Below are 57671 nucleotides of genomic sequence, written 5' to 3'. Positions count from 1 at the left end.
CGTGGGCGTGCGGCACCGGGTTGGGGTGCAGGCCCGCGGCGACCAGGCCGGCGAAGTGCGCCATGTCGACCATGAGGTACGCGCCGACCTCGTCGGCGATGCGGCGGAACTCCGCGAAGTCGAGCTGACGCGGGTAGGCCGACCAGCCCGCCACGATCAGCTTCGGCCGGGACTCCTTGGCCAGGCGCTCGACCTCGGCCATGTCGACCTGGCCGGTCTCGTCGTCCACGTGGTAGGCGACCACGTCGTACAGCTTGCCGGAGAAGTTGATCTTCATGCCGTGGGTCAGGTGCCCGCCGTGCGCGAGGTTCAGACCCATGATCGTGTCGCCCGGCTTGAGCAGCGCGAACATCGCGGCCGCGTTGGCCTGGGCGCCCGAGTGCGGCTGCACGTTCGCGTGCTCGGCACCGAAGAGCGCCTTGACGCGGTCGATGGCGATCTGCTCGACCACGTCGACGTGTTCGCAGCCGCCGTAGTAGCGGCGGCCGGGGTAGCCCTCGGCGTACTTGTTGGTGAGGACCGAACCCTGGGCCTCCATGACCGCGACCGGAGCGAAGTTCTCCGACGCGATCATCTCCAGGGTGGACTGCTGCCGGTGCAGCTCGGCGTCGACGGCGGCGGCGACGTCCGGGTCCAGTTCGTGAAGGGGCGTGTTCAGAAGCGACATGCGGTGACTCCTCAGCCGGCGGTGAAAGCGGTGTACTCGTCCGCGGACATGAGGTCCTCCGGCTCGTCCGTGACGCGTACCTTGAACAGCCAGCCGCCCTCGAACGGGGCGGAGTTCACCAGCGACGGGTCGTCCACCACGTCCTGGTTGGCCTCGACGACCTCGCCGGTGACCGGCGCGTAGAGGTCGCTGACCGACTTGGTCGACTCCAGCTCGCCGCAGGACTCGCCCGCGGTCACCGTGTCACCGACCTCCGGAAGCTGGGCGTAGACGACGTCGCCGAGCGCGTTGGCCGCGAACTCGGTGATGCCGACCGTCGAGACGCCGTCCTCGGCGACCGACAGCCACTCGTGCTCCTTGCTGTAGCGCAGCTGCTGGGGGTTGCTCATGGCCTGAATTCTCCTGTACGCGGGGGACTGCTGATGTCGGGGGTACCCCGAGCCCGGACGAAGCCGGAAACCCGGGGGAGGGGTGGTCATGGGATACGAGACGGCACGCCGGGGCACAGGTCACGCACCAACGCGCACGGGTACCCCCGCGGCGCTCGCTCGGTCCGCTTCCTTCCGGTGCCCATGGCGCCCGTCGCGCGCCCGGTGCCTACTTCTGACGCTTGTAGAACGGCAGGGCCACGACCTCGTACGGCTCGTGGCTGCCGCGGATGTCCACGCCGACCCCGGCGGATCCGGGCGCCGCGTGCGCGGCGTCGACGTACGCGATCGCGATCGGCTTGCCCAGCGTCGGGGAGGGGGCGCCCGAGGTGACCTCGCCGATCACCGTGCCGTCGGCGACGACGGTGTACCCGGCACGCGGCACGCGACGGCCCTCGGCGATCAGGCCGACGAGCACCCGCGGTGGGTTCTTCTCGGCCCGCTCGGCGGCGGCCTCCAGGGCCTTGCGCCCCACGAAGTCGCCTTCCTTCTCGAACTTCACGACCCGCCCGAGCCCGGCGTCGAAGGGCGTCAGCGAGGTGGTCAGCTCGTGCCCGTACAGCGGCATGCCGGCCTCCAGGCGCAGCGTGTCGCGGCAGGACAGGCCGCAGGGGACGAGGCCGACGGGGGCGCCCGCCTCGGTCAGTGCCTGCCACAGCCGCTCGGCGTCCGCGGGCGCCACGAACAGCTCGAAGCCGTCCTCACCGGTGTAGCCGGTGCGGGCGATGAGCGCCGGGACGCCGGCCACGGTGCCCGGCAGGCCCGCGTAGTACTTCAGGCCGTCCAGGTCCGCGTCGGTGAGCGACTTGAGGATGCCGGGGGACTCGGGGCCCTGCACGGCGATCAGCGCGTACGCGTCGCGGTCGTCGCGGACCACGGCGTCGAACCCGTCCGCACGCCCGGTGAGCGCGTCGAGGACCACCTGGGCGTTGGAGGCGTTGGCGACGACCATGTACTCGGTCTCGGCGAGCCGGTAGACGATCAGGTCGTCGAGGATGCCGCCGTCCTCCTGGCAGATCATCGTGTAGCGCGCGCGGCCGACGCCGACGGAGGCGATGTTGCCGACCAGGGCGTAGTTCAGCAGGGCGGCGGCCTGCGGCCCGGTGACGGTGATCTCGCCCATGTGCGAGAGGTCGAACAGTCCGGCCTTCGTGCGGACGGCGAGGTGCTCGTCGCGCTCGGAGCCGTACCGCAGGGGCATGTCCCAGCCTGCGAAGTCGGTCATCGTCGCGCCGAGCGAACGATGCAGGGCATCGAGCGCGGTGTGACGGGGTGCGTTGCTGCTCATCGGTGGGGCTCCCAAGACATGACGGCGAGGTCGTTCCTCCCCATCTGTCATCGGAACCTGAGAGGTTCGCCACGACCCCACGAAACGGTGGTCATGACTTGCACCTTGGGTGGAGCCACTGGTCAGCGGCCCGCTTTTCAGATGTGCCTCGCCCGCGCGGTAACGGGGCCTGAGAGATTCAAGGGAGGGACTTGCTCCTTCGGCGCCCGGGGACTCGGCCCCCAGGACTCTCCCGCGCGGATTCAAGCGGCCGGTATGCAGTTGGCGCGCACATCATTGCACGCGCCGTCCGATCGGGGCACTCCGCATCTGTAACCGGCCTGTGGCAGTCCGAGTACGGAAACGAGAGAGACCACGCATTACCTTCTCTTTACACTCGACGGGGATGGGACTCCACACCCAAGGGGAGGACGATCACGGTGAACAGGACCACGGCGTACGCGACGACCTCGGGAATTGCCCTGCCCAAGCAGCCCGGCGCCCCGGCCCGGGAGGCGTGCGGACCGCTCCCGGCGGCCGTCGTCCGAGACCTCAGGGCCCGCGCAGGGCACAGCCCGCACGGCCTGCTCTTCGGGTCGTCCGACGTCGTGGTGGTCACCGGGCTGCCCGGCAGCGGCAAGTCGACCCTGATGCGCCGTGCCGTCACGGGCCCGCGCATCGACTCCCAGGACACCCGTGACCGCTGGGACGCCGGGACGGCCCGATGGCTGCCGTACGCGGTCTACCGCCCCTTCGTCCGCCTCGCGCACTACGCGGGCCTGCGTCGCGCGCTGCGCTCCGGCGCCGGCGTCGTCGTGCACGACTGCGGCACGCAGGCCTGGGTGCGCCGCTGGCTGGCCCGCGAGGCCCGGCGCCGGGGCGGCTCGCTGCATCTGCTGCTGCTCGACGTCCCGCCCGGCACGGCGCTCCGGGGGCAGCGCGACCGGGGCCGCGGTGTCTCGCGCTACGCCTTCGCGCGGCATCGCGGAGCCGTGACCCGGCTGCTGCGCGCCGTTGAGAAGGGCGACCTGCCCGAGGGCTGCGGCTCGGCGGTGCTCATCGACCGTGAGGCGGCGGACGTGCTGCGCCGGATCGACTTCGACGGCCGGGCCGTCACCGACGCCGACTAATCTTTCCAGCCGGAACAGTGGTTCGAAGCAGGCGGTAGACAGATGGACTTCCCGGCACAGGCGCACCCCCATCCGCACGGCGGATGGCCCGGCAACGAGCTGGAGGAGGTGCTGTCCGCCTCGCTCGGCGTGCCCTCGGCCGGTGCCCGTATCGTCGAGGTCCTCGGCCGCAGCTTCGTCTGGGTGCCCCTGCCGAACGGCGGCGGTCCGCACAGCGGCCCCCTCGACCTGCCGACGCTGGAGATCGAGGGCCAGGCGTACGTCCCCGTGTTCAGCTCAGAGGAGCAGTTCCGCCAGGTCACCGGCGGTCATCTGTCCTACACGATCGCGCCCGCCGTCGAATTCGCCCGGGGCCTGCCGCCCCAGGTCGGCATCGCGGTCAACCCGGACGGCGTCGTCGGCGTGCCGCTGCCGCCCCTCGCGGTGGCCGAGCTGTGCCGGGCGGGGCGGACCCCGCTGGACGGGCCGGCGAGCGGTGGCCGGGTGCGGCTGTTCGAGCCCGACTGGCAGGACGACCCGGTGGACTTCCTGTCCGCCGCGTCGGCCGAGTTCGCCGGGACCGGCGTCGTGCTCAGCGCCCGCCGCTGCCTGGCCAGCATCGAGGGCGGCGACCCGGTGATGTTCGTCGGCGTCGAGCTCTCCCAGTGGGAGGGCGACGCCCGCACCCTCCCGCTCGACGCCCTGGGCCGTGCCCTGGGCCGGGTCCCGGTCGGCCACGCCGTGAACCTGGTTCTCCTCGACGTCGCCCAGGACCCGGTGGGCGACTGGATGCGCACCCAGGTGCGGCCCTTCTACCAGCGCGAGCACTGACCCCGGCACGAGCGTGAGCGGTGACACCCCGAAGACCCGTGACGCCGTGCGTCAAGTCGCTGTCAGGATCGCCGCTTAAGCTGGTTTCATGGCTCGGTCGAGGTGCTGACGCAGGTTCGTCACCGGTGGCTCGGGCGTATTGGATGAGTTCGTCGTGAATTGTTCGCGAAGGGGCGGTTGAGGGTGAGCGCGTCGGGCACGGCCGCGGCCGGGCAGGTCGAGCACATGCTGCGCCAGGTGACCCCCGGGCGCTACGACGCCTACGAGGCGCTCCTTCGCGCGCTCGCGACCCCGTCGTCCGGTCAGGTCTGGATGCTGCTGTGGCACGGCCAGGCCGGCTCCCCGGACGCCCAGTACGGGAACATGGAAGTGGAAGGCTTCGGGTACGCGCCGTGCGTCACCTCCGCGCAGGAGCTCTCGGCCAGCGGCTGGAACCGCTCGTACGAGGTGGTCGACGGCCTCGACGTCGCCCGCACCCTCTACCCCGACCACTTCGGCCTCTGGCTCAATCCGCACGCGCCCGGCGGCGGCGTGGGCATCCCCTGGCTGGACCTGCGGCGCATCGCCGCGGGCCTGGAGCGGCAGCCCGCCGGACCGCTGCGGCTGTCCGAACCGGGCATCGAGATCCCGCAGTTCTACGCCCTGCTCACGCAGAACGCGCACCGCACCTCCGCCGTGCGGTCGCTGCGCCGCGCCTGGGTGCAGCCGGCGCTCGGCGCGCCCTATCTCGCCATCGGCCTTGACGTGTACGACACTTCGCCGCCCGCGGTCGACTCGGTGCGCGCCATGATGCAGCAGTCCATCGGCGCGGTCCCCGACGGGCTGCCCGTCTCGACCGTGGCGATGTCCGACGAGTACGACCCGGTGGCCATGTGGCTGCGCGTCAACGCCCGGCCGTTCTACGACCGTGAGGCCCACGCGGCCCCGGCCCAGGCGCCGATGGCGGGTGGCTACGGTTATCCGCAGGCCCGCGGCGGATACTGACGGCGCACACCGGCGGGCCGCCACCCGCGGATCGCCGGTCGGGGAGGGGTTCCCCGCGGCAGTGGCTCACGTCTGACCTGCACGGGAACCGGCGTAAGGGCTGCTTGTCCGGTTTAGGGAGGAGGCGTGCCGAAAGAGGGCGTCATCGCCCCTTCTGGCGCAACTGCCCCCCGTCCGCCTCGCGTTACCCACTGTTCGGATAACGGAATCCCCCTAAGAGCATCACGGTTGCGCATACTTTCTCCATCAGACCTGGCACGTGATCGTGGCGGCACTGAAGACTCGCCCCGCAGACATGGGGTCATCGATCCTGTGAGCGAGTGCAAGTCGAACGATCAGCCGGGTCACCAGGTCGCACCATCTGCGGCCGACCTCCCGGCACGCAAGTGAACCAAGCCGCAGACAGCGGCAGGCGTAGGCCGGTCACCACCGGCGAGAGGGGTCGGGTCACTGTGACCGCACCGATCGAGACCACCGCGGCGGCATCGGAAGCACAGCCAGAGGCTGTGCTTGCCGGAGTCGGCAAGGGGCAGATCGAGGGCCGTTCGCTGGGACAGATCGCCTGGACGCGCTTCAAGCGCGACAAGGTGGCGGTCGCCGGCGGTGTCATCGTCGTGCTGCTCATCCTGATGGCCATCCTTGCCCGGCCCATCCAGTCGATGCTCGGACTGGACCCGAACGCCTTCAACCAGGACCTGATCGACCCCAACACCTCGCTGCCCAAGGGCGGGATGGGCGGCATGAGCGGTGACCACCCGCTCGGTGTGGACCCGAAGTTCGGTCGCGACCTCGCCACCCGCCTCCTCGAGGGCTCCTGGGTGTCCCTGGTCGTCGCCTTCGGCGCCACCATCCTGTCGAACGTGATCGGCGCGATCCTGGGCGTCGTCGCGGGCTTCTACGGCGGGCGCGTCGACTCGATCATCAGCCGCCTGATGGACACCTTCCTCGCCTTCCCCCTCCTGCTCTTCGCGATCGCCATCTCCGCCACCCTGCAGGGCGGCGCGTTCGGCCTCGAAGGGCTCCCGCTCCACCTGAGCGTGCTGATCTTCGTGATCGGCTTCTTCAACTGGCCCTACCTGGGCCGGATCGTCCGAGGCCAGACCCTCGCCCTGCGTGAGCGTGAGTTCGTGGACGCATCCCGGGGCATGGGCGCCAAGGGCCCGTACATCCTGTTCCGGGAGCTGCTGCCCAACCTGGTCGGCCCGATCATCGTCTACTCGACGCTGCTCATCCCGACCAACATCCTCTTCGAGGCCTCCCTGAGCTTCCTCGGGGTCGGCATCCAGCCCCCGCAGGCGTCGTGGGGCGGCATGCTCAGGGAAGCGGTCAACTACTACGAGGTCGACCCGCAGTTCATGATCGTCCCCGGCCTCGCCATCTTTGTGACCGTCCTCGCGTTCAACCTGCTCGGCGACGGTCTCCGTGACGCTCTCGACCCGCGCAGCCGTTGATGCCTGACGCACACCGAGAGCCCATCAAGTTTCCGACAATGGAGGGGAACCCGCCCATCATGCGAAGGTCAGCGCTGGCCGCAGTTGCGGCCATCGGCTCCGCGAGCCTGCTCGTCGCAGGCTGCAGCAAGGCCGATGACAACAAGAACGACGACACCACCAAATCAGCTGGGGCCAACGCAGCGACCAAGGACGTCGTCAACGCCTCCACCAAGAAGGGGGGCACGGTCACGTACGAGTACTCCGACGTGCCGGACTCCTTCGACCCGGGCAACACGTACTACGCGTACATGTACAACCTCAGCCGGCTGTACGCCCGTCCCCTGATGACGTTCCAGCCCGGCGCCGGCGAGAAGGGCAACACCCTTGTCCCGGACCTCGCGGAGAGCAAGGGCGTCCCGAGCGACGGCGGCAAGACCTGGACGTACAAGCTGCGTGCGGGCCTGAAGTACCAGGACGGCACCGCGATCACGTCCAAGGACGTCAAGTACGCGGTCGAGCGCTCCAACTTCGCGCGTGACGTGCTCTCCCTCGGCCCGAACTACTTCCAGCAGTTCCTCGTGGGCGGCGACAAGTACAAGGGTCCCTACAAGGACAAGAGCGCCAAGGGCCTCTCGTCCATCGAGACCCCGGACGACACCACGGTCGTCTTCCACCTGAAGACCGCCTTCCAGGAGTTCGACTACCTGGTGGCCTCGCCGCAGACGGCTCCGGTCCCGCAGGCCAAGGACAACGGCGTCGACTACGTCAAGAACATCGTGTCCTCGGGCTCGTACAAGTTCCAGAGCTACTCCGACGGCAAGCAGGCCGTCCTCGTGCGCAACGAGAACTGGGACGCGAAGACCGACCCGCTGCGCAAGCAGTACCCGGACAAGATCGTCGTCAACCTGAAGGTCAACGCCGAGACGATCGACAAGGACGTCCTCGCGGGCGACGCGATCGACCTCGGTGGTGGCGGTGTCCAGGCCGCGACCCAGGCGCAGCTGCTCAGCTCCGCCGCCAAGAAGGCCGACACCGACAACACCTACGGTGGCCGTCTCGTCTACATGGCGATCAACACCAAGGTGAAGCCGTTCGACAACGTGGCGTGCCGCAAGGCCGTCCAGTTCGCGATCGACAAGGTCTCGGTGCAGACCGCCGAGGGCGGCCCGATCCGCGGCGACGTCGCCTCCACGGTCCTCCCGCCGGACATCCCGGGCTACGCCAAGTCGGACGTCTACGCGTCGGCCGGCAACAAGGGTGACGCGGCCAAGGCCAAGGACCAGCTCAAGGCCTGTGGCAAGTCGAAGATCAGCACCAACATCTCCGCGCGCAGCGACCGCCCGCAGGAGATCGACGCCGCCACCGCGATCATCGCGTCGCTGAAGAAGGCCGGCATCAACGCCACCCTGAAGCAGTACCCGTCGGGCAAGTACTTCACCGACTACGCGGGTGTCCCGAAGTTCACCGAGAAGCAGAACATCGGCCTGATCATGATGCAGTGGGGTGCCGACTGGCCCTCCGGCTACGGCTTCCTGCAGCAGATCCTGAACGGCTCCGCGATCGGCGCCTCGGGTAACACCAACCTGTCGCAGTACGACAACAAGGACGTCAACGGTCTCCTCGAGAAGGCGATCGGCACGCAGGACGACGCCGCGCGCAACGCCCTGTACACCGAGATCGACAAGAAGACCATGGACGACGCCGTCCTGGTGCCGCTGACCTACTTCAAGGTTCTGCTGGCCCGCCCGAAGTACGCGACCAACCTGGTCTCCACGGCGGCCTTCAGCGGTCAGTACGACTACCTCAACATCGGCACCACGAAGAAGTAGCAGCCCCGGAAGGCAGGTGAAGGCATTGGTGCCCGCGGGCTCAGCCCGCGGGCACCAGCGCCGATCCCCGTGATCTCGTACATCCTCCGTCGGACGGCAGCGGCAGCGATCCTGCTCCTGGTCGTCTCCGCGGTCACCTTCGCCATCTTCTTCCTGCTGCCAAGACTGGCCGGCCAGACCGCCGACCAGCTCGCGCAGCAGTACATCGGGAAGAGCCCGACGAAGGCCGACATCATCGCGGTCAAGCACAACCTCGGTCTGGACCAGCCCGTCTACGTCCAGTACTGGCACTTCATCAAGGGGATCGTCAGCGGCGCCACCTATGACCTGGGTCCCACCACGGCGCACTGCGACGCGCCGTGCTTCGGGTACTCCTTCAAGACCCACCAGGCTGTCTGGCCGGACCTCACCTCGCGTCTGCCGGTGACCCTCTCGCTCGCCGCGGGTGCCGCGGTGCTGTGGCTGCTGTCCGGTGTGGCCGCGGGTGTGATCTCCGCCCTCAAGCCGCGTTCGATCTTCGACCGCACCTTCATGGGTATCGCGCTCGCTGGTGTCTCGCTGCCCATGTTCTTCACGGGCAACCTGGCGCTGCTGCTCTTCACCGTCAACTGGCCGATCTTCGGGCGTACCTACGTCCCGTTGACCGAGAACCCCGCGCAGTGGGCCAACACCCTCTTCCCCGCGTGGTGTTCTCTCGCTCTCCTGTACTCCGCCATCTACGCGCGGCTCACCCGCTCGGGCATGCTGGAGACGATGAACGAGGACTTCATCCGCACGGCCCGCGCCAAGGGCCTGCAGGAGCGCAACGTGGTGGTCCGGCACGGACTGCGCGCCGCGCTCACCCCGATCATCACCGTCTTCGGCATGGACCTCGGTCTGCTGCTCGGCGGTGCCGTGATCACCGAATCGGTGTTCTCGCTGCACGGCATCGGCCAGTACGCGGTGCAGGGCATCACCGACAACGACCTGCCGAAGATCCTCGGCGTGACTCTTCTCGCCGCGTTCTTCGTCGTCGTGGCAAATCTTCTGGTGGACCTGCTGTACGCCGCCGCCGACCCGCGGGTGAGGCTCTCGTGACCGAACTTTCCAAGACCGGCGCCGCTGTCGGCGAGCCCGTCTCCTCGCCCTCGGACGCTCCCGAGGCGTTCCTCGAAGTGCGCGACCTCAAGGTGCACTTCCCGACCGACGACGGTCTCGTCAAGTCCGTCGACGGACTGTCCTTCTCGGTGGAGAAGGGCAAGACCCTCTCCATCGTGGGTGAGTCGGGCTCCGGCAAGTCCGTCACCTCGCTGGCGATCATGGGTCTGCACCGGCTCGGCGCGCGCGGCAAGAACGTCCAGATGTCCGGTGAGATCTGGCTGGACGGCAAGGAACTGGTGAACGCCGACCCGGACGAGGTGCGCAAGCTCCGCGGCCGCGAGATGGCGATGATCTTCCAGGACCCGCTGTCGGCGATGCACCCGTACTACACGGTCGGCAACCAGATCGTGGAGGCGTACCGCGTCCACCACAAGGTGGACAAGAAGACCGCCCGCAAGCGGGCGATCGAGATGCTCGACCGCGTCGGCATCCCCGAGCCGGCCAAGCGTGCCGACAGCTACCCGCACGAGTTCTCCGGCGGTATGCGCCAGCGCGCGATGATCGCCATGGCGCTCGTCAACAACCCCGAGCTGCTCATCGCGGACGAGCCGACGACCGCCCTCGACGTCACCGTCCAGGCGCAGATCCTCGACCTCATCCGTGATCTGCAGAAGGAGTTCGGCTCCGCGGTCGTCATCATCACGCACGACCTGGGCGTGGTGGCCGAGATCGCCGACGACGTGCTGGTGATGTACGGCGGCCGGTGCGTGGAGCGTGGCTCCGTCGACCGCATCTTCGAGCAGCCGCAGCACCCCTACACCTGGGGTCTGCTCGGCTCGATGCCGCGCATCGACCGTGAGACGTCCGACCGGCTCATCCCGGTCAAGGGCCAGCCGCCGAGCCTCATCAACGTCCCGTCGGGCTGTGCCTTCCACCCGCGTTGCCCGTACGCGGACCTGCCCAAGGGCGATGTCACCCGTACCGTGCGCCCCGAACTGCAGCTGATCGGCAGCGGCCACTACACCGCCTGCCACCTCTCGCAGGAGGACCGTACGCGGATCTGGAACGAAGAGATTGCGCCGAAGCTGTGAGTGAGACGAAGAAGACGGACGCCGCGGGCGCGGCGATCCCGCAGCAGGCAGCGGCCCCCGACGACCGCGCGGCCTCCGCCGATTCCTCGGAGAACCGCGAGGTCCTCCTCCGGGTCCAGGGGCTGCAGAAGCACTTCCCCATCCGGAAGGGCGTCCTGCAGCGCCAGGTCGGCGCGGTCAAGGCCGTCGACGGCATCGACTTCGAGGTCCGCAAGGGCGAGACGCTCGGCGTCGTCGGTGAGTCCGGCTGCGGCAAGTCGACCATGGGACGGGTCATCACCCGGCTCCAGGACCCGACCGGCGGCACCATCGAGTTCGAGGGCCAGGACATCACCACGCTGGGCGCCTCGAAGATGCGCCCGCTGCGCCGTGACATCCAGATGATCTTCCAGGACCCGTACGGATCGCTGAACCCCCGGCACACCATCGGTTCGATCGTCTCGGCGCCGTTCCGGCTCCAGGGCGTGGAGCCCGAGGGCGGTGTGAAGAAGGAGGTCCAGCGGCTCCTGGAGCTGGTGGGTCTGAGCCCCGAGCACTACAACCGATACCCGCACGAGTTCTCCGGCGGTCAGCGCCAGCGCATCGGTATCGCCCGCGCGCTCGCTCTCAAGCCGAAGCTGGTCGTGGCGGACGAGCCGGTCTCGGCCCTCGACGTGTCGATCCAGGCGCAGGTCGTGAACCTGATGGACGACCTTCAGGAAGAGCTCGGCCTGACGTACGTGATCATCGCGCACGACCTGTCCGTCGTCCGCCATGTCTCGGACCGCATCGCGGTGATGTACCTCGGCAAGATCGTCGAGCTCGCCGACCGCACCTCGCTGTACGAGGCGCCGATGCACCCGTACACCAAGGCCCTGATGTCGGCCGTGCCGGTGCCGGACCCCAAGCGCCGGGGGGCCAAGAGCGAGCGGATCCTGCTCCGCGGCGACGTGCCCTCGCCGATCGCCCCGCCGAGCGGCTGCCGCTTCCACACCCGGTGCTGGAAGGCCACGGAGGTCTGCAAGACGACCGAGCCGCCGCTCCTGGAGCTGAGGCCCGGTCAGCGGGTCGCCTGCCACCACCCGGAGAACGCCGAGGACCAGGCGCCGCAGGACACGGTGCTGCTGTCGGTGGCGAAGGAGGCGGTGGAGCTGGTGGTTCCGGCCGCCTCCGAGACGCCGGCCGAGAGCGGCGAGGGTTCTGCCGAGGCGACGGTCGAGGCCGCCGCGGAGGAGACTGCCGCCGTCGCGGAGACCGCCGCCGCGGAGAAGGCTCCCGCCGAGGCTGAGGCTTCCGCCGATGCCGATGCCGATGCCGACGCCGAGTCCGCGGAAGCGGAGGCTTCTGCCGAGGCGGAGACGGTGGCTGAGGCTGCCGGCGACGAGGCCGCGGAGGCTCCCGCCGACGCCGCCGACTCCGAGGCCGAGTCCGAGGCCGGGGACGAGTCCGAAGCCGAGGCCGCGTCCGACTCGGAGGAGGCTCCGGCCGAGTCCTCCGACGCCGGGTCGGAGGCCGACGCCGAGGTGAAGCCCGAGGCCGCGGAATCCGATCGTCAGGAGTCAACCGGCAAGTAGGCCGTGACGACTTGGCAAAGTCATGAACATGCCTGAACGGGAGAGTGCAGAGTCTCGCGTGTCCGACAGTTCGGAACACGTTCGAAAGGGACGCTCATGGCACTCTCCCGTTCGGCACGTTTAGGGGCCCTCGCCACCGCGGCGGCCTCCTTCCTCGTCATCGCCGCCTCCTCCGCCCCGACCCCGGGCGCCGACGGCATCGGTGACCCCTACTTCCCGCAACTGGGCAACGGCGGCTTCGACGCCCGCCACTACGAACTCGACGTGGCCTACAACCCGGACACCGACCGCCTCGACGGCCGGACGACCCTCACCGCCCGGGCCACCCGGAGCCTGTCCGCCTTCGACCTGGACCTGCAGAAGCTGGAGGTCACTCGGATCGAGGTGAACGGCAGACGCGCCGACTTCACGCGCTCGGGCGACGAGATCCACATCACCCCGCGCGGCACTCTGCCCAAAGGCAAGACCTTCACGGTGACCGTCACCTACGGAGGGGTCCCCGAAGCCCTCAGCGGCCCCATCGTCTTCGGCTCCGACTACGGGTGGATGAAGACCACCGACGGTGTGTTCGTCGCCTGTGAGCCCAATGCCGCCTCCACCTGGTTCCCGTCCAGCGACCATCCGTCCGACAAGGCGACGTACGACATCAGGATCAAGGCCCCGAAGGGCCTGACCGGTGTCTCCAACGGCCGCCTCGTATCGACGTACGACAAGGGCGGCCAGACCGTCGCGCACTGGCGCGAGAGCAGGCCCATGGCCACCTATCTCGCGACCGCGACCGTCGGCAGGTTCGACGTGAAGACCGGGAAGACCCCGGCCGGGACACCCATCTACGTCGCCATCGACCCGGTCCTGGCCGACAGCAACAGCGTCGACGTGTACGGCGTCACGGCCGAGGCCACCGACTACTGGTCGCAGGTCTTCGGCCCCTACCCCTTCGAGGAGACCGGCGCCGTCGTCGACGACATGCCGCAGGCCGGGTTCTCCCTGGAGGTCCAGTCCAAGCCCGCGTACTCCGCCGTGCGTTCCGAGTCGACCATCGTCCACGAGCTGGCGCACCAGTGGTTCGGCGACTCGGTCTCGGTGGAGCGCTGGAAGGACATCTGGCTCAACGAGGGCTTCGCCACATACGCCCAGTGGCTGTGGTCCGAGCACAAGGGCATCCGCTCGGCGCACGACTCGTTCCTCGCCGGGTACAACGCGCGGCCGGCCGACTCCTCCTTCTGGCAGATCACGGTCGCCGACCCGCAGCGCGACACGATGTTCGCCTCGGCGGTCTACCAGCGTGGCGCGATGACGCTCCAGATGCTGCGCGAGCGCATCGGCGACCAGGCGTTCTTCAGGCTGTTGCCCGCCTGGACGAAGCTGCACCGCTACGGCAACGCGAACACGGCCGACTTCGTCCGGCTGGCCGAGAAGATCTCGGGACAGCGGCTCGACGATCTCTTCCAGACGTGGATCTACACGACGGGCAAGCCGGTGATGTAGGCCGTATCACCTGTCGCTGGCCTTGCTTTGTAAGGTTCAGGCCCGTCGGCAGGTGAGAATGTTCGGGTGCTCCAAGAACTGTTCAGCCCTTCCGTCCAGCATGTGCTCGACCTCGTGGGGATCTTCGTCTTCGCGATCTCCGGTGCGCTGCTGGCCGTCCGCAAGAACTTCGACGTCTTCGGCATCGCCGTGCTCGCCGAGGTCACCGCGCTGGGCGGAGGGCTGTTCCGGGACCTGATGATCGGCGCCGTGCCGCCGGCCGCGTTCACCGACCTCGGCTACTTCAGCACCCCGCTGCTCGCCGCCCTGCTGGTCTTCTTCCTCCACCCCCATGTCGAGCGGATCCAGGTCGGCGTCAACGTCTTCGACGCGGCCGGTCTCGGCCTGTTCTGCGTCGCGGGCACCACCAAGGCGTACGAGTACGGGCTCGGTCTTCCGCAGTCCGCCGCGCTCGGCCTGGCCACCGCGGTCGGCGGCGGTGTGCTGCGCGACGTGCTCGCCAACGAGGTGCCCTCGCTGCTGCGCTGGGACCGCGACCTGTACGCGGTGCCCGCGATGGTCGGCGCCACGATGGTCGTGCTGTGCATCTACTACGACGTGCTGACCCCGTTCACCAGCGGCCTGGCGGTCGTCACGGCCTTCGTCCTGAGGCTGCTGGCGATGCGGTACCACTGGCGGGCGCCGCGCGCGTGGAACCGTCGCTCGACGGTGACTGAGGAGGAGACCCCGTAGGACGGGGTCCTGCGGCCGGTGCGGCACGGGGTTCGGTGTCCACGGCGCCGCGTGGGCGGTCGGAGGCCGCCGGAGGTGACGATGTCACACGGGCGCAACATAGAAAGCTACCGCTTAGTAATTACCTGTTGTACTGTTCACGCATGGCAGAAGCAGCTTCGGTACAGGCCGTACGGGCCACGATCGGCGACAGCGAGTTCGACCGCGACACCGCGGTCACCCTGCGCGAACCCGGCGTCTACGACATCGACCTCTCCGCCGGATGGACGATCATCAACGCCGTCAACGGCGGCTACCTGCTCGCCGTCCTGGGGCGCGCGCTCGCGGCCGCCCTGCCGCACGCCGACCCGTTCACCATCTCCGCGCACTACCTGACCGCGTCCCAGCCGGGACCGGCGGTGGTCCGCACGGACGTCGTCCGCACCGGCCGGACCCTGTCGACCGGCCAGGCCTCCCTCTTCCAGTACGACGACGAGGGCCGCGAGGTGGAGCGCATCCGCGTGCTCGCCTCGTACGGCGACCTCGACGCCCTGCCCGACGACGTCCGTACGACCGCGCGGCCGCCCGCGATCCCGCCGATGGACCAGTGCTTCGGCCCGCAGGACGCCCCGGCACCGGTCCCCGGCAGCTCCGCGATCACCGACCGGCTGTTCCTCAAGCTCGATCCCTCGACCCTGGGCTGGGCGCTCGGCGCGCCGTCCGGGAAGGGCGAGATGCGTGCCTGGTTCGGCCTCGCCGACGGCCGCGACGCGGACCCGCTCTCGCTGCTCCTCGCGGTCGACGCGCTGCCGCCGACGGCCTTCGAGATCGGCCTCTCCGGCTGGGTGCCGACGGTCGAGCTGACCGTGCACGTGCGCTCCCGCCCCGCGCCCGGCCCGCTGCGCGTCTCGATCACCACCCGCAACCTGGCCGGCGGCTTCCTGGAGGAGGACGCGGAGGTCTGGGACAGCGAGGACCGGCTGGTCGCGCAGTCCCGGCAGCTCGCGCGGGTCAGGCTCGGCTGAGCGGCGTCCGCCCCAGCCAGGCCGCCAGCCGTTCGTAGGCGTCGGCCCCCTCGGGGGCCGGCACCGCCGAGTCGAAGGGCAGTTCCGGGTCCTCCCGCTGTGCGTCGGGCAGCACGTGCCGGGCGACCGCGAGCGCGAACTCGGCGAGCTCCGGGTCGAGTGCGAGCGGCCGGCCGAGCGCGTCGGAGAGGTCCCAGGTGTGGGTGACCGCCTCCATGACGTAGCCGGACAGCGCCTGGCGTCCGGAAGCCTCCCCCCATGGCACCCGGACGAGGGCGTCCAGTCGCGTGTCGTCCGCCCACGCCTTGTCGACCTCGGTCCTGGCCCCGTCGTACGCGGTGCTCCACCCGTCGTCCGGCACCCCGTCGGCGAACGGCCGCACGGCCAGTCCGTCGCCGCCTGCCCCGATCACCGCGATACGGCGGGTGCCGCCGACGATGTGCGACAGCAGCGTGCGCACGTCGAACTCCGCGCACGGGGTGGGGCCGGCGAGCCGCTCCGGCCGCACCGTCCCGACCAGGGCGGCGATCTGCTCGGCGGTGCGGGCGTACAGGGGGCGGGGATCGACGTTCATCGCTGACCTCTTCCGTGTCTCGGTGTGCTCCCAGCCTCGCCGCATAACCTGACAGTTCCCGTCAACATTTGCGAAGGACTTCCGGCGGGCGCGATCCTGGGGCCCGTGAAGTCCGACCGCCTGCTCTCGATCCTCCTGCTGCTGCAGACCCGCGGCCGCGTCCCGGCGCACGAGCTAGCCGGCCGGCTGGAGGTGTCGGTCCGCACCATCTATCGCGATGTCGAGGCGCTGTCGGCCTCCGGCGTCCCGGTCTACGCCGAACGCGGCCGGCACGGCGGCATCGAACTGCTCGCCGGATTCCGTACGGACGTCACGGGCCTGACCGCCGACGAGTCGCGCGCGTTGTTCATCCTCGCGGCGCAGGGCGCGCACGCCGCGCTCGGCCTGGACGCGGCGCTCGGCTCCGCGCTGCGCAAGGTGATGGCCGCGCTGCCCGCGCCGCACCGGCCCGCCGCCGAGGTGACGAGCCGGCGCGTCCTGGTCGACGCGACCCGTTGGAAGGGCGGACCGCAACCGGCCGTGGACCTGGGCGTGTTGCAGGACGCCGTCTTCTCCGACCGGCGACTGCGGCTGCGGTACCGGCACAGCGGCGACCCCGAGGCGCACACGTACACCGTCGACCCGTACGGACTCGTGTCCAAGGCCGGTGTCTGGTACCTGGTCGCCGACCGGCGCGCGAAGCCGCGGTTGTTCCGTGCCGACCGGGTGCGCGCGGCGACCGTACTGGCCGACCTGGTGCGCCGTCGGCCGGGGGTCGAACTCGCCGACGCCTGGGAGGTGTTGCGCCGCCAGGTGGAGGAGCGACCGGGCGGTGTCGACGTCACGGTCCGGGTGCGGCGCTCCCGCCTCGATCTGTTCCTGCGCCTGAACGCGGCCACGCTCGTGGAGCTGCCCGAGGAGGACGGGACGAGCGACTGGGTGGTGGCCCGGCTGTCCTGCGGTGCGGTCCGCGAGGCCCGCACCCTGCTGGCCTTCGGGGACGCGGTGGAGGTCCTCTCGCCGCCCGAGGTCCGTGCGGAGCTCGCCGCGACGGCCGCCGCCGTCTGCGCGGTGTACGAGGGGGATTGAGTTCGGCACGCGGGCCGTCCGGTGGCGGACAGGGCGGCTGCGGAGGCCCCGCGGGCGGTCAGGGACAGCGGGCGCAGGGCTGACCTGGGCCGGCGCGACCTGGGTGGCCCGCTCCGAGGGGGTGTGACCCAGGGCGCGTACACGGCCGTCGTACGGGAGGGGCGGCGCCCTCGGTGAACGGGGGCGCCGCCCCCGTGCGTCGCCCCGGACCGCGGTGGCGTCCCGCGTCGCCCCATCCAGTGGTGGCGTCCCGCGTCACCCCAGCCAGTGATGGCGGCCGATGCTGATCAGCCGCATCTGCCGGCTCGCCGTGCGGGCCACGCGCTCCCGCTCCGCCTCGGGCGCCTCCAGAGCCTCCAGGAAGGCCGACGCCGCCATCAGCATGTGGTCGACGTACAGGCCCGCGAGCATCAGCAGGTCCTCGTCGTTCCACCCCCTCGACTCGGGGTGTTCGGCCAGGGCGACCTTCACCTCGTCGGCAAACCGGGCCAGTTGCTCCCGGATCGCCTCCCGCACCGGCTGGACGCCGCCGTGCCGCTCCCGCGCGATGAAGCGGACGTGCGCCGGATACCGCTCGACATGACGGGCGATCAGATCGACGGCCCGCGTGATGCGTTCGTCGCTGTCGCCGGCCGCGGAGACGGTGTCCTCGATCATCGGGTGCAGACTGCCCAGCGCCTCCTCGACGAGCGCCACCCCGAGGTCCGCCGTCGAGCGGAAGTGCCGGTAGAAGGCGGTCGGGGCGACGCCGACCGCGCGGGTGACCTCCCGCAGGCCCAGGCTGCTCAGACTCTGCTCCTCCAGGAGACCCAACGCCGCGTCGAGGAGCGCCTGTCGGGTCTTCTGCTTCTGGGCCTGGCGGATGCCGAGAGTGTGACTCATGCCATGCAGTTAACAACTGTTCTCCGTAATTGGAAAGCCGGGAGACGCGCTAGACTCAAGAGTCAGTGAACAACTGTTACTACAACCGTTCACTGAGTCGTCAAGTCCCGGAAACATTCGGGCCTCACCGTCGAGGTCCGGTGTGCCGGGACGGGACTTCGAGACTTCCACGAGAGGCATCTCATGTTGTTCCTCGTCGCCGCCCTCCTGCTGCTGGGTGTCGTCATGGGTTCCGTGGCCCACGCGCCGCTGCCCGTCACCCTCGTCGCCGCCGCCGTCATCGGCATCTGGCTGGCCGTCTTCGCGGTCCGCGAGCGTCACGCCCGGCGCCGGCACACCTCCGCCAACTGACCGTCGGTGCCACACCACCCGCACCGACAGGCCGTTGGTGACCACTTCGACCAACCGATCGTTGGGAGCTGAACCACCTCATGGAACTCACCGCTCAGGCCACCCGCAGGAGCGCCGCCCGGGACGCCGACGGCATGGCCGTCGCCTCCTTCATCCTCGGCCTCCTCGGCCTGCTGGTCCTCAACGTCTTCCTGGGCCCGATCGCCATCGCCCTGGCCTCCGTCGCCCTGTGGCGCGGCACGGCCCGCCGCGGACGTGCCTTCCTCGGCCTCGGTCTCGGCATCGCCGACCTGCTCGTCCTCGTGGCGTTCATGCAGTTCGACTCGACGGTGTCCTGGAACTTCTAGGCCTCGTCGACCCCCGGCTGCCGGCTCGCCCGGCGGCCACCCCGGTGGGGGCCGAGCCGCGTGCGGCGGGCCGTAGAATCGGGCCCACCATGGCTTACCTCGACCACGCCGCGACCACTCCGATGCTCCCCGAGGCGGTAGAGGCACTGACCGCCCAGCTGAGCGTCACGGGCAACGCCTCCTCCCTCCACGCCGCCGGCCGCCGCGCCAGGCGCACGGTCGAGGAAGCCCGCGAGACCCTGGCGGAAGCCCTCGGCGCCCGCCCCAGCGAGGTGGTCTTCACCTCCGGCGGCACCGAGGCCGACAACCTCGCCGTGAAGGGTCTGTACTGGGCCCGCAGAGACGCCGACCCGGCCCGCACCCGGGTCCTGGCGAGCCCCGTCGAGCATCACGCCGTCCTCGACGCCGTGCACTGGCTCGGCGAGCACGAGGGCGCCACCGTCGAGTACCTGCCCGTCGACTCCCACGGCCGCGTCCGCCCGCAGGCGCTGCGCGAGGCGATCGCCCGCAATCCCGAAGACGTCGCGCTGGCCACCGTCATGTGGGCGAACAACGAGATCGGCACCGTGATGCCGGTGCGTGAACTGGCCGACGTTGCGGCCGAGTTCGGCGTCCCCCTGCACGCCGACGCCGTCCAGGCCTTCGGCCAGGTCCCCGTCGACTTCGGGACCTCAGGGCTCGCCGCCATGACCGTCTCCGGCCACAAGATCGGTGGACCGTACGGCATCGGCGCGCTGCTCCTCGGCCGTGAGTACAGCCCCGTGCCGGTGCTGCACGGCGGCGGCCAGGAACGGCACGTCCGCTCCGGCACCCTCGACGTGCCCGCGATCGCGTCCTTCGCCGTCGCCGGACGGCTGGCCGCCGAGCAGCGCGAGTGGTTCGCCCGGGAGATCGGAGCCCTGCGCGACCAACTGGTCGAGGCCGTGCGCACAGCGGTGCCCGACGCGATCCTCGGCGGCGACCCGGCGGCCGGCGGACGCCTGCCGGCCAACGCGCACTTCACCTTCCCCGGCTGCGAGGGCGACTCGCTCCTGCTCCTGCTGGACGCGCAGGGCATCGAGTGCTCCACGGGCTCCGCCTGCACCGCGGGCGTCGCCCAGCCCAGCCATGTCCTCCTGGCAACCGGAGCCGACCCCGACCTCGCCCGGGGCACCCTGCGCTTCTCCCTCGGCCACACCTCCACCGAGGCGGACGTCGAGGCGGTGTCGAAGGCGATCGGTCCGGCGGTGGAACGCGCACGCACGGCGGGTCTCAGCTAGCCCGGCCGCGACCGGCCCTGGCCCCGGCGGCGACCCGCCCCGGCCGCGCGGACCGGCACGGGGTCAGGCCTTGGCCGTACGCGCCTGCCGTACGAGCCGTATGTACCGGTCCCAGTCCCAGTGCGGCCCGGGATCGGTGTGGTCCGTGCCCGGCACCTCCACGTGCCCGATGATGTGCTTCCGGTCGACGGGGATGTCATAGCGCCCGCATATCCCGGCCGTGAGCCGCGCGGAGGCGGCGTACATCGCGTCCGTGAACGAGGAGGCGCGCTCGACGAAGCCCTCGTGCTCGACGCCGACGCTCCGTTCGTTGTACTCCCGGTTGCCCGCGTGGAACGCCACATCCAGCTCGCGGATCATCTGGGTGATGTGCCCGTCCTTGCGGACGACATAGTGCGCCGCCGCGCCGTGCCCCGGGTCCTGGAAGACCTTCACCGCGCTGCGGAAGCTGCCCTGGGTGACATGGACGACCACCCGGTCTATCGCGTAGTCGGCGGGCCGGTCCGCGCGGCGCCAGTTCGCCGGGGACGCCGCCACCCACTGGGCGCCCCGGAAGTCCACCGCCCCCGCCACCCGCGGTTTGTCCACGCCGGGCAGCCGCCACCACAGGTGCCCGAGCTCCTCCCGGGCCAGCGCCGCCGTGCCCAAGGCGGCCGCCGCACCGCCGACGAGCAGCGCCCGGCGCCCGACCCGACGGTCCGCGTCCCCGGCCCCGCGGCCCCGTGGCTTCGCCTTTTTCTCCCCCATGCGATCTTCAACGCATATGCGGGGGCTCCGGTTCCCGCGGCCCCGTACCCTGGAGGGGTTATGACTGACACCTCGCAGCGCCCCCTCCGCGTACTCGCCGCCATGTCGGGCGGTGTGGACTCAGCCGTCGCCGCCGCCCGCGCGGCGGAAGCCGGCCACGACGTGACCGGCGTGCACCTCGCCCTGTCGGCGAACCCCCAGTCGTTCCGCACAGGCGCGCGTGGCTGTTGCACGATCGAGGACTCGCGCGACGCCCGCCGCGCGGCCGACGTCATCGGCATCCCCTTCTACGTGTGGGACCTCGCGGAGCGCTTCCGCGAGGACGTCGTCGAGGACTTCATCGCCGAGTACGAGGCCGGGCGCACCCCGAACCCCTGCCTGCGCTGCAACGAGAAGATCAAGTTCGCCGCCCTGCTCGACAAGGCGCTCGCCCTCGGCTTCGACGCGGTCTGCACGGGCCACTACGCCAAGGTGTTCGTGAACGAGGACGGCACGCGCGAGCTGCACCGCGCCTCCGACATGGCCAAGGACCAGTCGTACGTCCTCGGCGTCCTCGACGACCGCCAGCTCGCCCACGCGCTGTTCCCGCTCGGCGACACGGTCACCACGAAGGACGAGATCCGCGCGGAGGCCGAGCGCCGCGGCCTCGCCGTCGCCAAGAAGCCCGACTCGCACGACATCTGCTTCATCGCCGACGGCGACACCCAGGGCTTCCTGGCGGACCGGCTCGGCCGGGCCGAGGGCGACATCGTCGACGAGGCCGGCGCGAAGCTGGGCACCCACGAGGGCGCGTACGGCTTCACCATCGGCCAGCGCAAGGGACTGCGCATCGGCACCCCCGCCGCCGACGGCAAGCCGCGCTACGTGCTGGACATCTCGCCGGTGAACAACACGGTGACGGTCGGCCCGGCGGACTCCCTCGACGTGAGCGCCCTGTCGGCGATCAAGCCGCGCTGGTGCGGCGCCGCCCCGGCCGGCCCGGGCACGTACACGGCGCAGCTGCGCGCGCACGGAGGCGAGACCGAGGTGACGGCGGAACTCGTGGGTGGCGAACTGCGCGTCGCCTTCGCCGAGCCGGTCCGCGGTGTCGCCCCCGGCCAGGCGGTCGTCCTGTACGACGGCACGCGCGTGGTGGGGTCGGCGACGATCGCGACGACCACGCGCGCGACAGCCTCGGTCCAGGGGGCCGACGGGCGCGGCACCCCGGCCTGGACGGAGCGGCCCGGCCGGTAGCGGGCCCGCCGGCGCCTTGCTCGCCGGGAGCCGACAGCACCTGCCCGGCCGGGCCCGCGGAGCGCTGATCCCCGCGGCGGCGCCGCCTCAGCCGGCGTCGGCCGCGCCGCCGAAGAAGTCCGCCAGCACCGGGGCGAGGATCTGCGGGTCCACCATGTGGGTCTGGCCGTCCAGCACCCGGTACGTACCGTCCGGCGCCGCGTCCGCGACGGCGCGCGCCGCCTCGCGCATCCACTCGGGACTCGCGCCGCCCGCCACGGACAGCAGCGGGACGCCGATCGCGGCCAGCCGCTCCGTGGGCACCGGGCCGTCGCCCAGCGCGGCGTCGTCGTACGCCAGGGTGGGGGCGATGGCCTCCATGTCCGGCCACGCGGGGGAGAGGCGGGTGCCCGCGATCATCTCCGGGGGCATGCCGGTGAGCGACAGGAACAGCTCCACGGCGTCGCCGCGCCGGTCCTCGGCGAGCAGCCCGGTCAGCCGCTCGGTGTACGCGCGCCGCTCCGTACGGCCCTCGTCATGGACGGCGAACGGTGTCTCGTAGACGGCGACTTCGGTGAGGGGCAGCCCGCCCGCCGCCGCCTCCAGGGCGAGCGCGCCGCCCGAGGAGACGCCGAAGAGCGCCGCGCTGCCGCCGCACGCCTCGATCAGCGCCGCGATGTCCTCGACCTCGCGGGCGACCGCGAACGGCGCGGTGTCGCCGCTGGCGCCGCGCCCCCGGCGGTCGTAGACGACCGCTCCGAAGCGGTCCGACAGGGCCGCGGCGAGCGGCGCCAGCGTGGCGCCCGTGCACATGGCTCCGGCGACCAGGATGATCGCCGGGCCGTCACCGAGGCGTTCGTAGGCGATGGGGGTCCCGTCGCGCGAGACGGTCTTCTTGTCCATACCCGTAGAGACTGCCGGGCGGACCGGAACTCATCGGGTCACGACACCTCCACCTCGTAGAAGCAGAAGTGGTCCTTGATCTGTGCCACGTCGGGCTTCGGTTCGGGGTAGGACCAGACGAGGTCCGTCGCGTCCGGCAGCGACCAGTAGGACGCCGTGCCCTTGAACGGGCAGTGGGTGTGCGTGTCGGAGGGGGTCAGCAGGTCGAGGCGCACGTCCTCGGGCGGGATGTAGTACCGCGCGGGACAGCCCGTCTCGCGCAGTACGAGGGAGCGGTCGCTCTCCGCCAGGACCTGGTCCGCGCGCACCACGCGCACGTGCCGGTCACTCTGCTCGATGGTGATCGTGTGTCCTTCAGCCATACCGGTGGAAGCGCTCGCGGGGCCCGTGTTCTTCCCACGTACGGTGAACCCATGAACATCTGCGTCTTCCTCTCCGCCGCCGACCTCGACGACCGCTACACCCGCCCCGCCCGCGAGTTCGCCGAACTCCTTGGAAAGGACGGCCACACGCTGGTGTGGGGCGGCTCCGACGTCGGTCTCATGAAGGTCGTCGCCGACGGCGTGCAGGAGGCGGGCGGACGGCTGCTGGGCGTCTCGGTGGACTTCCTGGCCGCCAAGGCCCGGGTGGGCGCGGACGAGATGATCGTCGCCCGTGACCTCGCCGAGCGCAAGGCGCTGCTCCTGGAGAAGGCCGACGCGGTGGTGATCATGGTCGGCGGCACGGGGACCCTCGACGAGGCCACCGAGATCCTGGAGCTGAAGAAGCACGGCAGGACGGACAAGCCGGTGGTCCTGCTGAACACCGCGGGCTTCTACGACGGCCTCAAGCAGCAGTTCCGGCGCATGGAGGCCGAGGGCTTCCTGCCCCGCCCGCTGACCGAGCTGGTGTTCTTCGCGGAGGAGCCGGTCGGCGCGCTGGCGTACCTGGAGGAGAGCCGGGGCGTCCGGTGAGCATCGGGTGATGCGAGCATGTCGGTCATGGCTACACATGTGATCACCGGGGCGGGCTCCGGCATCGGCGCGGCCGTCGCCCGCCGCCTCCACGCGCGCGGGGACGAACTCGTGCTGCACGCGCGCGACGCCGGCCGCGCGAAGGAACTCGCGGCCGAGTTCCCCGGGGCCCGGACCCTGGTCGGCGACCTGGCGGACCCGGACAAGCTCTCCTGGGCGTTCTCGCACCAGACCCTGCCGGACCGCGTCGACTCGCTCCTGCACATCGCGGGCGTGGTCGACCTCGGCCCGGTGGGCGAACTCACCCCGAAGTCCTGGCGCCACCAGCTGAACGTCAATCTGATCGCCCCCGCCGAACTGACCCGGCACTTCCTGCCGCAACTCCGCGTCGCCCAGGGCCACGTGGTGTTCGTCAACTCCGGCGCCGGTCTCAACGCGCACGCCGACTGGTCCGCGTACGCCGCCTCCAAGCACGGGCTGAAGGCCCTGGCGGACTCCCTGCGCCACGAGGAGCACGTGAACGGCGTCCGGGTCACCTCCGTGTACCCCGGCCGCACGGCGAGCCCCATGCAGGCCAAGGTCCACCAGCAGGAGGGCAAGGAGTACGACGCCGCGAGGTGGATCGACCCCGAGTCCGTCGCGACCACGATCCTGATGGCCCTCGACCTGCCGAAGGACGCGGAGGTCAACGACCTGACGGTGCGTCCGGGACGCTGACGTTCCGTGCGGACGGTCCTCCGGTGCCGGCACCTTCGGCGGCCACGCCCCGGAGCGTTACGTACGCTTCCGGGGTGAGTGAAAACAGCGAGTTCAGGTTCGGTGGCGCCACCGGGGTCGGGTCCATGCCGGGCGGTGACGCCCGGGAGGCCGCGAAGACCGTCACCGGGTCCTTCGAGGACTTCCCGTTCCTTGCGGAACTGCCCGCGCGGGGACCCGGCGCGGACATGATCGGGCGGACCGCGGGGCTGCTGGTCGAGCTGTACGCGCGCGTGGAGCCGAGCGGCTGGCGGATCGGGGACCGGCCCGGACGGGACACCAAGCGGGCCAGGTCCTGGCTCGGCGAGGACCTCGACGCCCTGGAGGAGTTCACCCAGGGGTACGAGGGGCCGCTCAAGGTGCAGGCCGTCGGCCCCTGGACCCTCGCCGCCGCCCTGGAGTTGAGGAACGGCGAGGCAGCGCTCTCCGACCCGGGCGCGTGCCGTGACCTCGCCGGGTCGCTCGCCGAGGGCCTGCGGCTCCATCTCGACGAGGTGCGGCGGCGCGTCCCCGGCGCCCGGCTCGTCCTCCAGCTCGACGAGCCGTCACTCGTCGCCGTGCTGCGCGGGCAGGTCAGGACGGCCAGCGGCTACCGCACCCACCGTGCTGTCGACCGGCAGGTCGTCGAGGCCACGCTCCGGGACGTCGTCGGGGTTCACGGCGACGGGCCCGTCGTGGTCCACTCGTGCGCACCGGACGTGCCCTTCGCGCTGCTGCGCCGGGCGGGCGCGGCGGCCGTCTCCTTCGACCTCTCGCTCCTCACCGAGCGTGACGACGAGGCGATCGGCGAGGCGGTGGAAGGGGGCACGCGGCTCTTCGCCGGTGTCGTGCCGAGCGCGGATGCCCCGTTGTCGGACCCTGCCGGTAGCGTCATGGGTGTCAGGACGCTGTGGCGCAGGCTGGGGCTGCGACCGGGACTTCTCGCGGAATCGGTCACGGTCACTCCGACGTGCGGGCTCGCGGGGGCTTCCCCCGACTTCGCGCGCAAGGCGCTCGCCCACTGCGTCCGGGCGGCGAGATCCCTCGCGGACAACCCTGAGTAACGGGAGGACATACGGTGGCCGGCGAAAAGCACGCAGAGACCGCCTCGGCTTCGGATCCGGTGCCCGCCGAGGCACGGGAGAAGCACGCGCAGCTCGCTGAGCAGATCGAGGAGCACCGCTTCCGGTACTACGTGAAGGACGCTCCCGTCGTCAGCGACGCGGAGTTCGACGAACTGCTGCGCTCCCTGGAGGCGCTGGAGGAGGAGTATCCCGAGCTGCGGACCCCGGACTCGCCGACCCAGAAGGTCGCCGGGGCGTACGCGACGGAGTTCACCTCCGTCGAGCACCGCCAGCGCATGCTCTCGCTCGACAACGCCTTCTCCGACCTGGAGCTCGCCGCATGGGCCGAGCGCGTCGGCAAGGACGTGGGCACCTCCGTCCACCACTTCCTGTGCGAGCTGAAGGTCGACGGCCTCGCGGTGAACCTCACGTACGAGCGCGGCCGGCTCACCCGCGCGGCGACCCGCGGCGACGGCCGCACCGGTGAGGACATCACCCCCAATGTGCGGACGATCACGGACATTCCGGACCGGCTGCACGGCGACCGCGTCCCCGACCTCGTGGAGATCCGCGGCGAGGTCTACTTCCCGATGGAGAAGTTCGAGGAGCTGAACGCCCGTCTGGTGAAGGCCGGCGACAAGCCCTTCGCCAACCCCCGCAACGCGGCGGCGGGTTCACTGCGCCAGAAGGACCCGCGCGTCACCGCGACCCGCCCGCTGCACATGGTGGTGCACGGCATCGGCGCGCTGCAGGGCTTCGAGGGCCTCACCCGGCTGTCCGAGGCGTACACGCTGCTGCACGAGTGGGGCCTGCCGACCACGCGGTACGCGAAGGTGGTCGACGACCTCGACGGCGTACGGGAGTTCATCGCGTACTACGGAGAGAACCGCCACTCCGTGGAGCACGAGATCGACGGCGTGGTCGTCAAGCTCGACGAGATCCCCCTCCAGGGGCGGCTGGGCTCCACCTCGCGTGCGCCGCGCTGGGCGATCGCCTGGAAGTACGCGCCCGAGGAGGTCAACACCAAGCTGATCAACATCCGCGTCGGCGTCGGCCGCACCGGCCGCGTCACGCCGTACGCGCAGGTCGAGCCGGTCACCGTCGCCGGCTCCGAGGTCGAGTTCGCCACCCTGCACAACCAGGACGTGGTGAAGGCCAAGGGCGTCCTCATCGGGGACACGGTGGTGCTGCGCAAGGCGGGCGACGTCATCCCGGAGATCCTCGGCCCGGTCGTCGACCTGCGCGACGGCAGCGAGCGCGAGTTCGTGATGCCCGCCGAGTGCCCCGAGTGCGGCACGCCGCTGCGGCCCATGAAGGAGGGCGACGTCGACCTGCGCTGCCCGAACGCCCGTAGCTGCCCGGCCCAGTTGCGCGAGCGGCTCTTCTATCTCGCGGGCCGCAAGGCCCTGGACATCGAGCACTTCGGATATGTCGCCGCGGCGGCCCTGACCAAGCCGCTGGAGCCGGCGCACCCGCCGCTGGCGGACGAGGGAGACCTCTTCGACCTCACCGTCGAGCAGCTGCTGCCCATCAAGGCGTACGTCCTCGACCAGGACAGTGGTCTGCCCAAGCGCGATCCGAAGACGGGCGAGGAGAAGATCGCCACGGTCTTCGCCAACCAGCAGGGCGAGCCGAAGAAGAACGCGCTGGCGATGCTGGACAACATCGCCGCCGCCAAGGAGCGCCCCCTCGCACGCGTACTGACCGGTCTGTCGATCCGTCATGTCGGGCCGGTGGCGGCCGAGGCGCTGGCGCGCGAGTTCCGTTCCATCGACCGGATCGAGCAGGCGACCGAGGAGGAGCTCGCCACCACCGAGGGCGTCGGGCCGATCATCGCGGCCTCGCTCAAGGAGTGGTTCGCCGAGGACTGGCACCGCGAGATGCTCCGCAAGTGGCGGGCCGCCGGGGTCCGGACGGAGGAGGAGGGCTCCGGCGAGGACGAGGGGCCGCGCCCGCTCGAAGGGCTCACCGTCGTCGTCACCGGCACGCTCGAACACCACACGCGGGACGGTGCCAAGGAGGCACTGCAGAGCAGGGGAGCGAAAGTGACCGGTTCCGTCTCCAAGAAGACGTCGTTCGTCGTGGTGGGTGACAATCCGGGTTCGAAGTACGACAAGGCGATGCAACTGAAGGTCCCCGTTCTGAACGAGGAGGGCTTCGCCGTCCTTCTGGAGCAAGGACCCGAGGCCGCGGCGGAAGTTGCGCTTCCGATCGAGGAGTAGCGGTTGAAGACCACCCGTTCGGCGCATATCAGATGCATACGGGTGGCCAGGTCGCATTCGGGCAACCGTCGACGACCGCTGCCCGTGGAAGCCTTCTGCGGCCTACTGTTGAGGTGTGCACCTGCCGTGCCCAGCTGCGGTCGGGGCATCCCCTGCTCATCACGAGTGCCGGGGAAGGTTTTCAGACGCGCCGTTGGCAGTCGTGGCCGGCAACGGACCGCGTGGCGTGGGCACCGCCGGCTGTGAGAGGGACGGGAATGGAACCGACCGAGAGCGCCGCCCCGGACTCACGGCTGCGCCTGCGCCGGATGACCGGCGCGTGGATGGCCGGACTCCGGACGGGGCGGACCGAGGAGCGCGCCGGGCAGCGCGACTTCGGACCCCTCATGGCACCCGCGGCACCCGGCGTCGGTCCGCTCGACGCGGGGCGCGGCGACGGCCTGCCCGGTCACGATTCCGAACGGCACATCTCGTGGCCCGCGCTGCCCGCGGCGGTCGTCGCGGCGGCGGGCTTCTTCCTCGGAGCCGGTTTCTACCGGGCGTTCAGCGACAACCACGCGCTCTTCCCGTGCGGCACCGTCGGCTGGGCGCTCGCCCTGCTCACCGGCGTCATCGTCGGCCATCTGGTCGCCCTCGGCCGGGCCCGGTGGTGGGGCGGCACCGGCTCCGGCGCCGCGCTCACCCTCGCGGTCCTGCTGCTGTACGGCTGGGTGCCCGCCGGCATGGTCAGCCTGACCGTCGTGGTCCTGGTCGGCGCCGCACGGCGCAACCGCTGGCGGCAGGGAGTCCTGCACGGCGCGGTCGACATCCTCGGCATCGGGGCGGGTGCGCTGGTCCTCGCCGTGTTCGGACGTTTCCCGAGCGTCGAGACGCCGTGGGACCCGAGGACCTGGACGCTCTACGCGGCGCCCGAAGTGGTGCTCGTCGCGGCCGCCTACCTCGCCGTCACCCGGGCCCTGCTCTGGTACCTGCATGCGCCGCGCACCGGCGGTCTGCCCACCGTCGCGCGCACCGCCCTGGTCAGACAGGGGCTCGTCGCCGTCGCGCTCCTCGGGATCGCGCCGCTGGTCTGCGTGGTCGCCGTCGCGCTGCCGATCCTGCTGCCGCTCTTCGCGATCCCGCTGATCGCCCTCGACTCCACGCTGTGGATCGCCCGTGCCCGGGCGGAGGAGCAACTGCGCGACCCGCTGACGGGGCTGCCCAACCGGCAGTGGCTGCTGGAGCGGACCTGGACGGCCCTGGACGACGCCGAGCGCATCGGTGCGCGTTCCGCCCTGATGCTGATCGACCTCGACCGTTTCCGGTCGGTGAACGACACGTTGGGGCATCTCGCGGGGGACCGGCTGCTCCTCCAGATAGCGGACCGGCTGCGTCTGGCGCTGCCGCGCGGGGCGGAGGCCGCGCGGCTGGGCGGCGACGAGTTCGCGGTGTTACTGCCGGTCGCCGACTCCACGACGTCGGCCACCCGGGTCGCGCGCAACCTCGTTGCCGCGCTCGGCTCCCCGCTCGATCTCGACGGCCTCACCCTCGTGCTGGAGGCCAGCGCCGGCCTCGCCGTCTTCCCCGACCACGCGCTCGACGCGGAGGGGCTGCTGCGGCGGGCGGACGTCGCCATGTACCAGGCGAAGCGGGACCGCACGGGCGTCGAGGTGTACGAGTCCAAGCGCGACTCCAACACCCCGGACCGGCTCGGCCTGCTCGGCGACCTGCGCCGGGCCCTCGACGCCGGCGACGTCGAACTGCACTACCAGCCCAAGGTCCGCTTCAACGGCCAGGTGGCCGGACTGGAGGCACTGGTCCGCTGGGTGCACCCCGAGCGAGGGAGGGTTCCGCCGGACGAGTTCATCGCCATCGCCGAGTCCTCCGGACTGATGCCCCATCTCACCGAGTACGTGCTGGAGACGGCGCTCGGACAGGTCGCGCGGTGGCGGGCGCAGGGGCTGCACGTACCGGTCGCGGTGAACGTATCGCCGCGCGATGTGCACACCCCCGGCTTCGCCGGCGCGGTCGCCGCCCGGCTCGCCCGGCACGGCGTCCCGGCAGGAGCGCTCCAGCTGGAGATAACCGAGCACGTGCTCCTGGAGGACCCGCAGCGCGCCGCCGACACCCTCGCGGGGCTGACCGGCCACGGCGTGAAGATGTCGCTGGACGACTTCGGCACCGGATACTCCTCGCTCGTGCACCTCAGGCGCCTGCCGGTGAGCGAACTGAAGATCGACCGCTCCTTCGTGGCCCGGCTCGCGGTGGACGCCGAGGACGCGGAGATCGTGCGCTGCACGGTCGACCTGGCGCACTCGCTGGGCCTCCTCGTGGTCGCGGAAGGCGTCGAGGACGACGAGACCTGGGAGCGCCTGCGCGACCTCGGCTGCGACGCCGTACAGGGCTGGCTGGTCGCGGCCGCGATGCCCGCCGACGAGGCGACGGCCTGGCTGCGGGCCCGCGGCAGCCGCGGCTGGCAGCGCCCGAAGGCGGCCCTGCCGGCGTCCACCGCGGACGACCCGGGCCGGATCGTGTAAGCCCAGCCCTCGCCGACCCGCCCGTCCGGCCGAGCGGAGCCGGGCCGCGCGGCCCCGCCGACGGCACCCCGGCAGCGACCTGAGCGGCCCCGGCCGGAGACAGGTTCGGCAGCTCCGCCGACGGCGCCCCCGGCCACTTGAGCGGCCTCGGGCCGACTCCGGGCCGGGTGGCCGGGCCCGCGGCGACGGCGGTCGGTTCTGATGACCTCGGCGGGCCCGGCCGGGCGGCTCTGCCGATGCCGCCCGCGGCGATCCGAGCCGCCTCAGGTTGCCCCGGGCCGGTTGCTCCGTCCGCGTCGACCGCGGCGGGGAGCGGTCCCGGCGACGGTCCCGGCGACCTCCGCCGGGCCGCTCGGGGGCGGCTTCACCGACGGTGCCCGCGGCGTCGGGAGCGGCCTTCGGCAGCCGCGGGCCGGGTGGCCCCGGCCCGAGCGATCCCGGTCGGACCCGGTGACGTCGGCCCGCCCCGGACCGGCTCCTGGGGCCGCCGAGGATCGGCCCCAGGTCAGTCCGACGCGGTGAAGTGGGCGGTCAGCAGGGCCAGTCGGCGGTCGTGGGCGCCCTCCGGGAGGCGACCGCTGCGCATCAGGGTGGTCAGACCGTGCAGCCCGGCCCAGTACGTCTCCGTGAGCAGGCCGGGATCCTCGCCGTCGGCCGCGACGGGCTCGACGGCCTGGAGCAACTCGCCGAACGCCGCGTGCAGTGCCGAGGGCGCCTTTGGCGTGGCGAAAGGCAGGTCCACGGTGTGCGTGAACATCGCGTCGTACAGCGCGGGCCGCCGCCGCGCGAACGCCGTGTACGCCTCACCCACCGCCGCGAGGGCCGCCCGTGTCCCCCCGGCCGCCGTGCGCGCCTTCCGCAGCTCCTCCGCCATCTCGGCGAAGCCCTCCACGGCGACCGCCGCCATGATGGCGTCCTTGCCCTTGAAGTGGCTGTAGAGGACGGGCTGGCTGTATTCGATCTCGGCGGCCAGCCGCCGCGTGGTGACCGCCTCCCAGCCCTCGGCCTCCGCCAGTTCCCGTGCGGCCGTGACGATCAGCCGCTCTCGCTCCGCCCGCTCGCGCTCCCGGCGCGTCTGAATCGACATGACCAGAATTCTAGCACCGCTAGCGTTCATGTCGTCGCTCTGCTAGCTTCGCTCTTGACAATAGCGTTGCTAGCAAGGAGAGTCGGAATGACCGTCACCGCGTACACGCTCGCCGTCGTCCTCGACTTGTTCGTGCTGTTCATCGGGGCTCGATTCCTGTTCCAGCCGCGGGCCGCCGCCGCCGGCTACGGCGTCCCCGCCAAGCCCGACGGTGACGCGGCCTACCTCACGATCAAGGGCCTGAGGGACGCCGCCCTCGGCGTCATGGGCCTGGCCCTGCTGGCCTTCGCCGGTGCCCGGGCGGAGGCGTGGTTCATGCTCCTGGTCGCGATCGTGCCGCTCGGTGACACGCTGATAGTGCTGCGGCACGGCGGTACCAAGGCCGTCGCGTACGGCATCCACTTCGCCACCGCCGCCGTCGTCCTCGTCAGTGCCGGTCTGCTCTTCGCCGTCTGATCGCCTCCGACATCCACAGGGAGCCCCGACATGTCGCTGATCGTTCCGACGTTCGACTCGACCGTGATCGTCCGCGAGGCGGAGGCCGAAGTGGTGGGCCGGGCGCCCACCACCGTGCGGCTGCTGGCCGACAGCAGCGCCACGGGCGGGGCGCTGTCCACCCAGCGCGTCACCCTCACGAGCGGCGCCGACGGCGCCCACCCCCACTGGCACGCCAAGTCCGCGGAGATGTTCTTCGTCCTCGACGGCCGCGCCGAACTCCTGTCGGGCGAGGAGGTCGTCGCCGCCGAACGCGGCGACCTGGTCGTCGTCCCGCCGGGCGTACCGCACGCCTTCGCCGCCGCGCCCGGAGCCGACGCCGACCTCCTCGTCGTGATCACCCCGGGTGTGGAGCGCTTCGAGTACTTCCGCCACCTGGGGCGCGTGGCCCTCCAGGAGGCCGCCCCGGAGAGTCTGCTGGACGTGCAGGAGCTCTACGACAACCACTTTCTGCGCAGCCGGGCATGGGACGGCCGCCGCTGAGGGGACCCGGCAGGGGAAACCGTTTCACGGGCACCGGGCCCGGCACCCTAGGATTGGCCCCAAACCACACACACTCACCCCAGAGGAACGCTGCATGCCTGGCATCACGCGCGAGGAGGTCGCCCACCTCGCCCGGCTGGCGCGTCTGGAGCTGAAGCCCGAAGAGCTCGATCACTTCGCGGGACAGCTGGACGACATCATCGGCGCGGTCGCCCGCGTCAGTGAGGTCGCCGACCAAGACGTACCGCCGACCTCTCATCCGCTGCCGCTGACGAACGTCATGCGCGCGGACGAGGTCCGTCCGTCGCTCACCCCCGAGCAGGCGCTGTCCGGCGCCCCGGCCCAGGAGCAGCAGCGTTTCAAGGTGCCGCAGATCCTGGGGGAGGACTAATCACCATGACGGACACCAACGTCAACATCATCAAGCTCACCGCGGCCGAGATCGCCGAGAAGATCGCGGCCGGCGAGCTCACCGCCGTCGAGGTCACCGAGGCCCACCTGGCGCGCATCGAGGCCGTCGACGAGAAGGTGCACGCCTTCCTGCACGTCGATCGCGAGGGCGCCCTCGCCCAGGCTCGTGCAGTCGACGCGAAGCGGGAGCGCGGCGAGGAGCTCGGCCCGCTGGCCGGCGTACCGCTCGCGCTCAAGGACATCTTCACCACCGAGGGTGTTCCGACGACCGTCGGTTCGAAGATCCTCGAAGGCTGGATCCCGCCGTACGACGCGACGCTCACCAAGCGGCTGAAGGCCGCCGACGTCGTCATCCTCGGCAAGACCAACATGGACGAGTTCGCCATGGGGTCGTCGACCGAGAACAGCGCCTACGGGCCGACCGGCAACCCCTGGGACCTCACCAAGATCCCCGGCGGCTCCGGCGGCGGCTCCTCCGCAGCCCTCGCCTCCTTCCAGTCGCCCCTGGCGATCGGCACGGACACCGGCGGCTCCATCCGCCAGCCCGCGGCCGTCACCGGCACGGTCGGCGTCAAGCCGACCTACGGCGCCGTCTCCCGCTTCGGCATGGTGGCGTTCTCGTCCTCCCTCGACCAGGGGGGTCCCTGCGCCCGCACGGTCCTGGACGCGGCCCTCCTGCACGAGGTCATCGCCGGGCACGACCCGCTCGACTCGACCTCCATCGACGCGCCGGTCCCGCCGGTCGTCGAGGCCGCCCGCAACGGCAGCGTGGCGGGCATGCGCGTCGGCGTCGTCAAGCAGTTCCGCGGCGAGGGCTACCAGGCCGGCGTCATCCAGCGGTTCGACGAGTCCGTCGAGCTGCTCAAGGAGCTGGGCGCGGAGATCGTCGAGCTGGACTGCCCGTCCTTCGACCTCGCTCTTTCGGCGTACTACCTGATCGCCCCGTCCGAGTGCTCGTCCAACCTCGCCCGCTTCGACGGTCTGCGCTACGGCCTCCGTACGGGCGACGACGGCACCCGCTCGGCCGAGGACGTCACCGCCCTCACCCGCGAGGCCGGCTTCGGTGCCGAGGTCAAGCGCCGCGTCATGCTCGGCACGTACGCGCTCAGCTCCGGCTACTACGACGCGTACTACGGCAGTGCCCAGAAGGTCCGCACGCTCATCACGCGCGACTTCGAGAAGGCCTTCGAGCAGGTCGACGTCATCGTCTCGCCGACCACGCCGACCACCGCCTTCGCGATCGGCGAGCGTGCCGACGACCCGATGGCGATGTACCTGGCGGACCTCTGCACCATCCCGACCAACCTGGCGGGCAACGCCGCCATGTCGCTGCCCTGCGGTCTCGCGCCGGAGGACAACCTGCCCGTCGGTCTCCAGATCATCGCTCCGGCGCTGAAGGACGACCGGCTGTACAAGGTCGGCGCCGCCGTCGAGGCCGCCTTCGTGGAAAAGTGGGGGCACCCGCTGATCGAGGAGGCTCCGTCGCTGTGAGTGCACTGAACAAGGCCAAGGGCTTCAAGAAGTCGAAGTCCGGCACGTATCTGTCGATGGCCGGGACCGCGTTCGGCGCGTTCGGGGTCGCCAAGCAGATCAAGAAGGCCCGCGCCGAGCACGACACGCTGCGGCTCATCGACGCCACGGTGTCCGCCGTCGCGATCGCCACCGGTCTCGCCATCCTGTACCGCGAGCTGAAGCGGCTGGGCGACGACGACGTCCTGCTGGGCTGAGAGGGAAGTTTCACCGTGACCACCACGACCGACCTGGTGTCGTACGAGGACGCGCTGGCGTCGTACGACCCCGTCATGGGCCTCGAGGTCCATGTCGAACTCGGCACCAAGACCAAGATGTTCTGCGGGTGCTCGACCGAGCTGGGCGCCGAGCCCAACTCGCAGACCTGCCCGACCTGCCTCGGCATGCCCGGCGCACTCCCGGTCGTCAACGCGACCGGAGTCGAGTCCGCCGTCAAGATCGGCCTCGCGCTGCACTGCGAGATCGCCGAGTGGTGCCGCTTCGCCCGGAAGAACTACTTCTATCCGGACATGCCGAAGAACTTCCAGACCTCCCAGTACGACGAGCCGATCGCCTTCAACGGCTACCTCGACGTGCAGTTGGAGGACGGCGAGGTCTTCCGCGTGGAGATCGAGCGCGCCCACATGGAGGAGGACACCGGCAAGTCGACGCACGTCGGCGGCGCCACCGGCCGCATCCACGGCGCCTCGCACTCCCTGCTCGACTACAACCGTGCGGGCATCCCCCTCATCGAGATCGTCACCAAGCCGATCGAGGGCGCGGGCGAGCGGGCTCCCGAGGTCGCCAAGGCCTACGTCGCCGAACTGCGCGAGCTCATCCGGGCGCTCGGTGTGTCGGAGGCCCGCATGGAGATGGGGCAGATGCGCTGCGACGTGAACCTGTCGCTGCGTCCGCACGGCCGCGAGAAGTTCGGCACGCGCTCCGAGACGAAGAACGTGAACTCGCTGCGCTCCGTGGAGCGTGCCGCCCGCTTCGAGATCCAGCGCCACGCCGCGGTGCTGAACTCCGGCGGCACGATCATCCAGGAGACCCGCCACTTCCACGAGGACACCGGGTCCACGACCTCGGGCCGCGTGAAGGAGGAGGCCGAGGACTACCGGTACTTCCCGGAGCCCGACCTCGTCCCCGTCGCCCCGTCCCGTGAGTGGGTCGAGGAACTGCGCGCCGGTCTGCCCGAGCAGCCGCTGGCCCGCCGCAACCGGCTGCGCGAGGAGTGGGGCATCAGCGCCCACGACATGCAGTCGATCCTCAACGCCGGTGCCATCGACCCGATCGTCGCCACGATCGAGGCCGGTGCCGACGCCACGTCCGCCCGCAAGTGGTGGATGGGTGAACTGGCCCGCAGCGCTAACGAGTCGGGCAAGGCCCTGGAGGACCTGCCGATCACCCCGGCGCAGGTCGCCCGCGTGACCGCCCTGGTCACCGAGGGCTCCCTCAACGACAAGCTGGCCCGCCAGGTCATCGAGGGCGTGCTCGCCGGCGAGGGCGAGCCCGACGAGGTCGTCGAGAAGCGCGGCCTGAAGGTCGTCTCGGACGAGGGCGCGCTCACCACCGCCGTCGACGAGGCCATCGCCGGGAACCCGGGCATCGCCGACAAGATCCGTGGCGGCAAGGTCCAGGCCGCGGGCGCGCTCGTCGGCGCGGTCATGAAGGCCACGCGCGGCCAGGCCGACGCGGCCCGCGTCAAGGAGCTCATCCTGGAGAAGCTGGGCGTCAGCGAGGGCTGAGCCCGTCCTTTTCAGAACCCCAGGGGGGTGCATCGGTTCCGATGCACCCCCCTGGGCATGCGCGCACCTTCTCAGGGACACGCGCTACGCTCCCGCGCCATGAGCGGAAGCAGTGACTCCGAGATACATGACGTGGAGCCCGGAGACGTCGAGGACCCGGCGTACGAGGTGCGGCGGGCCCGCTGGACGGCGGTCTGCGCCGGAGCGCTGTTGACCGTCGCAGGGCTGGCCGCCTCGGCGCTGCGCTCCACCGGCTCCGCGCCCGCGCTCATACCGGTCTCGTACGCCTCGGGTGCCGCTCTGTGCGCGATCGCCTCGGTTCTCGGTTCTCGTGGTCGCACGCGGCGGGCGTTGTGGCTGATGGTCGCCGGGGTGATGGTCATGGCCGTGGGAGACCAGTTCGACTGAGCGACGCCTCGCGGGGTGACAGAGGTGGCTCGCCCTCTCGTGAGGAGCCCCGCGAACGGGGCGGACGATCACTACCGGCTGCAAGGGCCGGGCACCTCGCCGAGGTCGTCGGCGTGGCGCATCAGCATCGAGCCGCCCGAGTGCCGCGCCGCCCATGAGAGGCTGGTCCAGGTGGTGGAGGCCGACGTGGCGGACGTACTGGAGAAGGAGCGGCAGCGGGATGTACGCGATATCCCTGGGTGACGACGGAGCGGAGCTGCGGCCCCTGGAGCCCTGGCACGCCGAGGAGTTCTTCACGCACATGGAGCGTGGCCGCGACTACATCGGCCGCCATGTGTCGCTCCCGGACCACGTGACGGACCTCGACTCCGCGCGGAACTACCTCCAGCTGTACGCGGACAAGCGCGCCGCCGACAGCGGCAGCCTGCACGGGATCTGGCTGGACGGAAAACTCGTCGGCGGACTGCTCTTCCGGATCTTCGACACCGCCATGGGCACCTGCGAGGCCGGCTGCTGGCTGGAGCCCGCCGCGGCCGGCCGCGGACTCGTCACCCGCGGCATGCGCATCCTCATCGACTGGGCCGTCGACGAGCGCGGCATGCACCGCGTGGAGTGGATCGCCCCGAGCGCGAACACCCCCAGCCTGAACGTCGCCCGGCGGCTCGGCATGACCCGGGACGGCGTACTGCGACAGAGCTACGTCTACCGCGACGCGCGCCACGACATGGAGGTCTGGTCCGTCCTCGCGCCGGAATGGCGTGCCGCACGCGCGCGTGCCGCTCACGACGATCGTTAAGAGACTTCTCAGACAGCGTCCGTACGGTGCGGGGCATGGGTACCAAGACAGTTGACGAAGCCGGGACCGACACCGGCACAGGGGCCACGAGCGACGAGAAGACCGTGGACGTCACCAAGGAGGACGTCGCCGAGGCGGACGACAGCGTCATCGACGAGGCGACGCCGACCGGGGCCGGCACCGGCGACACGGCCGAGGCAGGCGACACCACCGGCGACGACACGACCGGGGACGACGTCCCGGGCGACGGCGAGGGAGCCACCGGCGTGGGCCAGGGCGCGGCAGCCGTCGTGTCCGCCGGGCTCGGCGTGGTCTCGCTCACCGGCAGCTGGGTCGCCACCGTCGCCGCCGCCCGCGAGACGCTCGTCGGCCAGCTCCAGACCTCCTCCTCCGCCAGCGTCGCCAAGCAGGTCAAAGAGGTCTACGGCGACGCCTGGGCGGCGACCGCCCTGGTGGGCGGCCTGTTCGCGCTGGCCGCACTGATCGTCGGTGTCGTCGTGCTCGCCCGCCCCGCCTTCGGTGCGCCCGGCAGGCCGCAGGCCGCCTGGATCAAGTCGGTCGCCTGGGCGGGCGTCTCGCTCGGCGTCATCGGCCTCGTGCTCGCGGTGGCCAAGTACTCCGACATCCTGCTCGGACTGCCCTCCACCGGCTGACGCACTCCGTCCGTCCCGTACGTCTGAGGGGCCTTAGGGCCGGCGCCGGTCATCCGCGTCCGTCCTAAGGCCCCTCACGCGCGCAAGATGCGGAACTCTCCCGATGTGGCGCACCCCCCTGGGAGACGAAGGTTGAGGCATCGCGAACAAGCGAGACCGAAACCGGCTCTTCACGAGGGACACGAGATGTTCGAGTACGAGCTTCACCAGATCCGTTCCGCAGAGCTCATCCGCGAGGCCGAGAACCACCGGCTCGTCCGTGAGGCGCGCCGCGTCCGCCGGGCCGGCCGCGACGCCGCCGCGCGTGAGGCAGGACGCAACGAGAACGAGGGACATAGCAACCACCCCCGCAGGCACCGGTTCGCACGCGTCGCGTGAACGCCGGGGCACGGGCGGGCGGCCGTACCGGGGGCGGCCGCCCGCCGCGGAACACGACAGGGAACCTCCCCGGCGAGGCGCCGACCGAGAAGGTCGGCGCCTTCGTCCGTACGGCCCCCGCCACAGGCGCCGGCGCCGCGGACGCCGTCGCGATATCCGGTGCCGCACTGTCGGACCCCTGTGCGATGCTCGGGCCTGTGGAGACCAGGTCCGTCAGCCCGGTGTTCGTCGGACGCACCGACGAGATGGGGGAGTTGAACGACGCGCTCGCCCGCGCCGCCGCGGGCGAGCCGCAGGCGCTGCTGCTCGGCGGCGAGGCGGGTGTCGGAAAGACCCGCCTGCTGGAGGAGTTCGCCGCGGCGGCCACGCGCGCAGGCGCCGTCTTCGCCTGCGGCGGCTGCGTGGAGATCGGCGCCGACGGTCTCCCCTTCGCGCCGTTCTCCACCGCCCTGCGCGCCCTGCGCCGGCAGCTCCCCGACGAGCTCGCGGCCGCGGCGGCCGGACAGGAGGAGGAACTGGCCCGGCTCCTGCCGGAGCTCGGCGAGACCTCCGGCCGCCGGTACGAAGAGGAGGGCATGGCCCGCCTGTTCGAACTCACCGCTCGTCTCCTGGAGCGTGTCGCAGCCGACCGCACCGTCGTCGTCGCCCTCGAAGACCTGCACTGGGCCGACGCCTCCACCCGTCACCTCCTCGCCTACCTCTTCCGCACGCTGCGCAGCGGCCGTCTCGTCGTCGTCGCCAGCTATCGTGCCGACGACATCCACCGCCGCCACCCACTGCGCCCCCTCCTCGCCGAACTGGACCGGTTGCGCACCGTCCGCCGCATCGAACTGAGCCGCCTCAGCCGCGCCGAGGTCGGCCGCCAAATCGCCGGGATCCTCGCCCACGAACCCGACCCGGCCCAGGTCGACGACATCTTCGGCCGCTCCGACGGCAACGCCTTCTTCGTCGAGGAACTCGCCGTCGCCGCGCACGAGGGCTGTCCCACCGGGCTCACGGACTCCCTGCGCGACCTGCTCCTCGTCCGGGTCGAGGGCCTGCCCGAAAGCGCCCAGCGCGTCACCCGGATCGTCGCCGAGGGCGGCTCCACCGTCGAGTACCCGCTGCTCGCCGCCGTGGCAGGGCTCGCCGAGGACGACCTCATCGAGGCACTGCGCGCCTGCGTGGGCGCCAACATCCTGCTCGCCTCACCCGGCGGCGACGGCTACCGCTTCCGCCACTCCCTGGTCCGCGAGGCCGTCAGCGACGACCTGCTGCCCGGCGAGCGTTCCCGCTTCAACCGCCGGTACGCCGAGGCCCTGGAGGCCGACCCGGCGCTCGTACCGGCCGACGAGCGCGTCACCCGCCTGGCCAGCTACTGGTACCACGCCCACGACGCGGCCAAGGCCCTCCCCGCCGTCCTCGACGCCTCCGTCCAGGCCCGCCGCCGCCACGCCCCCTCCGAGCAACTGCGGCTCCTGGAGCGGGCCATGGAGCTGTGGGACGTCACCCCGGACACCGTCCGCGCCGAACTGCGGCCCGTCGACTACGTGGAGGTCTACCCGCCCTGCGGCTGCGACCCCGCCACCACACCCCTGCGCTACCTCGACCTGATGGCCGAGGCCGCCGTCGCGGGCCGGCTCTGCGGGGAGCGCGAGCGCGCCCTGAAGATCACCAAGCGCGCGCTGCACCTCCTGGAGGACGAGGCCGCACCGTCCCCGAACTCCCAGCCGGGCACGGCCAAGGGAGACCCCCTGCGCGCCGCCTGGTTCTGGATCCAGCGCTCCCGCCTCATCCAGGCACAGGCCCGCGGCGACGGCTGGACGGAACTCGCCACCGCCCAGGACCTGGTCCGCGGCCTCCCGCCGTCCGAGGTGCACGCCGAGGTCCTGTCGAACGTCGCCGCCTGGAGCATGCTCCACGAGCCGGGCCCCGGCGCCGTCTTTGCCGCCGAGCGCGCCGTGGAGTACGCGCGCATGGTGGGCGCCCGCGACATCGAGCTGAACGCGCGGCTCACCCTCGGCGGACTCATGGTCGACTCGGGCGACGTCGAGGCGGGGCTCGAGGAGCTGTACGAGGTCAGGGAGCAGGTGGTCCGGCAGGACGTCTTCCTCGTGATGGGCCGCGTGCACATCAACCTGCCCTCCCACCTGGAGTCGGTCGGCCGCTCCCGGGAAGCCGTCCGGATCCTCCGCGAGGGCGCCGAACTCGCGCGGAAGCACGGGCTGCTGGACACCGAGGCCTGGATCTGGGGGAACCTCTCCGAGTCGCTCGGCTCCCTCGGTCACTGGGACGAGGCCACCGAAGCGGCACGGAACGCGCTGGGCATCGGGCTCAGCGGCAAGCCGTCCGGCGTCGGCGCCTCCCGGCTCGCACCCCTCGCCCTCGCCCGCGGGGACCTCGCCGAGGCCGGACGCCAACTGGCGGCCGCCGGCAACCACTTCGGGACCCATGACATCCAGCCGCAGCACGCCCTGCCACTGCTGCGCACCACCCTCGGCGTCGCCGCGGCGAAGGGCCGTCTCCTCGACGCCCGCGCCGTCCTGGAACAGGCCCTGGACTGCGGCTTCCCGCCCGGCACCCAGCGTTACGCCTGGCCGCTGTTGCTCGCCGCCGCCACCGCGGAGGCGGACGCCAGGGGGCTGCCCCTCGCCGAAGCGGGCCGCGCCGACACCGTGGAACGCGTCCGCACCATGGCGAAGCGGCTGGCCACGGGCGCGCCCGTGTGGCTCGCCCACGAGGCCTGGGTGCGCGCCGAACTCCGGCGCGCCGAAGGGATCACCGCCCCGGACGACTGGTCCGAGGTCGTCACCGCCTTCGAAGTCCTGGAGCGCCCCTACGACCTCGCCCGGGTCCGGTACCGCCTCGCCGAGGCCCTCCTGGTCTCGGGCGCCGAGGAGGACGACCGCGCCCGCGCCACCGAACTGCTGCGGCTGGCCGGGGCGGCGGCCGATCACCTCGGCGCGCGTCCGCTCGCCGACGCCGTCGCACTGCTCGCCCAGCGGGCCCGGCTGACCCTGACCGCCGCCCCCGCACCGGACGCTTCAGCCCCCAAGGACCCGGCGCTGGCGCTCGGCCTCACCAGCCGCGAGCGCGACGTGCTGCGCCTCGTGGCCGCCGGCCGCAGCAACCGGCAGATCGCCGAGGAGCTGTTCATCTCCCCGAAGACGGCCAGCGTCCATGTCTCGAACATTCTGGCCAAGCTGGACGTCTCAGGGCGGGGGGAGGCCGCTGCGCTCGCACACCGGCTGCGGCTCTTTCCCCCACAGGCCCCGGCCGCCAGGGCGACGGGCTGAGAGCTACCTTTGATCTCGGCCGGTGCTCCTCCCTTCAGCGCGGGGGTGAAGGCCATGTCGGAACTGCTCCGACAGCGCTGTTCGCACGGGTCCGCAGTGGTGTCATCGGGCCCCGGGCGCTGCCCCTAGCTCACCTTCAGCTCCAGGATCTTGTCGTCCCCCTTGGCGGGGCTGCCGCGGCCGTCTGTCTCACTCGTCGTCAGCCAGAGCTTGTCGCCACCGGCGGAGACGACCGTCCGCAGGCGGCCGTACTCGCCCTTGAGGAAGGACTCGGGGGCCGCCGACGCCTTCGTGCCGCTCAGGGGGATGCGCCAGAGCCTCTCTCCCTTGAGACCCGCCATCCAGATGGAACCCTCGGCGTAGGCGATGCCGCTGGGGGAGGCGTCGTCGGTGTGCCACTGGGCGACCGGGTCGTGGTACTTGGCATCGCCGCCGCGGCCCTCGACGACCGGCCATCCGTAATTGTCGCCGGGCTTGATCTGGTTCAGCTCGTCCCAGGTGTCCTGGCCGAACTCGGAGGCCCACAGCCGCTGTTTGTCGTCCCAGGCCAGCCCCTGCACATTGCGGTGGCCGTACGAATAGACGACGGAGTCGCCGAAGGGATCGCCCGGCGCGGGATCGCCGTCCGGGGTCATCCGCAGGATCTTGCCGCCCAGCGCCTTCTTGTCCTGGGCCTGCCCGCGGTCACCGGTCTCGCCCGCGCCGGCGTACAGCATCTTGTCCGGGCCGAACGCGATCCGGCCGCCGTTGTGGATCACCCCCTTGGGGATGCCCTTGAAGACGGTGTCCGGAGCACCGAGCTGCTCACCCGGCGGCTTCTTCGCGTCGTACAGCATGCGGACGATGCGGTTGTCCGAGGCGGTGGTGAAGTACGCGTAGACCATGTGGTCCGAGGCGTAGTCCGGGGAGAGGGCGATGCCCAGGAGGCCGCCCTCGCCCGCGGGCGCGACTCCCGGCACCTCGCCGAGCTCCGTCTTCCGGCCGGTCTTCTCGTCCACCCGGACGATCGTCCCCTCGTCCCGCGAGGACACCAGGAGCCCGCCCTCCGGCAGCGGCGCCAGACCCCAGGGCGTCTTCAGGCCCTCGGCGACCGTCCGCACCACCTTCACCGAACCCTTCGCCGGGGGTGACTCCTCGGTGGGACTCCCGGAGGGCGACGACGCAGGCGTCGAACTCCCGAGGCCCGGGAACGCGCTCTTCCCGTCGTCCGGCGCGCCCCCGTCCCCGGAGGAACAGCCGGCCGTCACCAGAAGCGCTGCCGCGGCCAACACGGCCGTCACCACTCGTCCTTGCACGATCAAGGTCCCTTCGACGCGGCGGTCCTACTGTTCATACACCGCCGGTGCCGCGCAGGTTCCCGATCACCGAAGCCCGAGGCGGACAGCCCCGCCGCGGGCGGGCTCAGTCCCACGATCCCCGCGCCCCCGGCAGCGCCGCCACCTCGGCGAGGTCCGCCGCCGTCAGCCGCAGTCCGGCCGCCCGCGCGTTCTCGGTGACCCAGCGCTCCTGCTTGGTCCCCGGCACCGGAACCACCTGCGGCCCCTGTGCCAGCACCCACGCGAGCGCCACCTGCGCGGGCGTCACCTCGTCCCCGTGCCGCCGGGCGATCCGCCGCAGCCCCGCCACGATCGGCTGGTTCGCCGCCATCATCTCCGCGGTGAAACGGGGGTGGCGGGCGCGCACGTCGTCGGGCTCGAAACCCTCGCCGGGGGTCAGCGTGCCGGTCAGGAAACCGTTGCCGAGCGGCATCGCCGACAGGAAGCCGACCCCGCGCGCCGCGCACCACGGCAGCAGCGCGTCCAGCGCCTCCGTCGACCACACCGACAGCTCGGCCTCGACCGCGCTGACCGGGAAGACCTGCTGCACCCGCTCCAGCTGCCGGATCGTCCCGTCGTGCAGCCGCGTCCCCGAGCGGCGGCCGGACCGGGCGCCCACCGCACACAGGCCGAGCGAGCGGACCTTGCCCGCGGTGACCAGGTCTGCCATCGCGCCCCAGGTCTCCTCGACCGGGACCTCCGGGTCCGCGCGATGCAGCTGATAGAGGTCGATCACGTCCGTCTGGAGCCGGCGCAGCGACGCGTCGCACGCCCGTCTCACGTAGCCGGGGCGGCCGTTGGCCACGATGTGCTGCTCGCCGACCAGCAGACCGACCTTGGTCGACACGAAGGCGTCGGAGCGCCGCTCCTTCAGCACCCGTCCCACCAGGAGCTCATTGGTGAACGGGCCGTACATGTCGGCCGTGTCGAGCAGCGTCGAGCCCTGGTCGAGCGCCGTGTGCACCGCGCGCAGCGACTCCTCGCCGCGCTGGCGCGAAGCGGTGTACGCCCAGCTCATCGGCATGCACCCGAGCCCGACCGCGCCCACCTCGAGCGCCGCCGCCCCGATCGTCCTGCGCTCCACCTGGCCGTGATCCTCCCCTTGCTGGCACCCCAACCTAACCTCTGTGCCTGCGGGTCCCTGGCATAGCCTCCTGACCATGACTCCCGATGTGTGGCTCCCGATTCGCGCCGACGAGATCGAAGGCCTCCCCGAAGGCCTGAACTATCGCTTCTGGGACGGCGGCCAGGACTTCCCCGCGGACCCGGCCGGGTGCGCGTTCTACGTCGTCCCCTACATGAAGCCGCCCGCGGTCTCGCAGCGGCCGATGCCAGGGATGACGTCGGTCCAGGTCGTGCAGACGCTCTCCGCCGGTGTCGACCACGTCCTGCCGAGCCTCGGGCACCTGCGTCCGGGAGTACAGCTGTGCAACGCGCGCGGTGTGCACGAGGCGAGCACGGCGGAGCTCACCCTCGCCCTGATCCTCGCCTCACTGCGCGGCATCCCCGACTTCGTGCGCGGCCAGGACAAAGGGGAGTGGCGCTCGGGCTTCCGTCCCGCGCTCGCCGACAAGTCCGTGCTGATCGTGGGCTACGGGTCCATCGGGGCCGCCATCGAGGACCGGCTCGCGCCCTTCGAGGTGGCGCGGGTGGCGCGCGTCGCGCGCTCCGAGCGCACCATGGCGCGCGGTCTGGTGCATCCACTCACGGAACTTCCCGCCCTGCTGCCCGAGGCCGACGTCGTGGTGCTGTCCACGCCCCTCACCGAGGACACAAGAGGCCTGGTGGACGCCGAGTTCCTGTCCCGGATGAAGGACGGCGCGCTCCTCGTGAACGTCGCGCGCGGCCCCGTCGTCGACACCAAGGCCCTGCTCGCCGAGTTGGAGAGTGGCCGGCTCACCGCGGCCCTCGACGTCACCGATCCCGAGCCGCTGCCGCAGGGACACCCCTTGTGGCACGCGCCCGGCGTGCTCATCAGCCCCCACGTCGGCGGTCCCACTTCGGCGTTCATGCCGCGCGCCAAGCGGCTCCTGGCGGACCAGTTGAACCGTTTCGTGAACCGGGAGCCGCTGCGGAACGTGGTCCTTACCACCGGCGCTTAGGTCACGTCCCGTTCGCACACCGTCCGCTTCGAGCACCCTCCGCAGTTCCCCGAACGCGGGCAGTTGCGACATCCGTGCTGGTCGTCACGGAGCGTAGAGGAACTATGTCCCTGAGTGACGAGACTGGTGTATCGTCCCGACAGGGGCTGCGCCGCGCACCGTTCGGCGCCGGGGTTGAACATTCGGACTGCGAGGGGGGCGACGGGCGATGCACGGCCTATGGACCAACGATCCGACGCGGCGGAGCCGCCGACGACGGCCCTTGCGCGCGGCCACGCGCAGACGCGGCCACGCCGGGTACGGCGGCCACGGTCATGGTGGCCATCACCACCGCAGGCACGGCGGCCGCCGGAGGCACGCGCACCCGGCCCACGGCGACCAGCGGGACTCCGCAGCGCCGACCGGGTGGCCCCGGTGAGCTCGCCAGGAGCACTGCTGACCCGCCGGCCGGTGTTCGGCGGTGGGACGGGTCTGTACTCACAACTCGCACTGGCCCTCGTGTGCGCGGGATACGCCGTCGGTTCCGCGCTCGGCTGGGGCTCCGCTGGACTTGCGCTGATCATGGGCGACTTCGGGCTGAGCGCCGCGGCGGGCACCGCGGCCGTCTCCTGCTTCCGCTACGCCCGTAGCCGGCACAGCCGTTTTCGACCGGCGTGGCTGCTGTTCGCGCTCTCCTCCGCCATGGCATCGCTCGGGAACCTGGTCTGGGGGTGGTACGAGGTGCTCCTCGACCGCCCCGTTCCCAGCCCGAGCTATGCCGACCTGTTCTTCCTGTGCTTCGCGCCACCCGCCATCGTAGGACTGCTCGTGCTCGCCAAGAGGCCCGTCACCAAGGCGGGTTGGGTGTGCCTCGCGCTGGACGCCTGGCTGATCGGCGGCTCGCTGCTCACGCTGTCGTGGAGCCTCGCGCTCGCCCAGGCCGCGAAGTTCGACGGCCCGAGCGTCGCCCACGCCGCGCTGTCCCTCGCGTACCCGCTGCTGGACATCGCGCTGGTCAGCATGGTGCTCGCGCTGCACTTCAGGCGTTCGTCGGTGAACCGCTCCGCGGTGAACACGGCGATCGGGGCGCTCGCCCTGACCGTGATGTGCGACGCCCTGTTCACCTCGCCGCTCCTGCACAACAGCTATCACTCGGGCCAGCTCCTCGACGCGGGCTGGTTCGCCGGCTCACTGCTCCTCGCGTACGCGCCCTGGGTCGGCACCCGGCACGGACAGCCGGACGCCGACGACCACCCCGCGGAAGGGCGCGCGCGCGTGGTCCACGAGCACATTCCAGGGCAGCGCCAGGGAGAGCGCGCCGGGCAGCGGGCGGACCACGCATCCCGCGGATTCCAGGGCCCGGAAGGGCACGACGGACCACAGGGGCACGACGGACCACAGCCGTCACAGCCCGACGGGCAGCAAGAGGGGCACGTGCACGTGAACCCCCAGGACGGAGGCCACGGCCGGTATCCGGTCTCACGCCCGATCGCCGGCTCGCTGGCCGCCCTCACGCCCTACCTGGCCGCCGCCGTCTGCACCCTGGGCATCCTCTACAACGTCCTCAACGGCCACAACGTGGACCGCGTGGTCCTGATCACCGCGGGCCTCGTCGTGCTGGCCCTCGTGGTGCGCCAGGGCATCATGCTGCTCGACAACATCACCCTCACCCAGGAGCTGGCCCAGAAGGAGAACCACTTCCGCTCCCTGGTGCAGGGCTCCAGCGACGTCATCATGATCGCCGCGCCCAACGGCGTCCTGCGGTACGTCAGCCCGGCCGCCGCCGGAGTCTACGGACGCGACGCCGACGATCTCGTCGGCTCCGAGCTCGCCGCACTCATCCACCCCGAAGACCTCGGCTGCGTAGTTCACGAAGTACGACGTTTCCTCGCGGCCAGCCACACCGAGGAACCCACCACCCGGATCGAGTGCCGTTTCCGGTCCGGCGACGGCGGCTGGCTCAATGTGGAGTCCACGGTCAACCGCCACCACGGCGGCCTCATCTTCAACAGCCGCGACGTCACCGAACGGGTCCGCCTCCAGGCGCAGCTGCAGCACAACGCCGAGCACGACCCGCTCACCGACCTGCCCAACCGCGCGCTGTTCACCCGGCGCGTCCAGCAGGCGCTGTCCGGCCGCCGCTCCTCCGACCGCGGCACGGCCGTCCTCTTCATCGACCTCGACGGCTTCAAAGCGGTCAACGACACCATCGGGCACCAGGCCGGCGACGAACTCCTCGTCCAGGCCGCCCGCAGACTCCAGGGCTCGGTACGGCAGGGCGACACCGCCGCCCGCCTGGGCGGCGACGAGTTCGCGGCTCTGATCGTCGGCGACGGCAACCGCGACCGCAGCGCCCGCGAACACCACATCATGGAGCTCGCCGACCGGCTACGGGTCACCCTCTCCCAGCCCTACTCCATCGACGGCAACGATGTCCGGGTGGCCGCGTCCATCGGTGTCGCCTTCGCCGAGCCGGGCCTGGGCGCCGGAGAGCTCCAGCGCAACGCCGACCTGGCCATGTACCGCGCCAAGGCGGCGGGCAAGGGACGCGTCGAGCTGTACGCGCCGCAGATGCAGCAGGACGTCGTACGCAAGGCGGAGCTGGCGACCCGGCTGCGGTCGGCTCTGCAGGACGGCGAGTTCGCGCTGCTGCACCAGCCCGTGGTGTCGCTCGAGAGCGGCCGGATCACGTCGGTCACCGCGCAGGCGCGCTGGCGCTCCGCCCAGGGTGTGCTCTTCACGCCCGCGGAGTTCCTGCGCGTCGCCGAGGACAGCGACAAGACCGCCGAGCTCAGCCGCTGGGTGCTCGAGGAAGCCGTCGAGCAGGCCGCCCAGCGCACCGCCACGGGCGTCACGGTGCCCGTCACCGTCCGGACGAACGCGCGGCGGCTGCTGGACCGCTCGGGCCCCCTCGGCTCCGTGGAAGCCCTGCTCACCCGGCACGGACTCGCCTCCGGCGCCCTGATCATCGAGCTGTCCGACGCCGATCCCCGGGTCTCCCTGGACGAGCTGGAGCGCAGGCTGAACGCTCTCAGGCGCCTCGGCGTCCGTATCGCCCTGGACGGCTTCGGCAGCGGCTACGCGGCCATCACGGCGCTCAGGAGACTCCCGGTGGACGTGCTCAAGCTCGACAGGAGTCTGGTCGAGGGAGTGGTGGAGTCCGCCCGGCTGCACAAGATCACCAGCGGGCTGCTGCGGATCGCCACCGACCTCGGACTCCAGTCCGTGGCCGACGGCGTCGACCTTCCGGAGCAGGTCATCGCGTTGCGCGCGATGGGCTGCACCCATGGGCAGGGCATGGCGTTCTCCGGGCCGCTCGACGAGTACCGGCTGCGCAGAGCGCTGTCTTCCGGCCATTATCCGGTGCCCCACGGCCCGGTCGAGCCGGCGTTCGCGGGCGGCGGCTCAGGGGTGTATACGAGTGGTGTGCCGGCAGTTTTCGGGGGCGGTACGGCCCTCCGCTCACATAATGAGACTCCCGTCCCACCCACTTGACAGTCGGTGCGTGCCGGGGGGAGGGTCAATGCCATGCGCACCCGAATTCTCGTACTTGGAAAGCGCGTCGGCTGAAGCTAGGTGGCCACCGGACGGACCCGGGACACCCAGCGACCGCACCCGGCGCGCTCCCCTCGCTTGCCTCACGGCACGAGGGGTTTTTTGTTGCACAGGCACACGTCGTACACCGCACAAAACTCGCAAAAACCCTCAGCATCGAGAAGAGAATGCCGATGACCGAGCAGGCCACCGGGGCCCATCCGCAGCCGCGGCCCCGTTCCGGAGGACAGCAGTCCGCCCCCGAGCACGTCACGGGCGCGCAGTCCCTCATCCGCTCGCTCGAGGAGGTCGGGGCCGAGACCGTATTCGGCATTCCCGGCGGTGCGATCCTTCCGGCGTACGACCCGCTGATGGACTCCAAGCGGGTGCGGCACGTGCTCGTCCGCCACGAGCAGGGCGCCGGCCACGCGGCCACCGGTTACGCGCAGGCCACCGGCAGGGTCGGTGTCTGCATGGCGACCTCGGGCCCCGGAGCCACCAACCTGGTCACCCCGATCGCCGACGCGCACATGGACTCGGTGCCGCTCGTGGCGATCACCGGTCAGGTCGCCTCCAAGGCGATCGGCACGGACGCCTTCCAGGAGGCGGACATCGTCGGCATCACCATGCCGATCACCAAGCACAACTTCCTGGTGACCAAGGCGGAGGACATCCCGCGGACGATCGCGGAGGCCTTCCACATCGCCTCCACCGGCCGTCCTGGCCCCGTCCTCGTCGACATCGCCAAGGACGCCCTCCAGGCGCAGACCACCTTCCAGTGGCCGCCCGTCCAGGACCTGCCCGGCTACCGCCCGGTGACCAAGCCACACGCCAAGCAGATCCGCGAGGCCGCCAAGCTGATCACGCAGGCCAAGCGGCCCGTCCTGTACGTCGGCGGCGGCGTCCTCAAGGCGAACGCCACCGCCGAGCTGAAGGTCCTCGCAGAACTCACCGGAGCGCCCGTCACCACCACCCTGATGGCGCTCGGCGCATTCCCCGACAGCCACCCGCTGCACGTGGGAATGCCGGGCATGCACGGTGCGGTCACCGCCGTCACCGCGCTGCAGAAGGCCGACCTGATCGTCGCCCTCGGAGCCCGCTTCGACGACCGCGTCACCGGCAAGCTGGACAGCTTCGCCCCGTACGCCAAGATCGTCCATGCCGACATCGACCCGGCCGAGATCGGCAAGAACCGCGCCGCCGACGTGCCGATCGTCGGTGACGCCCGCGAGGTCATCGCCGACCTGATCCAGGCCGTGCAGAAGGAGCACGGCGAGGGACACGCCGGCGACTACTCCGCCTGGTGGAACGACCTGAACCGCTGGCGCGAGACGTACCCGCTCGGCTACGACCAGCCCGACAACGGTTCGCTCTCCCCGCAGCAGGTCATCGAGCGCATCGGGCAGCTCGCGCCCGAGGGCGCGATCTTCGCCGCCGGCGTCGGCCAGCACCAGATGTGGGCCGCGCACTTCATCCAGTACGAGAAGCCCGCCACCTGGCTGAACTCGGGCGGCGCCGGGACGATGGGCTACGCGGTCCCGGCCGCGATGGGCGCCAAGGCCGGTCAGCCGGACCGCGCGGTCTGGGCGATCGACGGCGACGGCTGCTTCCAGATGACCAATCAGGAACTGACCACCTGCGCCCTGAACAACATCCCGATCAAGGTCGCCATCATCAACAACGGCGCCCTCGGGATGGTCCGCCAGTGGCAGACCCTCTTCTACAACCAGCGCTACTCCAACACCGTGCTGCACTCCGGCCCGGAGGCGGACGGCAAGCAGCCGAGCGCCGGAACCCGCGTCCCCGACTTCGTGAAGCTGTCGGAGGCCATGGGCTGCCACGCCATCCGCTGCGAGTCCCCGGACGACCTCGACAAGGTCATCGAAGAGGCGAACTCGATCAACGACCGCCCGGTCGTCGTCGACTTCATCGTCCACGAGGACGCGATGGTGTGGCCGATGGTCGCCGCCGGCACCTCGAACGACGAGATCATGGCAGCCCGGGACGTCCGCCCCGACTTCGGCGACAACGAAGACGACTGAGAGAGAGCCGAGTCAGATCATGAGCAGCAAGCACACCCTCTCCGTCCTCGTCGAGAACAAGCCCGGCATCCTCGCCCGGATCGCGGCCCTGTTCTCCCGTCGCGGCTTCAACATCGACTCGCTGGCAGTCGGTGTCACCGAGCACCCCGACATCTCCCGCATCACCATCGTGGTGAACGTGATCGAGGCACTGCCGCTCGAACAGGTCACCAAGCAGCTCAACAAGCTCGTCAACGTGCTGAAGATCGTCGAGCTGGAGCCCGGTTCGGCCGTTCAGCGCGAACTCGTTCTGGTGAAGGTCCGCGCCGACAACGAGACTCGCTCCCAGATCGTCGAGATCGTTCAGTTGTTCCGCGCCAAGACCGTGGACGTCTCCCCGGAGGCGGTCACCATCGAGGCGACCGGTGGCAGCGACAAGCTGGAGGCCATGCTCAAGATGCTGGAGCCGTTCGGCATCAAGGAGCTTGTCCAGTCCGGCACGATCGCGATCGGACGCGGGGCGCGTTCGATCACGGACCGGTCGCTGCGCGCTCTGGACCGGTCGGCCTGATCCTGGAAACCGTCTCGGTGCGGGCGGACGGCGTACACGGTCCGCCCGCATACCGAGACCCGAAGACTTCCCTTCCCCCGCCCGCCGTACGGTGGGACGCAACACGAGCACACCAAGGAGAACCCCAGTGGCCGAGCTGTTCTACGACGACGACGCCGACCTGTCCATCATCCAGGGCCGCAAGGTCGCGGTCATCGGCTACGGCAGCCAGGGCCACGCCCACGCGCTGTCGCTGCGTGACTCGGGTGTCGACGTCCGCGTCGGTCTGCACGAGGGCTCCAAGTCCAAGGCGAAGGCCGAGGAGCAGGGCCTGCGCGTGGTGACGCCGTCGGAGGCCGCCGCCGAGGCCGACGTCATCATGATCCTGGTGCCGGACCCGATCCAGGCCCAGGTCTACGAGGAGCACATCGCCCCGAACCTGAAGGACGGCGACGCCCTGTTCTTCGGCCACGGCCTCAACATCCGCTACGGCTTCATCAAGCCCCCGGCCGGTGTCGACGTCGCCATGGTCGCTCCCAAGGGCCCGGGCCACCTGGTGCGCCGCCAGTACGAGGAGGGCCGCGGTGTCCCCTGCATCGCGGCCGTCGAGCAGGACGCGACCGGCAACGCCTTCGCGCTCGCGCTCTCGTACGCCAAGGGCATCGGCGGCACCCGTGCCGGTGTCATCAAGACGACCTTCACCGAGGAGACCGAGACCGACCTGTTCGGTGAGCAGGCCGTCCTGTGCGGTGGTACGGCCGCGCTGGTCAAGGCGGGCTTCGAGACCCTGACCGAGGCCGGCTACCAGCCGGAGATCGCCTACTTCGAGTGCCTCCACGAGCTGAAGCTCATCGTCGACCTGATGTACGAGGGCGGCCTGGAGAAGATGCGCTGGTCCGTCTCCGAGACCGCCGAGTGGGGCGACTACGTCACCGGCCCGCGCATCATCACGGACGCCACCAAGGCCGAGATGAAGAAGGTCCTCGCCGAGATCCAGGACGGCACGTTCGCCAAGAACTGGATGGAGGAGTACCACTCCGGTCTGAAGAGGTACAACGAGTACAAGAAGCAGGACGCCGAGTCGCTGCTGGAGACCACCGGCAAGGAGCTGCGCAAGCTCATGTCGTGGGTGAACGACGACGAGGCGTGAGCCGAACGACGCGGGGGCCGGAGCGTGACGCTTCGGCCCCTTCGTCGAACCCCGGGTAACGCCGAGAACACGGCGTTGTCCATCCCGTCCAGCCACGGACGGGTGATCCTTCCGCAGCGGCGTAAGACGAACGGCGTGACGCCACTACACTGCTGCACAACATACGCGTCAGGCCCACAGCGTCGTGCGTCTTCCACGCGGCTAGCCAACCTCCACCGCCTGCGGCCGTCGGGACGGCCGTCCGCATTGGACTTGTGAGGACTCACGTGAGCTCGAAACCTGTCGTACTCATCGCTGAAGAGCTGTCGCCCGCTACCGTCGACGCCCTGGGCCCGGACTTCGAGATCCGGCACTGCAACGGCGCGGACCGCGCCGAACTGCTGCCCGCCGTCGCCGACGTCGACGCCATCCTGATCCGCTCGGCCACCAAGGTCGACGCCGAGGCCGTGGCGGCCGCGAAGAAGCTGAAGGTCGTCGCACGAGCCGGCGTCGGCCTGGACAACGTCGACGTCTCCGCCGCCACCAAGGCCGGCGTGATGGTCGTCAACGCCCCCACCTCGAACATCGTGACCGCCGCCGAACTGGCCTGCGGTCTCCTCCTCGCCACCGCGCGCAACATCCCGCAGGCCAACTCGGCCCTGAAGAACGGCGAGTGGAAGCGCAGCAAGTACACCGGTGTCGAGCTCGCCGAGAAGACCCTCGGTGTCGTCGGCCTCGGCCGCATCGGCGCGCTCGTCGCGCAGCGCATGTCCGCGTTCGGCATGAAGGTCGTCGCCTACGACCCGTACGTGCAGCCCGCCCGTGCCGCGCAGATGGGCGTCAAGGTGCTGTCGCTGGACGAGCTGCTGGAGGTGTCGGATTTCATCACCGTCCACCTCCCCAAGACCCCCGAGACCCTCGGCCTCATCGGCGACGAGGCGCTGCACAAGGTCAAGCCCACGGTGCGCATCGTCAACGCCGCGCGCGGCGGAATCGTCGACGAGGCGGCGCTGTTCTCGGCGCTCAAGGAGGGCCGAGTCGCCGGCGCCGGCCTCGACGTGTACGCGAAGGAGCCCTGCACGGACTCCCCGCTCTTCGAGCTCGACCAGGTCGTGTGCACCCCGCACCTCGGCGCCTCCACCGACGAGGCGCAGGAGAAGGCCGGCATCGCCGTCGCCCGCTCGGTGCGCCTGGCCCTCGCGGGCGAGCTCGTCCCCGACGCGGTGAACGTCCAGGGCGGTGTCATCGCCGAAGACGTCAAGCCGGGCCTGCCGCTCGCCGAGCGTCTCGGCCGCATCTTCACCGCCCTCGCGGGCGAGGTCGCGGTCCGTCTCGACGTCGAGGTGTACGGCGAGATCACCCAGCACGACGTCAAGGTGCTCGAACTCTCCGCGCTCAAGGGCGTGTTCGAGGACGTCGTCGACGAGACGGTGTCGTACGTCAACGCCCCGCTGTTCGCCCAGGAGCGCGGCGTCGAGGTCCGGCTGACCACCAGCTCGGAGTCCCCGGACCACCGCAATGTCGTCACCGTGCGCGGCACGCTCGGCGACGGCCAGGAGGTCTCGGTGTCCGGCACGCTGGCCGGGCCGAAGCACCTCCAGAAGATCGTCGCCGTCGGCGAGTACGACGTGGACCTCGCGCTCGCCGACCACATGGTCGTGCTGCGCTACGAGGACCGTCCCGGTGTCGTGGGCACCGTCGGCCGCATCCTCGGCGAGGCCGGCATCAACATCGGCGGTATGCAGGTCGCCCGTGCCGCGGTGGGCGGCGAGGCGGTCGCCGTGCTCACCGTGGACGACACGGTCTCGCCGGCGGTGCTCGGTGAGCTGGCGGAGGAGATCGGAGCGGCTTCGGCTCGCTCGGTCAACCTCGTCTGAGGTCGCCCGCACCCCTGGGGGCCGCCGCCCCCAGACCCCCGCATCGGCCTGGACGGTCTCGTCCTCAAGCGCCGGACGGGCTGGGAGCTTCCGTACACCGGGGGCACCGGCGCGTCCGGCGTTTGCGGTTTCCGCGGTGCTGTGAGCGGGGGAGTGCATCAGCGAGAAACAGCCCCTCCGGCGATTGAGGAGCGGGGGCTGGGGGCGGAGCCCCAGGCAGGGGACGGGTAGGGGCGGCGGGGGCGAAGAAACCCGGGCGGCGCCGACCTGGGGCCGAGGCCTCCGGGCAGGGAATCCGGGCCGGGGTGTCCGATCGGGGCGTCCGACCGGGGCCGGCGGAGCGTCGCGGCCGGGGCCGGCGGGGCGTCGCGGCCGGGGCGGGCGGGGCGTCGCGACCCGGGCCGGAGGGCGTTCCGGCCGGGTCAGGGCGACCGTTCCGGCCGGGGTCAGGAGCCGTCCCGGCCGGGAGTGACCAGGCCCTCGCGGTAGGCGATGGCGACGGCCTCCGTGCGGCTCGCGGCACCCAGCTTCGCGAGAATGTTGGACACGTGCACGCTCGCCGTCTTGCCGCTGATGAAGAGCTCCTCCCCTATCTGACGATTGGTGCGCCCCCGCGAGAGCAGCAGCAGGACATCGCTCTCCCGGGCGGTCAGCACGGGGGAGCGGTCCGCGCCGGACGGCGCCCCACCCAGCCGCCCGCGCCGCACGAGCGCATCCACGGCCTCACGCAGCGGCTCCGCCCCCAGACGGACCGCGGTCCCACGCGCCTCCCGCGCCTGCTCGGCGGCCTCCACCCGTCGGTCCGCCGCGAGCAGCGCCTCGGCGAGCCGCCACCGGCAACGGGCCAGCTCGTACGGATCGCCGTAGCCGAACGCGGTGACGGCCTTCTCCCAGGCCGGCACGTCCGGCCCGGAGTGCGCGCGCAGCCACTCCGCCTCGGCCCGCGCGAGCCAGGCCAGCCCCTCCGGCCCCTGCCGCGAACCGTCCTCGCCCCGGTCCGCGGTGACCCGCGCGGTCTCCACCAGCTCGGCCGCGGTGCCGGTCCACCGGCGCGCCCCCGCCTCGTCCCCGGTCAGCCGCAGCTCCGCGGCCGTGTCCGCGACCGCGGACAGGGCGAGCGCGGCCAGCCGGACCCCGACGTCGGGCCGTTCGGTGGCCGTGTTCCCGGTGAGCGCGCTGATCGTGTCGCGCATCCGCCCGACGGCGGCATCGGCGTCCCCGCGCAGTGCGGCGGCGTCGGTCAGCACGATCCCGCCGATGAGCGTGGCCAGCCAGTCGAACGGCCCCGCCAGCAGGGCACGGGCGCGGTCGTCGGCGTCCTCGTCACCGCGCGCCACGGCCACGTACAGGGCGGGTCCGATCGCGAACCCGGCCGCGGCGGGCAGCCGCTCGGCATCGGACGCCGCCGCGGTGACGCACTCGTCCCAGCGGCCCAGGGTGTAGAGCACCAGGGACTGGAGGTAGCGCAGCTCCAGCGCGTACGGCGAGGAGACGAGACCGGAACGGCGGGCACGGTCCAGGCCCTCGCCGAGCCAGTTCAGGCACTCGTCGAGGTCGCCCGATTCGTAGCAGCCGATGGCGAGGTTGTAGAGCGCGCGCATCTCGACCGGGACGTTGCCGGAGCCGCGTGCCAGACCGCGGGCCTGCCGCAGCCGGTCGCGGCCTCGCCGCGTACGCCGGTTGTCCGGCTCCAGACCGACCAGGGAGACCAACAGGTCGGCCTGCGCGTCGACGAGCCGGAGCTGTTCGGCGGTGCGCAGCGCCTGGCGGGCGACCCGCTCGGCGTCCTCGTCCCGGCCCACGTACCGCGCCGCCATGACATGGGTGGCCGCCGCCCACACCCAGGTGTACGAGGGAGGCTCCTCGGGGATCATGGCGAGCGCTTCGCTGCTGTAGGTGAAGGCCGCCTTCAGGCTGTCGATGCGCATCAGGTTGCCCGCGAGGGTGTAGCGGACGCGCGCCGCGAGTTCCGAGTCGGCGTCCGAGCCCGCCCGGGCGAGCGCGGCTCGGGTGAGGTGGACCGCCCGGTGGGACTCGCCGGCCCGCGCGGCCGCCGCGGAGGCGCGCAGGGTGAGGGTCACCGGGTCGCCGTCCCCCGGGCGGGCCGCGGCGTCCACCGCGGGCCACAGTTCGAGGGCCATCTCCACGTGGCGCAGTTCCTCGGCGGGCGCGCCGACCTGCTGGGCGTGGTCGGCGGCTTCGAGCGAGGCCGTCAGCGCGTCGGCGAGGTCGTGGCTCTCGCGCGAGTGATGGGCCCGCTCCGCCGCGTTCCGTGCCGAACGGCCGTTCTCCGCGAGGAGCCGGGCGAAGGTTCCGTGCAGCCGGACCCGCTCGCCCGGCAGCAGGTCGGCGTACACGGCCTCGCGGGTCAGGGCATGCCGGAACGAGTACGCGGCAGCTTCGTCGGGGACGAGCAGCTGCCGGCCGACGGCCTCGCGCAGCGCTGACTCCAGCGCGTCCTCGGGCAGTTGTACGGCGTCGCGCAGCAGGTCGTGCTCGACGCGGCGGCCGGCGACGGCCGCCGTGCGCAGCACCTGCTGGGCGGTCTCGGAGAGTTGCTCGATCCGGATGAGGAGGACGTCGGCGAGGCCGCTGGGCATGGCGGGGGAGGCGGTGTCGACGCCGCCCGGCAGCGCGGCGAGCAGTTCCTCCGCGTAGAAGGCGTTGCCCTCGGCGCGTTCGACGATGCGGGTGACCGTGGTCTCCGGCACGGCGTCCGTGCGCAGGGCCCGGACCAGGCGGGCCACCTCGGCGTCGGGCATGGGCCGCAGTTCGAGGCGGTCGACGGCGGGCAGCCGTATCAGCTCGGCGAGCAGGGGGCGCAGGGGGTGGCGCCGGTGCAGGTCGTCCGCCCGGTAGGACGCGAAGACCGCGAGGCGGTGGGCAAAGGCGCCGGCCGCCGGCCGTTGCAGGACGCCGCGGCTGAGCAGGAAGCGCAGGAGGTCGCGGGAGGACTGGTCCGCCCAGTGCAGGTCTTCGAGGACCAGCAGCAGCGGGCTGATGTCGGTGACGGCGGCGAGGAGTCCGGCGAGCCCCTCGAAGAGCTGGAGCCGCCCGCCGTGGTCCGCGCCGGTGCCGGGGCCCGCGCCGAGCAGCGGGCCCACGGCAGGGTGCGCCGCGACGGCGGGGGCGAAGCGCTCGTCCGCGGCGAGGGCACCGAGGATCTCCGTGAACGGCAGGTACGGCAGGCCTACGTCGCCCAGGTCCACGCAGTGGCCGGTGAGGACCGTCATGCCGGTGGCGGCGGCGTGGGCCGCGGCTTCCGCGAGGGTGCGGGTCTTGCCGACGCCGGCGTCGCCCGCCACCAGTACGGCGCGCGGGTCGCCCTGTTTCGCCCGCTCCAGCACGCCGGTGAGCCGGGCGAGTTCGTCCGCGCGGCCGATGAACGGCGTACCGAAAGTCTGTGCCACGAGGACATCCTGGCACGCGGCTCGGACAGGACGGCTCCGGCCGACGCACCCGGGCCGGGGGACCCCCAGGGGGCGGCGAGGGGGGAGCGGCGGCTTTGGCCTGTGCGCCGGGATCGGCGGGGGTCCCGGGTGTGGTGCTGGCAAGGGGTGGCTCCGGTCTGTGCGCCGGGATCGGCGGGGG

General features: G+C 71.4%; 51 protein-coding genes and 1 riboswitch (1 of these 52 running past the window's edge). Of the genes, 39 read left to right on the top strand and 12 right to left on the bottom strand.

Translation table 11 applies throughout. The annotated features are described in order from the left end of the window. The 3 genes from glyA to gcvT all read right to left on the bottom strand — a co-directional run. Positions 1-667, bottom strand: partial view of a serine hydroxymethyltransferase gene (gene glyA / locus H305_RS0139425; protein WP_028805313.1) — the 5' portion only. It extends 596 nt beyond the left edge of the window; only the first 667 of its 1263 coding nucleotides appear in the window; it begins with the start codon at positions 665-667; its stop codon lies beyond the left edge, outside the window. A gap of 11 nt (positions 668-678) precedes the next feature. Then, positions 679-1056: a glycine cleavage system protein GcvH gene (gene gcvH / locus H305_RS0139420; RefSeq protein ID WP_028805312.1), complete on the bottom strand. Its 378-nt coding sequence runs from the start codon at positions 1054-1056 to the stop codon at positions 679-681. Positions 1057-1264: 208 nt separating this feature from the next. Continuing rightward, positions 1265-2383 carry a glycine cleavage system aminomethyltransferase GcvT gene (gcvT, locus tag H305_RS0139415; RefSeq protein ID WP_028805311.1) on the bottom strand — a complete coding sequence of 373 codons (1119 nt, stop codon included), beginning with the start codon at positions 2381-2383 and terminating at the stop codon, positions 1265-1267. Positions 2384-2530: 147 nt separating this feature from the next. Next, a riboswitch (glycine riboswitch) is annotated at positions 2531-2628 on the bottom strand. A 168-nt stretch (positions 2629-2796) separates the two neighbouring features. Between gcvT and H305_RS0139410 the strand changes: the two genes are divergently transcribed. The 11 genes from H305_RS0139410 to H305_RS0139360 all read left to right on the top strand — a co-directional run bounded on the left by H305_RS0139410 (position 2797) and on the right by H305_RS0139360 (position 15496). Next, positions 2797-3492: an AAA family ATPase gene (locus tag H305_RS0139410; RefSeq protein ID WP_028805310.1), complete on the top strand. Its 696-nt coding sequence runs from the start codon at positions 2797-2799 to the stop codon at positions 3490-3492. A gap of 42 nt (positions 3493-3534) precedes the next feature. Beyond that, positions 3535-4302 (top strand): enhanced serine sensitivity protein SseB, encoded by a 768-nt coding sequence (locus H305_RS0139405; RefSeq protein WP_028805309.1) that lies wholly within the window; start codon positions 3535-3537, stop codon positions 4300-4302. Between the two features lie 183 nt (positions 4303-4485). After that, positions 4486-5286 (top strand): enhanced serine sensitivity protein SseB C-terminal domain-containing protein, encoded by an 801-nt coding sequence (locus H305_RS0139400; RefSeq protein ID WP_028805308.1) that lies wholly within the window; start codon positions 4486-4488, stop codon positions 5284-5286. 452 nt (positions 5287-5738) lie between these two features. Next, complete coding sequence (locus H305_RS0139395; protein ID WP_028805307.1) at positions 5739-6737, top strand: ABC transporter permease; 999 nt, start codon at positions 5739-5741, stop codon at positions 6735-6737. Between the two features lie 38 nt (positions 6738-6775). Further along, the gene (locus H305_RS0139390; RefSeq protein ID WP_028805306.1) at positions 6776-8548 is read left to right on the top strand and encodes an ABC transporter substrate-binding protein; all 1773 of its coding nucleotides are present in this window, start codon (positions 6776-6778) and stop codon (positions 8546-8548) included. A 69-nt stretch (positions 8549-8617) separates the two neighbouring features. Next, entirely contained in the window at positions 8618-9625 is a 1008-nt protein-coding gene (locus H305_RS0139385; RefSeq protein ID WP_028805305.1) for an ABC transporter permease, read from the top strand. Further along, the gene (locus H305_RS0139380) at positions 9622-10719 is read left to right on the top strand and encodes an ABC transporter ATP-binding protein (RefSeq protein WP_028805304.1); all 1098 of its coding nucleotides are present in this window, start codon (positions 9622-9624) and stop codon (positions 10717-10719) included. Before H305_RS0139385 ends, H305_RS0139380 begins: the two co-directional genes overlap by 4 nt. Next, on the top strand, positions 10716-12272 hold the full coding sequence (locus tag H305_RS0139375) for an ABC transporter ATP-binding protein (protein WP_028805303.1): 1557 nt from the start codon (positions 10716-10718) through the stop codon (positions 12270-12272). Before H305_RS0139380 ends, H305_RS0139375 begins: the two co-directional genes overlap by 4 nt. Positions 12273-12368: 96 nt before the next feature. Next, positions 12369-13760: a M1 family metallopeptidase gene (locus H305_RS0139370; protein ID WP_028805302.1), complete on the top strand. Its 1392-nt coding sequence runs from the start codon at positions 12369-12371 to the stop codon at positions 13758-13760. Between the two features lie 66 nt (positions 13761-13826). Beyond that, positions 13827-14492 carry a trimeric intracellular cation channel family protein gene (locus tag H305_RS0139365; protein ID WP_028805301.1) on the top strand — a complete coding sequence of 222 codons (666 nt, stop codon included), beginning with the start codon at positions 13827-13829 and terminating at the stop codon, positions 14490-14492. Between the two features lie 143 nt (positions 14493-14635). Further along, entirely contained in the window at positions 14636-15496 is an 861-nt protein-coding gene (locus tag H305_RS0139360) for a thioesterase family protein (protein ID WP_028805300.1), read from the top strand. On the opposite strand, the gene H305_RS0139355 is transcribed toward H305_RS0139360, so the two are convergent. Continuing rightward, positions 15483-16070, bottom strand: coding sequence for a TIGR03086 family metal-binding protein (locus tag H305_RS0139355; RefSeq protein WP_028805299.1), 588 nt, complete (start codon positions 16068-16070; stop codon positions 15483-15485). The two genes, H305_RS0139360 and H305_RS0139355, sit on opposite strands and share 14 nt — an antisense overlap. Before the next feature lie 105 nt (positions 16071-16175). On the opposite strand from H305_RS0139355, the gene H305_RS0139350 reads away from it, so the two are divergent. After that, a complete protein-coding gene (locus H305_RS0139350; RefSeq protein ID WP_028805298.1) occupies positions 16176-17138 on the top strand; it encodes a helix-turn-helix transcriptional regulator in 963 nt (320 codons plus the stop codon). 255 nt (positions 17139-17393) lie between these two features. On the opposite strand, the gene H305_RS0139345 is transcribed toward H305_RS0139350, so the two are convergent. Next, positions 17394-18020, bottom strand: a complete 627-nt coding sequence (locus H305_RS0139345; RefSeq protein ID WP_028805297.1) for a TetR family transcriptional regulator — start codon at positions 18018-18020, stop codon at positions 17394-17396. Between the two features lie 183 nt (positions 18021-18203). Here H305_RS0139345 and H305_RS54180 point away from each other — a divergent pair, with 183 nt between their 5' ends. The 3 genes from H305_RS54180 to H305_RS0139330 all read left to right on the top strand — a co-directional run bounded on the left by H305_RS54180 (position 18204) and on the right by H305_RS0139330 (position 19977). Next, positions 18204-18371 carry a hypothetical protein gene (locus tag H305_RS54180; RefSeq protein ID WP_028805296.1) on the top strand — a complete coding sequence of 56 codons (168 nt, stop codon included), beginning with the start codon at positions 18204-18206 and terminating at the stop codon, positions 18369-18371. Positions 18372-18451: 80 nt separating this feature from the next. Continuing rightward, a complete protein-coding gene (locus tag H305_RS0139335; protein WP_028805295.1) occupies positions 18452-18718 on the top strand; it encodes a hypothetical protein in 267 nt (88 codons plus the stop codon). An 89-nt stretch (positions 18719-18807) separates the two neighbouring features. Continuing rightward, positions 18808-19977, top strand: coding sequence for a cysteine desulfurase family protein (locus H305_RS0139330; protein ID WP_028805294.1), 1170 nt, complete (start codon positions 18808-18810; stop codon positions 19975-19977). 63 nt (positions 19978-20040) lie between these two features. Here H305_RS0139330 and H305_RS0139325 read toward each other — a convergent pair whose 3' ends face one another. Further along, on the bottom strand, positions 20041-20724 hold the full coding sequence (locus H305_RS0139325; RefSeq protein ID WP_028805293.1) for an N-acetylmuramoyl-L-alanine amidase: 684 nt from the start codon (positions 20722-20724) through the stop codon (positions 20041-20043). 60 nt (positions 20725-20784) lie between these two features. Here H305_RS0139325 and mnmA point away from each other — a divergent pair, with 60 nt between their 5' ends. After that, positions 20785-21957 carry a tRNA 2-thiouridine(34) synthase MnmA gene (mnmA, locus tag H305_RS48370; RefSeq protein ID WP_051371473.1) on the top strand — a complete coding sequence of 391 codons (1173 nt, stop codon included), beginning with the start codon at positions 20785-20787 and terminating at the stop codon, positions 21955-21957. A gap of 87 nt (positions 21958-22044) precedes the next feature. Here mnmA and H305_RS0139315 read toward each other — a convergent pair whose 3' ends face one another. Both H305_RS0139315 and H305_RS0139310 read right to left on the bottom strand, forming a co-directional pair. Beyond that, positions 22045-22839, bottom strand: a complete 795-nt coding sequence (locus H305_RS0139315) for an alpha/beta fold hydrolase (protein ID WP_028805292.1) — start codon at positions 22837-22839, stop codon at positions 22045-22047. 38 nt (positions 22840-22877) lie between these two features. After that, positions 22878-23201 (bottom strand): DUF427 domain-containing protein, encoded by a 324-nt coding sequence (locus tag H305_RS0139310; RefSeq protein ID WP_028805291.1) that lies wholly within the window; start codon positions 23199-23201, stop codon positions 22878-22880. 51 nt (positions 23202-23252) lie between these two features. Between H305_RS0139310 and H305_RS0139305 the strand changes: the two genes are divergently transcribed. From H305_RS0139305 to H305_RS0139285, 5 genes are all read left to right on the top strand, one after another. Next, entirely contained in the window at positions 23253-23792 is a 540-nt protein-coding gene (locus tag H305_RS0139305) for a TIGR00730 family Rossman fold protein (protein WP_028805290.1), read from the top strand. Positions 23793-23810: 18 nt separating this feature from the next. After that, complete coding sequence (locus tag H305_RS0139300) at positions 23811-24509, top strand: SDR family oxidoreductase (RefSeq protein ID WP_028805289.1); 699 nt, start codon at positions 23811-23813, stop codon at positions 24507-24509. A gap of 74 nt (positions 24510-24583) precedes the next feature. Next, positions 24584-25591, top strand: a complete 1008-nt coding sequence (locus tag H305_RS0139295) for a methionine synthase (protein WP_028805288.1) — start codon at positions 24584-24586, stop codon at positions 25589-25591. Between the two features lie 14 nt (positions 25592-25605). Next, positions 25606-27813 carry an NAD-dependent DNA ligase LigA gene (gene ligA / locus H305_RS0139290; protein ID WP_028805287.1) on the top strand — a complete coding sequence of 736 codons (2208 nt, stop codon included), beginning with the start codon at positions 25606-25608 and terminating at the stop codon, positions 27811-27813. Positions 27814-28070: 257 nt separating this feature from the next. Then, positions 28071-30329: a putative bifunctional diguanylate cyclase/phosphodiesterase gene (locus H305_RS0139285; RefSeq protein ID WP_028805286.1), complete on the top strand. Its 2259-nt coding sequence runs from the start codon at positions 28071-28073 to the stop codon at positions 30327-30329. Positions 30330-30834: 505 nt separating this feature from the next. On the opposite strand, the gene H305_RS0139280 is transcribed toward H305_RS0139285, so the two are convergent. Continuing rightward, a complete protein-coding gene (locus H305_RS0139280; protein ID WP_028805285.1) occupies positions 30835-31416 on the bottom strand; it encodes a TetR/AcrR family transcriptional regulator in 582 nt (193 codons plus the stop codon). A gap of 87 nt (positions 31417-31503) precedes the next feature. On the opposite strand from H305_RS0139280, the gene H305_RS0139275 reads away from it, so the two are divergent. The 12 genes from H305_RS0139275 (at position 31504) to H305_RS48365 (ending at position 41572) form a co-directional block, all read left to right on the top strand. Continuing rightward, positions 31504-31872 carry a DUF4267 domain-containing protein gene (locus tag H305_RS0139275; protein WP_028805284.1) on the top strand — a complete coding sequence of 123 codons (369 nt, stop codon included), beginning with the start codon at positions 31504-31506 and terminating at the stop codon, positions 31870-31872. A gap of 30 nt (positions 31873-31902) precedes the next feature. Further along, entirely contained in the window at positions 31903-32394 is a 492-nt protein-coding gene (locus tag H305_RS0139270) for a cupin domain-containing protein (protein WP_028805283.1), read from the top strand. Between the two features lie 94 nt (positions 32395-32488). Next, a complete protein-coding gene (gene gatC, locus H305_RS0139265; RefSeq protein ID WP_018531282.1) occupies positions 32489-32785 on the top strand; it encodes an Asp-tRNA(Asn)/Glu-tRNA(Gln) amidotransferase subunit GatC in 297 nt (98 codons plus the stop codon). 5 nt (positions 32786-32790) lie between these two features. Continuing rightward, positions 32791-34296, top strand: coding sequence for an Asp-tRNA(Asn)/Glu-tRNA(Gln) amidotransferase subunit GatA (gene gatA / locus H305_RS0139260; RefSeq protein WP_028805282.1), 1506 nt, complete (start codon positions 32791-32793; stop codon positions 34294-34296). Then, positions 34293-34532 (top strand): hypothetical protein, encoded by a 240-nt coding sequence (locus H305_RS0139255; protein WP_028805281.1) that lies wholly within the window; start codon positions 34293-34295, stop codon positions 34530-34532. The genes gatA and H305_RS0139255 overlap by 4 nt, the downstream gene beginning before the upstream one ends. Positions 34533-34547: 15 nt before the next feature. Then, a complete protein-coding gene (gene gatB / locus H305_RS0139250; protein WP_028805280.1) occupies positions 34548-36062 on the top strand; it encodes an Asp-tRNA(Asn)/Glu-tRNA(Gln) amidotransferase subunit GatB in 1515 nt (504 codons plus the stop codon). A 99-nt stretch (positions 36063-36161) separates the two neighbouring features. After that, entirely contained in the window at positions 36162-36470 is a 309-nt protein-coding gene (locus H305_RS0139245) for a hypothetical protein (RefSeq protein WP_028805279.1), read from the top strand. A gap of 39 nt (positions 36471-36509) precedes the next feature. After that, positions 36510-36713, top strand: a complete 204-nt coding sequence (locus tag H305_RS0139240) for a hypothetical protein (protein WP_028805278.1) — start codon at positions 36510-36512, stop codon at positions 36711-36713. After that, on the top strand, positions 36691-37266 hold the full coding sequence (locus H305_RS0139235; protein ID WP_028805277.1) for a GNAT family N-acetyltransferase: 576 nt from the start codon (positions 36691-36693) through the stop codon (positions 37264-37266). The genes H305_RS0139240 and H305_RS0139235 overlap by 23 nt, the downstream gene beginning before the upstream one ends. A 35-nt stretch (positions 37267-37301) precedes the next feature. After that, complete coding sequence (locus H305_RS0139230; protein WP_028805276.1) at positions 37302-37919, top strand: hypothetical protein; 618 nt, start codon at positions 37302-37304, stop codon at positions 37917-37919. 186 nt (positions 37920-38105) lie between these two features. Then, positions 38106-38297 carry a hypothetical protein gene (locus tag H305_RS0139225; RefSeq protein WP_028805275.1) on the top strand — a complete coding sequence of 64 codons (192 nt, stop codon included), beginning with the start codon at positions 38106-38108 and terminating at the stop codon, positions 38295-38297. A gap of 185 nt (positions 38298-38482) precedes the next feature. Beyond that, positions 38483-41572 (top strand): helix-turn-helix transcriptional regulator, encoded by a 3090-nt coding sequence (locus H305_RS48365; RefSeq protein WP_037766809.1) that lies wholly within the window; start codon positions 38483-38485, stop codon positions 41570-41572. Between the two features lie 125 nt (positions 41573-41697). Here the strand turns inward: H305_RS48365 and H305_RS0139215 are convergent, their stop codons facing one another. Together H305_RS0139215 and H305_RS0139210 are read right to left on the bottom strand one after the other, a co-directional pair. After that, on the bottom strand, positions 41698-42873 hold the full coding sequence (locus H305_RS0139215) for a PQQ-dependent sugar dehydrogenase (protein ID WP_028805274.1): 1176 nt from the start codon (positions 42871-42873) through the stop codon (positions 41698-41700). 100 nt (positions 42874-42973) lie between these two features. Beyond that, positions 42974-43972, bottom strand: coding sequence for an aldo/keto reductase (locus H305_RS0139210; RefSeq protein ID WP_028805273.1), 999 nt, complete (start codon positions 43970-43972; stop codon positions 42974-42976). A gap of 76 nt (positions 43973-44048) precedes the next feature. Between H305_RS0139210 and H305_RS0139205 the strand changes: the two genes are divergently transcribed. From H305_RS0139205 to serA, 6 genes are all read left to right on the top strand, one after another. Beyond that, the gene (locus tag H305_RS0139205; RefSeq protein WP_037766802.1) at positions 44049-44990 is read left to right on the top strand and encodes a 2-hydroxyacid dehydrogenase; all 942 of its coding nucleotides are present in this window, start codon (positions 44049-44051) and stop codon (positions 44988-44990) included. Between the two features lie 219 nt (positions 44991-45209). Next, positions 45210-48464 (top strand): putative bifunctional diguanylate cyclase/phosphodiesterase, encoded by a 3255-nt coding sequence (locus H305_RS0139200; protein ID WP_028805271.1) that lies wholly within the window; start codon positions 45210-45212, stop codon positions 48462-48464. A gap of 227 nt (positions 48465-48691) precedes the next feature. Continuing rightward, on the top strand, positions 48692-50545 hold the full coding sequence (locus H305_RS0139195; protein WP_028805270.1) for an acetolactate synthase large subunit: 1854 nt from the start codon (positions 48692-48694) through the stop codon (positions 50543-50545). A 19-nt stretch (positions 50546-50564) separates the two neighbouring features. Next, positions 50565-51095, top strand: a complete 531-nt coding sequence (ilvN, locus tag H305_RS0139190) for an acetolactate synthase small subunit (protein ID WP_028805269.1) — start codon at positions 50565-50567, stop codon at positions 51093-51095. Positions 51096-51222: 127 nt separating this feature from the next. Further along, positions 51223-52224 carry a ketol-acid reductoisomerase gene (gene ilvC, locus H305_RS0139185; RefSeq protein WP_028805268.1) on the top strand — a complete coding sequence of 334 codons (1002 nt, stop codon included), beginning with the start codon at positions 51223-51225 and terminating at the stop codon, positions 52222-52224. A gap of 266 nt (positions 52225-52490) precedes the next feature. Next, positions 52491-54080 carry a phosphoglycerate dehydrogenase gene (gene serA / locus H305_RS0139180; RefSeq protein ID WP_028805267.1) on the top strand — a complete coding sequence of 530 codons (1590 nt, stop codon included), beginning with the start codon at positions 52491-52493 and terminating at the stop codon, positions 54078-54080. Positions 54081-54526: 446 nt separating this feature from the next. On the opposite strand, the gene H305_RS0139175 is transcribed toward serA, so the two are convergent. Beyond that, positions 54527-57490: a helix-turn-helix transcriptional regulator gene (locus H305_RS0139175; protein ID WP_028805266.1), complete on the bottom strand. Its 2964-nt coding sequence runs from the start codon at positions 57488-57490 to the stop codon at positions 54527-54529. Positions 57491-57671 lie beyond the last annotated feature (181 nt).

The organism is Streptomyces sp. 142MFCol3.1, from assembly GCF_000424945.1.
GTDB classification, from domain to species: domain Bacteria; phylum Actinomycetota; class Actinomycetes; order Streptomycetales; family Streptomycetaceae; genus Streptomyces; species Streptomyces siamensis.
Note: the sequence above shows the minus strand (reverse complement) of the source record. Positions and strands in the feature narration are given on the sequence as shown.

Excerpts from the sequence above, each read along its gene's own strand:
- H305_RS0139230 (WP_028805276.1), top strand. The coding sequence starts at position 37,302 with ATGGGTACCAAGACAGTTGACGAAGCCGGGACCGACACCGGCACAGGG.
- H305_RS0139370 (WP_028805302.1), top strand. The coding sequence starts at position 12,369 with ATGGCACTCTCCCGTTCGGCACGTTTAGGGGCCCTCGCCACCGCGGCG.
- H305_RS0139205 (WP_037766802.1), top strand. The coding sequence starts at position 44,049 with ATGACTCCCGATGTGTGGCTCCCGATTCGCGCCGACGAGATCGAAGGC.
- H305_RS0139245 (WP_028805279.1), top strand. The coding sequence starts at position 36,162 with ATGAGCGGAAGCAGTGACTCCGAGATACATGACGTGGAGCCCGGAGAC.
- H305_RS0139280 (WP_028805285.1), bottom strand. The coding sequence starts at position 31,416 with ATGTCGATTCAGACGCGCCGGGAGCGCGAGCGGGCGGAGCGAGAGCGG.
- H305_RS0139300 (WP_028805289.1), top strand. The coding sequence starts at position 23,811 with ATGTCGGTCATGGCTACACATGTGATCACCGGGGCGGGCTCCGGCATC.
- H305_RS0139200 (WP_028805271.1), top strand. The coding sequence starts at position 45,210 with ATGGACCAACGATCCGACGCGGCGGAGCCGCCGACGACGGCCCTTGCG.
- H305_RS0139225 (WP_028805275.1), top strand. The coding sequence starts at position 38,106 with ATGTTCGAGTACGAGCTTCACCAGATCCGTTCCGCAGAGCTCATCCGC.
- gatC (WP_018531282.1), top strand. The coding sequence starts at position 32,489 with ATGCCTGGCATCACGCGCGAGGAGGTCGCCCACCTCGCCCGGCTGGCG.
- H305_RS0139275 (WP_028805284.1), top strand. The coding sequence starts at position 31,504 with ATGACCGTCACCGCGTACACGCTCGCCGTCGTCCTCGACTTGTTCGTG.
- H305_RS0139405 (WP_028805309.1), top strand. The coding sequence starts at position 3,535 with ATGGACTTCCCGGCACAGGCGCACCCCCATCCGCACGGCGGATGGCCC.
- ilvN (WP_028805269.1), top strand. The coding sequence starts at position 50,565 with ATGAGCAGCAAGCACACCCTCTCCGTCCTCGTCGAGAACAAGCCCGGC.
- H305_RS0139355 (WP_028805299.1), bottom strand. The coding sequence starts at position 16,070 with ATGAACGTCGATCCCCGCCCCCTGTACGCCCGCACCGCCGAGCAGATC.
- H305_RS0139315 (WP_028805292.1), bottom strand. The coding sequence starts at position 22,839 with ATGGACAAGAAGACCGTCTCGCGCGACGGGACCCCCATCGCCTACGAA.
- H305_RS0139330 (WP_028805294.1), top strand. The coding sequence starts at position 18,808 with ATGGCTTACCTCGACCACGCCGCGACCACTCCGATGCTCCCCGAGGCG.
- H305_RS0139285 (WP_028805286.1), top strand. The coding sequence starts at position 28,071 with ATGGAACCGACCGAGAGCGCCGCCCCGGACTCACGGCTGCGCCTGCGC.
- H305_RS0139195 (WP_028805270.1), top strand. The coding sequence starts at position 48,692 with ATGCCGATGACCGAGCAGGCCACCGGGGCCCATCCGCAGCCGCGGCCC.
- gcvH (WP_028805312.1), bottom strand. The coding sequence starts at position 1,056 with ATGAGCAACCCCCAGCAGCTGCGCTACAGCAAGGAGCACGAGTGGCTG.
- H305_RS0139345 (WP_028805297.1), bottom strand. The coding sequence starts at position 18,020 with ATGAGTCACACTCTCGGCATCCGCCAGGCCCAGAAGCAGAAGACCCGA.
- mnmA (WP_051371473.1), top strand. The coding sequence starts at position 20,785 with ATGACTGACACCTCGCAGCGCCCCCTCCGCGTACTCGCCGCCATGTCG.
- H305_RS0139360 (WP_028805300.1), top strand. The coding sequence starts at position 14,636 with ATGGCAGAAGCAGCTTCGGTACAGGCCGTACGGGCCACGATCGGCGAC.
- H305_RS0139235 (WP_028805277.1), top strand. The coding sequence starts at position 36,691 with ATGTACGCGATATCCCTGGGTGACGACGGAGCGGAGCTGCGGCCCCTG.
- H305_RS0139325 (WP_028805293.1), bottom strand. The coding sequence starts at position 20,724 with ATGGGGGAGAAAAAGGCGAAGCCACGGGGCCGCGGGGCCGGGGACGCG.
- H305_RS48365 (WP_037766809.1), top strand. The coding sequence starts at position 38,483 with ATGCTCGGGCCTGTGGAGACCAGGTCCGTCAGCCCGGTGTTCGTCGGA.
- H305_RS0139310 (WP_028805291.1), bottom strand. The coding sequence starts at position 23,201 with ATGGCTGAAGGACACACGATCACCATCGAGCAGAGTGACCGGCACGTG.
- H305_RS0139390 (WP_028805306.1), top strand. The coding sequence starts at position 6,776 with ATGGAGGGGAACCCGCCCATCATGCGAAGGTCAGCGCTGGCCGCAGTT.
- H305_RS0139335 (WP_028805295.1), top strand. The coding sequence starts at position 18,452 with ATGGAACTCACCGCTCAGGCCACCCGCAGGAGCGCCGCCCGGGACGCC.
- gcvT (WP_028805311.1), bottom strand. The coding sequence starts at position 2,383 with ATGAGCAGCAACGCACCCCGTCACACCGCGCTCGATGCCCTGCATCGT.
- H305_RS0139270 (WP_028805283.1), top strand. The coding sequence starts at position 31,903 with ATGTCGCTGATCGTTCCGACGTTCGACTCGACCGTGATCGTCCGCGAG.
- H305_RS0139305 (WP_028805290.1), top strand. The coding sequence starts at position 23,253 with ATGAACATCTGCGTCTTCCTCTCCGCCGCCGACCTCGACGACCGCTAC.
- gatA (WP_028805282.1), top strand. The coding sequence starts at position 32,791 with ATGACGGACACCAACGTCAACATCATCAAGCTCACCGCGGCCGAGATC.
- H305_RS54180 (WP_028805296.1), top strand. The coding sequence starts at position 18,204 with ATGTTGTTCCTCGTCGCCGCCCTCCTGCTGCTGGGTGTCGTCATGGGT.